At 71.0% G+C, this 56,599-nt stretch carries 51 protein-coding genes and 3 pseudogenes (1 of these 54 running past the window's edge); 31 read left to right on the top strand and 23 right to left on the bottom strand.

Features of this window, described 5'->3' with window-relative positions; genetic code table 11:
• The 4 genes from ABT084_RS06065 to ABT084_RS06050 form a co-directional block, all read right to left on the bottom strand.
• A protein-coding gene (locus tag ABT084_RS06065; protein WP_351038539.1) for a (deoxy)nucleoside triphosphate pyrophosphohydrolase crosses the window boundary here: on the bottom strand, positions 1-31 show its 5' portion. Its footprint begins 377 nt before the window's first position; the window shows 31 of its 408 coding nt (coding positions 1-31); it begins with the start codon at positions 29-31; the stop codon falls past the left edge of the window.
• A gap of 63 nt (positions 32-94) precedes the next feature.
• The gene (locus tag ABT084_RS06060; protein ID WP_351038537.1) at positions 95-283 is read right to left on the bottom strand and encodes an SPOR domain-containing protein; all 189 of its coding nucleotides are present in this window, start codon (positions 281-283) and stop codon (positions 95-97) included.
• Between the two features lie 279 nt (positions 284-562).
• Positions 563-1,315, bottom strand: coding sequence for a GntR family transcriptional regulator (locus ABT084_RS06055; protein ID WP_351038535.1), 753 nt, complete (start codon positions 1,313-1,315; stop codon positions 563-565).
• 123 nt (positions 1,316-1,438) lie between these two features.
• Positions 1,439-2,620, bottom strand: coding sequence for a DUF4190 domain-containing protein (locus ABT084_RS06050; protein WP_351038533.1), 1,182 nt, complete (start codon positions 2,618-2,620; stop codon positions 1,439-1,441).
• Between the two features lie 186 nt (positions 2,621-2,806).
• Here ABT084_RS06050 and ABT084_RS06045 point away from each other — a divergent pair, with 186 nt between their 5' ends.
• Both ABT084_RS06045 and ABT084_RS06040 read left to right on the top strand, forming a co-directional pair.
• Positions 2,807-3,925, top strand: a complete 1,119-nt coding sequence (locus tag ABT084_RS06045; protein WP_351038531.1) for a pyridoxal-phosphate dependent enzyme — start codon at positions 2,807-2,809, stop codon at positions 3,923-3,925.
• A 158-nt stretch (positions 3,926-4,083) separates the two neighbouring features.
• Positions 4,084-4,902, top strand: a complete 819-nt coding sequence (locus ABT084_RS06040; protein WP_351038530.1) for an isocitrate lyase/PEP mutase family protein — start codon at positions 4,084-4,086, stop codon at positions 4,900-4,902.
• 25 nt (positions 4,903-4,927) lie between these two features.
• Here the strand turns inward: ABT084_RS06040 and ABT084_RS06035 are convergent, their stop codons facing one another.
• From ABT084_RS06035 to ABT084_RS06020, 4 genes are all read right to left on the bottom strand, one after another.
• Positions 4,928-5,722, bottom strand: coding sequence for a trypsin-like serine peptidase (locus tag ABT084_RS06035; RefSeq protein WP_351038529.1), 795 nt, complete (start codon positions 5,720-5,722; stop codon positions 4,928-4,930).
• Positions 5,719-6,903: an alpha/beta hydrolase gene (locus ABT084_RS06030; RefSeq protein ID WP_502968842.1), complete on the bottom strand. Its 1,185-nt coding sequence runs from the start codon at positions 6,901-6,903 to the stop codon at positions 5,719-5,721. The genes ABT084_RS06035 and ABT084_RS06030 overlap by 4 nt, the downstream gene beginning before the upstream one ends.
• A gap of 186 nt (positions 6,904-7,089) precedes the next feature.
• The gene (locus tag ABT084_RS06025) at positions 7,090-8,262 is read right to left on the bottom strand and encodes an alpha/beta hydrolase (protein ID WP_351038527.1); all 1,173 of its coding nucleotides are present in this window, start codon (positions 8,260-8,262) and stop codon (positions 7,090-7,092) included.
• 181 nt (positions 8,263-8,443) lie between these two features.
• The gene (locus ABT084_RS06020) at positions 8,444-8,881 is read right to left on the bottom strand and encodes a MarR family winged helix-turn-helix transcriptional regulator (RefSeq protein ID WP_351038525.1); all 438 of its coding nucleotides are present in this window, start codon (positions 8,879-8,881) and stop codon (positions 8,444-8,446) included.
• Between the two features lie 96 nt (positions 8,882-8,977).
• Here ABT084_RS06020 and ABT084_RS06015 point away from each other — a divergent pair, with 96 nt between their 5' ends.
• The 8 genes and pseudogenes from ABT084_RS06015 (at position 8,978) to ABT084_RS05980 (ending at position 14,832) form a co-directional block, all read left to right on the top strand.
• A complete protein-coding gene (locus ABT084_RS06015) occupies positions 8,978-9,994 on the top strand; it encodes an SMP-30/gluconolactonase/LRE family protein (RefSeq protein WP_351038523.1) in 1,017 nt (338 codons plus the stop codon).
• A 186-nt stretch (positions 9,995-10,180) separates the two neighbouring features.
• Positions 10,181-10,363, top strand: coding sequence for an SflA family class IV lanthipeptide (locus ABT084_RS06010; RefSeq protein ID WP_351038521.1), 183 nt, complete (start codon positions 10,181-10,183; stop codon positions 10,361-10,363).
• 2 nt (positions 10,364-10,365) lie between these two features.
• A complete protein-coding gene (gene lanL, locus ABT084_RS06005) occupies positions 10,366-12,876 on the top strand; it encodes a class IV lanthionine synthetase LanL (RefSeq protein WP_351038519.1) in 2,511 nt (836 codons plus the stop codon).
• A 22-nt stretch (positions 12,877-12,898) separates the two neighbouring features.
• A pseudogene (locus ABT084_RS06000) lies at positions 12,899-13,051 on the top strand (Uma2 family endonuclease); the annotation flags it as partial.
• Positions 13,015-13,374: pseudogene (locus tag ABT084_RS05995) on the top strand (cupin domain-containing protein); the annotation flags it as partial. The pseudogenes ABT084_RS06000 and ABT084_RS05995, both read left to right, overlap by 37 nt.
• Before the next feature lie 459 nt (positions 13,375-13,833).
• A pseudogene (locus tag ABT084_RS37950) lies at positions 13,834-14,284 on the top strand (Uma2 family endonuclease).
• A gap of 22 nt (positions 14,285-14,306) precedes the next feature.
• Positions 14,307-14,576, top strand: a complete 270-nt coding sequence (locus ABT084_RS05985) for a type II toxin-antitoxin system Phd/YefM family antitoxin (RefSeq protein ID WP_019434848.1) — start codon at positions 14,307-14,309, stop codon at positions 14,574-14,576.
• On the top strand, positions 14,569-14,832 hold the full coding sequence (locus ABT084_RS05980; RefSeq protein WP_351038516.1) for a type II toxin-antitoxin system RelE family toxin: 264 nt from the start codon (positions 14,569-14,571) through the stop codon (positions 14,830-14,832). Before ABT084_RS05985 ends, ABT084_RS05980 begins: the two co-directional genes overlap by 8 nt.
• A 133-nt stretch (positions 14,833-14,965) precedes the next feature.
• Here the strand turns inward: ABT084_RS05980 and ychF are convergent, their stop codons facing one another.
• The gene (gene ychF / locus ABT084_RS05975; protein ID WP_351038596.1) at positions 14,966-16,054 is read right to left on the bottom strand and encodes a redox-regulated ATPase YchF; all 1,089 of its coding nucleotides are present in this window, start codon (positions 16,052-16,054) and stop codon (positions 14,966-14,968) included.
• A 148-nt stretch (positions 16,055-16,202) separates the two neighbouring features.
• On the opposite strand from ychF, the gene ABT084_RS05970 reads away from it, so the two are divergent.
• Complete coding sequence (locus tag ABT084_RS05970; RefSeq protein ID WP_502968841.1) at positions 16,203-16,709, top strand: DUF6542 domain-containing protein; 507 nt, start codon at positions 16,203-16,205, stop codon at positions 16,707-16,709.
• 71 nt (positions 16,710-16,780) lie between these two features.
• On the opposite strand, the gene ppgK is transcribed toward ABT084_RS05970, so the two are convergent.
• On the bottom strand, positions 16,781-17,527 hold the full coding sequence (gene ppgK, locus ABT084_RS05965; protein ID WP_351038512.1) for a polyphosphate--glucose phosphotransferase: 747 nt from the start codon (positions 17,525-17,527) through the stop codon (positions 16,781-16,783).
• Positions 17,528-17,572: 45 nt separating this feature from the next.
• A complete protein-coding gene (locus ABT084_RS05960; RefSeq protein WP_351038510.1) occupies positions 17,573-18,565 on the bottom strand; it encodes a 4-hydroxy-3-methylbut-2-enyl diphosphate reductase in 993 nt (330 codons plus the stop codon).
• Between the two features lie 86 nt (positions 18,566-18,651).
• On the opposite strand from ABT084_RS05960, the gene ABT084_RS05955 reads away from it, so the two are divergent.
• From ABT084_RS05955 to ABT084_RS05940, 4 genes are all read left to right on the top strand, one after another.
• Complete coding sequence (locus ABT084_RS05955; RefSeq protein ID WP_351038508.1) at positions 18,652-20,073, top strand: APC family permease; 1,422 nt, start codon at positions 18,652-18,654, stop codon at positions 20,071-20,073.
• Between the two features lie 9 nt (positions 20,074-20,082).
• Positions 20,083-21,297: an exodeoxyribonuclease VII large subunit gene (gene xseA / locus ABT084_RS05950; RefSeq protein WP_351038507.1), complete on the top strand. Its 1,215-nt coding sequence runs from the start codon at positions 20,083-20,085 to the stop codon at positions 21,295-21,297.
• Positions 21,298-21,352: 55 nt separating this feature from the next.
• Positions 21,353-21,586, top strand: a complete 234-nt coding sequence (locus ABT084_RS05945) for an exodeoxyribonuclease VII small subunit (protein ID WP_351038505.1) — start codon at positions 21,353-21,355, stop codon at positions 21,584-21,586.
• A gap of 138 nt (positions 21,587-21,724) precedes the next feature.
• A complete protein-coding gene (locus tag ABT084_RS05940) occupies positions 21,725-22,315 on the top strand; it encodes a malonic semialdehyde reductase (RefSeq protein ID WP_351038503.1) in 591 nt (196 codons plus the stop codon).
• Positions 22,316-22,410: 95 nt separating this feature from the next.
• On the opposite strand, the gene ABT084_RS05935 is transcribed toward ABT084_RS05940, so the two are convergent.
• A complete protein-coding gene (locus ABT084_RS05935; protein ID WP_351038595.1) occupies positions 22,411-22,929 on the bottom strand; it encodes a DUF4245 domain-containing protein in 519 nt (172 codons plus the stop codon).
• Between the two features lie 224 nt (positions 22,930-23,153).
• Here ABT084_RS05935 and glpX point away from each other — a divergent pair, with 224 nt between their 5' ends.
• Positions 23,154-24,185, top strand: coding sequence for a class II fructose-bisphosphatase (gene glpX / locus ABT084_RS05930; RefSeq protein WP_351038501.1), 1,032 nt, complete (start codon positions 23,154-23,156; stop codon positions 24,183-24,185).
• A gap of 223 nt (positions 24,186-24,408) precedes the next feature.
• Here glpX and ABT084_RS05925 read toward each other — a convergent pair whose 3' ends face one another.
• Together ABT084_RS05925 and ABT084_RS05920 are read right to left on the bottom strand one after the other, a co-directional pair.
• Positions 24,409-24,795, bottom strand: a complete 387-nt coding sequence (locus ABT084_RS05925; protein WP_351038499.1) for a WhiB family transcriptional regulator — start codon at positions 24,793-24,795, stop codon at positions 24,409-24,411.
• 201 nt (positions 24,796-24,996) lie between these two features.
• Entirely contained in the window at positions 24,997-25,689 is a 693-nt protein-coding gene (locus tag ABT084_RS05920; RefSeq protein WP_351038497.1) for a DUF1707 SHOCT-like domain-containing protein, read from the bottom strand.
• 178 nt (positions 25,690-25,867) lie between these two features.
• Between ABT084_RS05920 and ABT084_RS05915 the strand changes: the two genes are divergently transcribed.
• Complete coding sequence (locus ABT084_RS05915) at positions 25,868-27,535, top strand: fumarate hydratase (protein WP_351038495.1); 1,668 nt, start codon at positions 25,868-25,870, stop codon at positions 27,533-27,535.
• Between the two features lie 41 nt (positions 27,536-27,576).
• On the opposite strand, the gene ABT084_RS05910 is transcribed toward ABT084_RS05915, so the two are convergent.
• Complete coding sequence (locus tag ABT084_RS05910) at positions 27,577-27,765, bottom strand: hypothetical protein (protein ID WP_351038493.1); 189 nt, start codon at positions 27,763-27,765, stop codon at positions 27,577-27,579.
• A complete protein-coding gene (locus ABT084_RS05905) occupies positions 27,758-28,114 on the bottom strand; it encodes a hypothetical protein (protein WP_351038491.1) in 357 nt (118 codons plus the stop codon). Before ABT084_RS05905 ends, ABT084_RS05910 begins: the two co-directional genes overlap by 8 nt.
• Before the next feature lie 157 nt (positions 28,115-28,271).
• On the opposite strand from ABT084_RS05905, the gene ABT084_RS05900 reads away from it, so the two are divergent.
• Positions 28,272-29,063 (top strand): glycerophosphodiester phosphodiesterase, encoded by a 792-nt coding sequence (locus ABT084_RS05900; RefSeq protein ID WP_351038489.1) that lies wholly within the window; start codon positions 28,272-28,274, stop codon positions 29,061-29,063.
• A 72-nt stretch (positions 29,064-29,135) separates the two neighbouring features.
• Here the strand turns inward: ABT084_RS05900 and ABT084_RS05895 are convergent, their stop codons facing one another.
• Complete coding sequence (locus ABT084_RS05895; protein ID WP_351038487.1) at positions 29,136-30,659, bottom strand: ricin-type beta-trefoil lectin domain protein; 1,524 nt, start codon at positions 30,657-30,659, stop codon at positions 29,136-29,138.
• A 107-nt stretch (positions 30,660-30,766) separates the two neighbouring features.
• Between ABT084_RS05895 and ABT084_RS05890 the strand changes: the two genes are divergently transcribed.
• The 3 genes from ABT084_RS05890 to ABT084_RS05880 all read left to right on the top strand — a co-directional run bounded on the left by ABT084_RS05890 (position 30,767) and on the right by ABT084_RS05880 (position 35,785).
• The gene (locus ABT084_RS05890; protein WP_351038485.1) at positions 30,767-32,206 is read left to right on the top strand and encodes a class II fumarate hydratase; all 1,440 of its coding nucleotides are present in this window, start codon (positions 30,767-30,769) and stop codon (positions 32,204-32,206) included.
• 112 nt (positions 32,207-32,318) lie between these two features.
• Complete coding sequence (gene fomD, locus ABT084_RS05885) at positions 32,319-33,107, top strand: cytidylyl-2-hydroxypropylphosphonate hydrolase (protein ID WP_351038484.1); 789 nt, start codon at positions 32,319-32,321, stop codon at positions 33,105-33,107.
• Between the two features lie 791 nt (positions 33,108-33,898).
• Positions 33,899-35,785: a SpoIIE family protein phosphatase gene (locus ABT084_RS05880; RefSeq protein WP_502968846.1), complete on the top strand. Its 1,887-nt coding sequence runs from the start codon at positions 33,899-33,901 to the stop codon at positions 35,783-35,785.
• Positions 35,786-35,857: 72 nt separating this feature from the next.
• Here ABT084_RS05880 and ABT084_RS05875 read toward each other — a convergent pair whose 3' ends face one another.
• Entirely contained in the window at positions 35,858-38,161 is a 2,304-nt protein-coding gene (locus tag ABT084_RS05875; RefSeq protein ID WP_351038480.1) for a transglycosylase domain-containing protein, read from the bottom strand.
• 231 nt (positions 38,162-38,392) lie between these two features.
• Here ABT084_RS05875 and ABT084_RS05870 point away from each other — a divergent pair, with 231 nt between their 5' ends.
• From ABT084_RS05870 to ABT084_RS05835, 8 genes are all read left to right on the top strand, one after another.
• On the top strand, positions 38,393-39,304 hold the full coding sequence (locus ABT084_RS05870) for an SPFH domain-containing protein (protein WP_351038479.1): 912 nt from the start codon (positions 38,393-38,395) through the stop codon (positions 39,302-39,304).
• Entirely contained in the window at positions 39,304-39,594 is a 291-nt protein-coding gene (locus ABT084_RS05865) for a type II toxin-antitoxin system antitoxin (RefSeq protein ID WP_351038477.1), read from the top strand. Before ABT084_RS05870 ends, ABT084_RS05865 begins: the two co-directional genes overlap by 1 nt.
• A 698-nt stretch (positions 39,595-40,292) precedes the next feature.
• Positions 40,293-40,691 (top strand): hypothetical protein, encoded by a 399-nt coding sequence (locus ABT084_RS05860; protein ID WP_351038475.1) that lies wholly within the window; start codon positions 40,293-40,295, stop codon positions 40,689-40,691.
• A 397-nt stretch (positions 40,692-41,088) separates the two neighbouring features.
• Positions 41,089-45,192, top strand: coding sequence for a GDSL-type esterase/lipase family protein (locus ABT084_RS05855; protein ID WP_351038473.1), 4,104 nt, complete (start codon positions 41,089-41,091; stop codon positions 45,190-45,192).
• 71 nt (positions 45,193-45,263) lie between these two features.
• Entirely contained in the window at positions 45,264-45,716 is a 453-nt protein-coding gene (locus ABT084_RS05850; protein WP_351038471.1) for a hypothetical protein, read from the top strand.
• Between the two features lie 116 nt (positions 45,717-45,832).
• The gene (locus ABT084_RS05845) at positions 45,833-46,357 is read left to right on the top strand and encodes a PadR family transcriptional regulator (protein ID WP_351038469.1); all 525 of its coding nucleotides are present in this window, start codon (positions 45,833-45,835) and stop codon (positions 46,355-46,357) included.
• Positions 46,354-47,040 (top strand): ABC transporter ATP-binding protein, encoded by a 687-nt coding sequence (locus tag ABT084_RS05840; RefSeq protein ID WP_351038467.1) that lies wholly within the window; start codon positions 46,354-46,356, stop codon positions 47,038-47,040. The genes ABT084_RS05845 and ABT084_RS05840 overlap by 4 nt, the downstream gene beginning before the upstream one ends.
• Positions 47,037-49,391, top strand: a complete 2,355-nt coding sequence (locus ABT084_RS05835) for an FtsX-like permease family protein (protein ID WP_351038465.1) — start codon at positions 47,037-47,039, stop codon at positions 49,389-49,391. The genes ABT084_RS05840 and ABT084_RS05835 overlap by 4 nt, the downstream gene beginning before the upstream one ends.
• A gap of 59 nt (positions 49,392-49,450) precedes the next feature.
• Here ABT084_RS05835 and ABT084_RS05830 read toward each other — a convergent pair whose 3' ends face one another.
• On the bottom strand, positions 49,451-50,425 hold the full coding sequence (locus ABT084_RS05830; protein ID WP_351038463.1) for a hydrogen peroxide-inducible genes activator: 975 nt from the start codon (positions 50,423-50,425) through the stop codon (positions 49,451-49,453).
• 169 nt (positions 50,426-50,594) lie between these two features.
• Between ABT084_RS05830 and ABT084_RS05825 the strand changes: the two genes are divergently transcribed.
• Positions 50,595-51,149: a peroxiredoxin gene (locus ABT084_RS05825; protein WP_351038461.1), complete on the top strand. Its 555-nt coding sequence runs from the start codon at positions 50,595-50,597 to the stop codon at positions 51,147-51,149.
• A gap of 3 nt (positions 51,150-51,152) precedes the next feature.
• Entirely contained in the window at positions 51,153-51,698 is a 546-nt protein-coding gene (locus tag ABT084_RS05820; RefSeq protein WP_351038460.1) for an alkyl hydroperoxide reductase, read from the top strand.
• Between the two features lie 95 nt (positions 51,699-51,793).
• Here the strand turns inward: ABT084_RS05820 and ABT084_RS05815 are convergent, their stop codons facing one another.
• The 4 genes from ABT084_RS05815 to phoH2 form a co-directional block, all read right to left on the bottom strand.
• Positions 51,794-52,507: a hypothetical protein gene (locus ABT084_RS05815; protein WP_351038458.1), complete on the bottom strand. Its 714-nt coding sequence runs from the start codon at positions 52,505-52,507 to the stop codon at positions 51,794-51,796.
• Positions 52,504-53,853, bottom strand: a complete 1,350-nt coding sequence (locus tag ABT084_RS05810) for an AI-2E family transporter (protein ID WP_351038456.1) — start codon at positions 53,851-53,853, stop codon at positions 52,504-52,506. The genes ABT084_RS05815 and ABT084_RS05810 overlap by 4 nt, the downstream gene beginning before the upstream one ends.
• Before the next feature lie 111 nt (positions 53,854-53,964).
• Complete coding sequence (locus tag ABT084_RS05805) at positions 53,965-54,678, bottom strand: aggregation-promoting factor C-terminal-like domain-containing protein (RefSeq protein ID WP_351038454.1); 714 nt, start codon at positions 54,676-54,678, stop codon at positions 53,965-53,967.
• A gap of 403 nt (positions 54,679-55,081) precedes the next feature.
• On the bottom strand, positions 55,082-56,398 hold the full coding sequence (phoH2, locus tag ABT084_RS05800) for an RNA 5'-3' helicase PhoH2 (protein WP_351038452.1): 1,317 nt from the start codon (positions 56,396-56,398) through the stop codon (positions 55,082-55,084).
• Between the last annotated feature and the right edge of the window lie 201 nt (positions 56,399-56,599).

Here is a 56,599-nt window from a genome sequence, read left to right as displayed (position 1 = left end):
GGGCTCCGCCCACGACCACGCGTTCAGTCATGTACGGAGCCTATGTCACGCCGCTGTTCACCCCGACGGGCCGCGGGCCGGGGCGGGCGCAGCGTCAGTTGAGGCTGGTGGCGCCCTGCCCGATCCGCTCGACCCAGTAGAGCTGCTTGTGCCCGCGGTCGTCGAGGCTGTCGACGACCTTCTGGGCCTCGGCACGCGTGGGGTAACGGCCCACGCGGTAGCGGTTGCCGTTGTCGTCCTGCCGTATGACCAGCCACGGGAGCAGGGCACCGCTGTCGCTCATCGCGCTTCACCCTCCGCCGACGTACCCGCCCAGGAAACCGCATTACGCATATGCCCGAGCTTACGCCCGACCTTTACTCAGCGGATACGGTTTTTCACGAAGAGGTACCTCGCAGGCGTACTCATCCGGCCATGCGTACGACTGGGCCGCGCACGCCGGTTCAGAACCGGCGCACCGTCGGCAGCGCCGGGAAGGGCGTGCGCCCAAGAAGAGCCGTGACGGACCGGACCCGGCGGCCCGGTCCCGAAACGGCCCAGCGGACCGGCCCAGCGGACCGGCCTAGCGGACCGGCAGGTGGTAGGCCAGGCGGTAGCGGTCGGCGGGGACCACCACGTCCGCCGTTTCCACGGCCCGCCCGGAGGCGAAGTACGTCCGCCCGATCACCAGCACCACGTGCCCCGGCACTCCGCCCAGCGCGAGGATCTCCTCCGCCAGACCCGGGCGGGCGCCGACCTCCTCCACCACGTTGTCCACGACGACGTCGATGGCGGCCATCCGGTCCACCACACCGCTCCCGCCCAGCGGGCCCTCCTCCGGAAGCATCACCGGCGTCCGGCCGGTCACGGCCAGGGGCTCCCAGGAGGTGGAGAGCATCATCACCTCGCCCGCGTCGCGGAACACGTACCGCGTGCGCATCACCCGGTCACCGGGCTCGATGCCCAGCCGCTCGGCGACCTCCGCCGGGGCTTGCGTCTGCTCGCTGCTGGACTCCCAGGTGCCGCGGCTGCCCGTGTCCGCCTGCTCCTGCCGGAACGGGGTGGAGGCCCCGGAGGTGCGGTACCCGGCCCGGGCCACCCGGCGCGGCACCGGCTGCTCCCGGACGTACGTCCCCGAACCGGAGCGGCCCTCGACCAGCCCCTCCGCCATCAGGACCTTGCGGGCCTCCAGGGCGACCGTGTCGGAGACTCCGTACTCCTCGCGGATCCGTGCCTGCGAGGGAAGCCGCGCATGCGGGGGCAGGGACCCATCGACGATCTTCCGTCGCAGGTCACCGGCGACGCGAAGATAGGCCGGCTGCTCACCGAAAGTCACTAGCCACTCCCATCAGGTTGACAGACAGCTACAGCCTGGCAACCCACGGTTGTACACCGCAAGCAAAGGCCAAAGTTTCACTCGAAGTGATGAAGGCAGGTCACCGAAACTGGTTACCCTGCGTTACACCGACTGGGAGTGGGCGCCCTCGCCGTCGAGCCAGCCCGTGTCCGAGCCGTCCGAATCCTCCAGCCACGACGGCACCTTCGTCGCCAGCCCCAGCGCCCCGCGCAGCTTCCGCTCCGTCTCGACCGACGTCGCGTCCACCGCCCGGCTCCACGCCGCGCGGAAGTCCTCCGGCCGCTGGGCCAGCGCCGCCGCCTGCCACTCCTTGCCGGCCGCCTCGACCTCCTTCAGCAGCGCGTCGGCCGGAGGCCCCGCCGCGGACGTGCGCAGCGCGGCCGCCTCGGCCTCCATCGCCGGTTCCACCTTGGCCGCCCAGGCGCGGTACGCCGGCAGCGAGCCCTTCAGGTCGGTCACGGGCGCCGCCGTCAGCGCGGAGTCCAGCCGGTTCGCCGCGCTCAGGAAGGAGACCTGCCCGGGCGTCAGCATCGCCGCGTCCCGCTTCAGGCTCCCCCGCTGTTCGCCCTCCGTGGTGCCGAGCACGCACAGCACGCTGCGGCGCCCGTCGCCCCACTGCTCCTCGGTCGGCGCGAAGAAGTACATCTCCGCGAATTCCGGCAGCGCCCATGTGTCCATCGCGTACGTGTCCTGCGCCTGCCAGCACCGCTCCTCGGCCCGCGCGGCAAGCGCCTCGTCGCCCGGGAAGCCGCCCGGGTCCGCCAGGTAGGACGCGGTGATCTCGCCGTGGTGCGGCCGGGTGCACGCCACCTTGAAAACGAGGGGCGTCTCGGCGAGCAGGTCCGCACCGGGCACGTTGAAGCAGTCCCCGGCCCGGACCTCCTCCAGGTCCGCCGGGTCGCCCTCGACCTCGCGGGACGCGCCGCCCGTACCGGCGGTGCCCCGGTCGGCGCCGCGGGCCAGCCGCTCGCCGACCGGGCCCACGAGCTCCACGGCGGCCAGGGCCAGCACCCCGGACATCAGCACGGACACCGCGAGCCCGGCGATCGCCAGGGCCTTGCCGCGCTCGCCGCGCGTGGCGATCTGGACCAGGGCCACGATCGCGAAGACCACCCCGAGCGGGGGGAAGCAGAGCAGGCCGACCAGCAGCGAGGCCAGGGCGAAGCCGTTGAGCGCGGCCTCGCCGGGGACCGGGGCGACCGGGTGTCCGTACCCGTACGGGGCCCCCGGCGGCGGGGCGGCCCACGGGTTGTGCGGCGGCTGGGGCGGTGGCGGGGTACTCACGGCGTGAGCTGCTCCATCAGGCGGGGGTGTGCGAACGACTGCGCGAATAGTACGCAGGAGCAACCGTCAGCGGGCGGATCGCCCCCGCGGGCCCTCACCACGCCTACCCACCGCCCCTCCCCGCGTACGATCCGTCACGGAGATCCGGACCCCGACGAGCCCACGAACGAGCGGAGGCACTCCCGCGTGACGCACCCCCTGCCCGGTTACGTCTGCCCCGACGACGGCGCCCGCGCCGACGTCCGCACCGCTCCCTGGTGCTGCCCCGTCTGCGCGGGCCCCTGGGACCTGGACTTCACAGCGGAGCCGGTCAAGGCCGGGGACCCCGGCGCGGGGCCGAACTCGCTGTGGCGCTACGGACCCGCGCTCCCGCTGCCGGGGGCCCCCGGGGTGACCCTGGGCGAGGGGCGCACCCCGCTGGTCCCGCTGACGGAGCGGATCTCCGCCAAACTCGACTTCCTGATGCCGACACTGTCGTTCAAGGACCGGGGCGCGGTGATGCTCGCCGAGCTGGCGCGGCGGCTGGGTCCGCGGCGGGTGGTGGCGGACAGCAGCGGCAACGCGGGGACCTCGGTCGCGGCCTACTGCGCGCGGGCCGGGCTCGCCTGCGAGGTGTTCGTACCGGAGGGCACCTCGGAGAAGAAGACCGAGCAGATGCGGGCGCACGGGGCGCTGGTACGGGTGGTGCCGGGCGGGCGCGAGGCGGCGGCCCGGGCCGCGCGGGCCGCGGCCGACGAGCCGGGCGTCTTCTACGCGAGCCACGTCTTCAACCCGTACTTCCTGCACGGCACGAAGACGTACGTGTACGAGGTGTGGGAGGAGCTGGGCGGCGAACTGCCCGAGGTCCTGGTGGTGCCCGTGGGCAACGGCACGCTGCTGCTGGGCGCGGCCCTGGCCGCGCGGGAACTGGCGCGCGCGGGCGTACGGGCGCCCGCGCTGATCGCCGTCCAGGCGGCGGCCATGGCTCCGCTGGCGCGGGCGTTCGCCGCCGGGGAGCGTGAACCGGCGGGCCCGGTCCCGGCGCCCGCGCCGACGCTGGCCGAGGGGATCGCGATCCCGGCCCCGCCGCGGGCCCGGCAGATCCTGGCGGCGGTGCGGGAGTCGGGGGGCACCTTCCTGACCGTGTCCGAGGAGCGGATCCGGGCGGCCCAGCGGGACCTGGCGGCGCGGGGGCTGTTCGTCGAGCCGACGGGGGTGGCCTGCTGGGCCGCCGTCGGCCCGGACGCCCCGGGCGACCCCCTCGCGGGGCGTTCCGCGGTCGTCCCCCTGTGCGGGGCGGGCGCGAAGACGGGCCTGGCCCCCTGACGCCTGACGCCTGGCGGCGGGCGGCGGGCGGCGGACGGCGGACGGCGGACGGCGGACGGCGGTGGTGCGCCGGGGTCGTTCCCCCGGGATGCCTCCGGTCTCCGCAGATGTCCGATTCTCGCCAGCCCCGGGCGGCCGCCCTCTGATGAAATGCCCACATGACGAAGACAGTTGACCTCTCCCGCGTCCATGCCTTCCACGCCCTGCACACCCCGGCGGCCCCCCTCGCGCTCGCCAACGCCTGGGACGTCGCCAGTGCCCGCCTCGTCGAGGCCGCCGGTTCGGCGGCGGTCGCCACCACCAGCGCCGGCGTCGCCTGGTCCCTCGGTTCCCCCGACGGGGACTCCCTCGCCCGGGACCGCGCCCTCGACCTGATCGCCCGCGTGGTCGCGGCGGTGGACGTGCCGGTGACCGCCGACATCGAGAGCGGTTTCGGTGCCGACGCCGCCGGGGTCGGCCAGACCGTCACCGGGGTGCTGGCCGCCGGGGCCGTCGGGGTCAACATCGAGGACGGCTTGCGGGACCCGGCCGAGCAGGCCGAGCGCCTCGCCGCCGCCCGCGCGGCCGCGGACGCCCTCGGGGTCCCGCTCTACATCAACGCCCGCGTGGACACCTACCTCATGGGCCTCGGCGAGCCCGGCCCGGCCCGGCTGGAGGAGACCCTGCGCCGCGCCGCCGCCTATCTGGAGGCCGGGGCCAGCGGGATCTTCGTACCCGGCGTCCACGACCCGGCGACCGTCACCGAGCTGGCGCGCGGCATCGACGCCCCGCTGAACGTCCTGGTCGGCCCCGACGCGCCGAGCGTGGCGGAGCTGGGCGGGCTGGGCGTGGCCCGGGTCAGCCTCGGTTCGTGGGTCGCGGAGGCCGCGTACGCCGTGGTCCGGCGCGCGACCGAGGAGCTGCTCGCGGGCGGTACGTACGGCGCGCTCGCCGGGTCCCTGTCCTACGGCGAGGTGAACTCCCTGTTCAAGGGCTGACGCGCGAGCGCCGGGCCGCGCCGGGTCAGCCGCGCGCGGCCCGCTCGTACAGGGCCCTCGCCCGCCCGTCGAAGAGCGCGGCCGTGGAGTCCACGTCCGTGTCGCCGCCGCTGAGGACCCCGATGATGCGGCCGGGCGAGCCGGGGCCGCCCCGGTCGGCGATCCAGGGGCTGCCGCTGGTGCCCGTCCAGAAGCCCGCGCAGCTGATGTGGAGCATGTTCGGGTCTTCGGTGTCGTGCGCGGTCTGGGTGGTGCAGGAGACGGGCGTGTTCTTCGGGTTGAACGCCGAGTCCGGATAGCCGACCACGGTGACGTCGCGCTCGTAGCCGGAGGCCCAGTCGGGGGACGGGGCCTCGCCGGGGCCCACGGCCTGCTGGACGGTGCGGCCGCCCTTCTCGGGCTCGATGGTCAGGAAGGCGAAGTCGGCGGTGTCGTCGCCCCACTTCGTCCAGCGCTCGTCCACATGGATCGCGCTGACCTTCCAGCGGCCGAGGGGCTGTGATCCGTTGCCCCCGCCCGAGAAGGCGGGGGCGAAGGACAGCTCGCCGATCGCGAGGCCGTCGTGAGCCACCTCGCCCGGCGTGCCGTCCTCACCGGCCGGGGCGACGCAGTGCGCGGCGGTGGCGACGACATTGCCCTTGGGGCTGTCGACCACGCTGGCCGTGCACCAGTGCTCGCCGTTGGCCATGAGCACGCCGACAGTGGGGAAGGGCATCGCCTCCGGCTTGCCCGCGCCGGGAGAGTCGAAGACCGCGACGGCGACGACCGCCACGAGCCCCGCGGCCGCGGCCGACGCGCCCTTCGCCACCGGCTTGCTCACCGCGCGGCGGAAGCGGGAACGGGAGCGGGAGCGGGGGTCGGTCCGGAAGCCGCCGTGGTGCTCGTCCCCGGGCCTGTGGCCGCGCTCGGGGGCAGCAGTACTTTGCTGATCCACTCCAGCGAACCCTCCCTCATGCCGCGGACGTAGGACTTCCCATTGTGCTCACCATCCTGGATCACCTGGAGGCGGGTGTGCACGGGGCCCCTGGTGTAATCGCGCATGAACTTCTCGGTCTTGTCGCGGCCGCTCTCCTTGGTGCCGATCTGGAAGTTGATGTAGACGTCCGGGCCGCCCGCCTTGATCAGCTTCTCGGCCAGTTTCTCCGGGTTGTTCTCGTCCATCGCCGCCACGTTCCCCTTCCACAGCGGGGAATCGGGGACTATGTCGACGCCGCTGGCGATGACCGCCTTGAACCGGTCCGGGTACTTCAGGACGTGCTTGAAGGCACCGAAGCCGCCCGAGGAGGACCCCATGAAGGCCCAGCCGTCACGGGACTCGAAGGTGCGGAAATTGGCCTTCACGAAATCCGGCACGTCATCGGCCATCCAGGTGCCCATCCGGGGCTCCCCGGGGATGTCCGAGCCGTCGAAGTGGTGCTTGGTGTCGGCGTTGATCACCGGCATGACCAGGAGGAAGGGCAGGCTCCTGCCCGACTTCACCCCGTCGCTCACGGCCTGCTGGAGGCCGAGGCCGGGACCGGTGCCCCAGTAGTTGGTGGGGTAGCCGCGGCCGCCGGGCAGGGCGATGAGCACCGGGAAGGCGCTCTTCTCGTACCGCGGGTCGTTGTACTCCTTCGGCGCCCACACCCACACGTCACCGGTGAAGCCGGACTTCTTCCCCGCCAGGGTGGTCTTGCCGATCTCGGTCCCGTCGGGGAGCCGGGCGGTGCGCGCGAAGTCGGCCCTGGGCCCGGTGGGCATCCGTACGCCCGCCCCGGCGCCCGTGCTCGCGTCGGTGGCCTCGCCCGCGCTGTCCTGGATCCGGCCGAAGGAGACCGGGCCGCCGATGTCGGAGAAGAGGCCGAAGCCGTACGCCGCCGCGCCGCCGCCGGCGGTGAGGGCCAGGGCGAGCGCGCCGGCGATCAGACGGCGGCGCCGACGGCGCGGGGAGGGCTGCTGCTGGTCGGGCTGCCGCTGGGCGGGCTGGTTGAGCTGGGCGAGCTGGTTGGGGTCTTGCTGCACGGAAGCGTCCCGTTCCTTTCCGGCGCCCGCGGCGGAGGCGGGCAGGGACCATTTGGCCCCCCTTACACCCCTATGAGAGGGAGGAACGGCGTTTCGGGTTGCTTGGGGCGTCTGTGATGTGCGTCCGTGCCTGCGCCCACGCCCGTGCCCGTGCCCATGCCCGTGCCTGCGCCCGCGCCCGTGAGGTCAGCCTTCGGCGGGCTGGGGGCCCTTCATCGCCTTGCTGATCCACTCCAGCGAGCCTTCCTTCATGCCCCGCACGTAGTGCCAGCCGTTGTGCTCGCCGTTCTGGATGTCCCGGATGGTGACCTTGACCGGTCCCTTGCCGAACTCCGACTGGAACTTCTCCATCCGGGCCCGGTCCTTCTCCTTGGTCCCCTGCTGGAAGTTGATGTAGACCTCGGGGCCCTTGGAGTCGATCAGCTTCTGCGCGAGCTTGCGGGGGTTGTTCTCGTCCATGAGCTTGACGTCCCCCTTCCACAGCGGGGAATCGGGAACGATCTCGCCACCGCTCGCGATGACGGCCTTGAACCGGTCCGGGTGCTGGAGGACCTGCTTGAGCCCGACGAAGGCGCCCGAGGAGGAACCCATGAAGGCCCAGCCGTCGCGCGACTTGTAGGTCCGGAAGTTGGCCCGGGCGAAGTCCGGGACGTCATCGGCGATCCAGGTGCCCATCTTGGGCTGGCCCGGTATGTCGGAGCCGTCGTAGTAGTTCTTCGCGTCCGGGTTCAGCACCGGCATGACCACCACGAACGGCAGGCTGGTGCCCGCCTGGACGCCGTCGCTGATGGCCTTCTGGAGGCCGAGGCTGCGGTCGGACCAGTAGTTGTCCGGGAAGCCGTTGCCGCCGGGGAGCGCGATCAGCACCGGGAAGGCGCTCTTCGCGTACTTCGGGTCGTCGTACTCCTTCGGCGCCCACACCCACACGTCACCGGTGAAGCCGGACTTCGCCCCGGTCAGCCGGGTCTTGGCTATCTTCGTGCCGTCGTCGAGACTGCCGGTCTGCTTGAACTCCGCCTTCGGGCCGGCCGGCAGCTGCACGTCCGGGTCCCCCGTGGGCTTCGCCGACTGACCGCCGCCGGGCGCGGCACCCCGGGGCGCGCCGCCCCCGGGGGCGGCGTCCGCGGCGGCCGGGGTCGTGCCGAAGCTCACCGCGTCGCCGTTTCCGGAGAACCAGTCCGCCTTCCAGGCCGCGAAGCCGCCGCCGCCCGCGATCAGTACGACGGCGAGGGCCGCGCCGATCCACACCGCGCGCCGGGACCGCTTGCGCGGCTGCTCGTACGGCTGGCCGTACGGCTGCTCGTACGGCTGCTCGTACGGCTGGTCATCGGGCCGCGGGCGCTGCGGGTACTGGTGCACGGACTTCGCTCCGAACGGTCATGACTGCCCACGCTGGACAGAACGGCTGGCATCCCTCTTCTCCTGATGGCCGAATCGCGCCGCCGGTTTCAAATTCAGGCAAAAGAATGACCTGCATCTCACCAAATGAGCGCCGAAGCCCCGCCGGTCGACAGCCCGGCCCCCCGCGACCGGCCCGCCGTCAGCGCTCCTGGTCCAGCAGGGCCGCGCACCGGCCGAGCAGCGCGATCAGCTGCTCCCGCTCCGCCCCGGTGAACTCGGCCGCGAGCTTGCGCTCCACCCGCACCGCGGCGGCGTCGGCCACCGCCACCGCGGCCCGGCCCTCGTCGGTCAGCCGGGTCTCCAGGACGTTGCGGTGCCACTCGTGCGGGCTCCGCTCGATCAGCCCGCGCTCCTGGAGGTTCTTCAGCACCGTGTTCATGGTCGGCGGCGTGACCCCGCACAGCCGCGCGAGCGCCGCGGCGGAGATGCCCGGGTTCTCGGACAGCCAGAGCAGGGCGGAGTACTGCGGAACCGTCACTCCCGCGGGCTTGAGCACGGCGTGCTTCGTCGCGAGCAGCGCCTGCTCGGCCCGCTTGATGTGGGAGCCGATGCGCTCGTCCGGGGGCATGGAGGTCATGACGGCATCCTACGACCCTTGCCAATCATTAGACCTCTAATCTATGTTCACACCGACACAACACATACTGCTCTGCCAGACGGAAGGCCCCACACCTTGAAGCTCACGCACCTGCCCCTGGCCACGCTGACCGTGGCGGCCGCCCTGCTGGCCACCCTCACCACCGCGCCGTCGGCCCAGGCATCGGCCCCGACACCGACACCGGGACCGCAGTCCTTGGGCCCGGCCCGCATCACGACGGCCTTCGCGCTGCCGGGCGCGAAGGTCTACCCGGAAGGCATCGCCGCGGACGCGCGCACCGGCGCGGTCTACGTCGGCTCGTACGCGGACGGCGCCGTCTACCGGGCCCGCCCCGGACAGCGCACCGCCGAGGTCTTCCTGCCCGCGGGCACCGACGGCCGCCACACGGCGAACGGCCTGCGCGTCGACGCCCGCGGCCGGCTGTGGGTGACGGACTCCACCGCCGGGGTCGCCGTCTACGACACGCGCACGGGGGCCCGGCTGGCCCACTTCGAGACCGGCGGCACCGGCCCGTCGTTCATCAACGACCTGACCATCACCCCGGACGGCACCGCCTACCTGACGGACAGCGTCCGCGCCGTGATCCACCGCGTCACCCCGGCCCAACTGGCCGCCGGCACCGGCACCCTGGAGACGGCGTACGACCTGCGCTCCGCCCTGGTCCCGCATCCCGCGGGCACCTTCACCCTGAACGGCATCGTCTCCGACCGCGCGGGCCGCTACCTGGTGACCGTCGACATGGCCACGGGTGACCTGTACCGCGTCGACCTGGGCACCGGCGCCGTACGCCGCGTCACCCTCGACGGCCCGGCCCTGCCGCACGCCGACGGCCTGGACCTCTCCCCCGACGGCACCCTGCGGGTGGCCCAGAACACCGACAACACCCTGACCCGCTGGCACCTGTCCGCCGACGGCACCCGGGCCCGGCTGGAGCGGACCCTGACGGACCCCTCCCTACAGGTCCCCACCACCTTGACCCACGTCGCGGGCCGCACCCTGGTGGTCCGTTCCCAGTTCGACAAGGGCGGCCCCTTCGACCCCACGAACAGCACCCCGACCACCTTCACCATCGCCTCGGTCCGCGCGCTGTAGGCCGGTCCCCGGACACCCCGGAGCCTGCGCTTTTGACCCTGGTCGGCCGGATCGGACCTCCCTACCTTCGGGGAATCAGGCCCTCGCCTGAGCGGGCCGACCGGTCGGCCGGCCCGCCCCACCCGTGCGGGTGCGCGTACGGAACGCACGTACGCGCGCAGGCACGACAGGACACGGAGGCGTCACATGCCCGTAGCCACCCCGGAGCTCGGCGAATTCCTCGACTTGCTCGACGCGGGTCCGCTCCTCGTCGACGACGAGGCGATCGCGTTCGAGGACGACGACCGCAGCGACCGTGAGCACACCGCGTGCCTGGCCGATCCCTGGGTGACCGCCACCACGCGGTTCGCCTGCGAGAACAACTCCTAGCGGTGAGCGGGCTCATCGCCGGCCTCGGCGGATGGTCCGACGACACGTGGTCGTACCTGAACGACCCGCGGATGCCGGCGATGGGCCACGGCTGGAAGCTGCACGTATCGGCCCGGCCCGGCGAACTCGAGGCCGTCGTCGCCCTCGTGCTGCCGGTGCTGCGGCGGCACGTGTGCCACGCGAAGTTCGCCAAGGACCCGGAGACGCTGCGCACCATCAACTCCGGGGCGTCGAGCCCCGGCATCGTCGGCAAGGCCATCACGGTCTACCCCGAGCCCGGCGCCCTCGTCGCCGTCGCCGCGGAACTGGTGACCGTACTGCGCGGCCGGGAGGGCCCCCGGGTCGTCAGCGACCGCCGGGTGGACCCGGGCGCGCCCGTCTACTACCGCTACGGGCCCTTCACCGGCGACTACCGGACCGGGCGCGGCGGCCGCCTCGAATCGGTCATGACCGGGCCGGACGGCCGGCTCTTCGACGGGATGGCGAGCGGCGCGTACCGGTGCCCGCCGTGGGCGGAGGACCCCTTCGCGGCGGCCGGACCGAGCGCGGGAGGGGGCGCGGGAGGGGCGCCGGGACCCCTGTTCGGCGTGGGCGGACGCTACGCGGTCACGTCCGGGATCGTGCGCACGGCCCAGGGGAACGTCTACCGCGCCCTCGACCGGTCCTCCGGTCGCCGGGTGGTGATCAAGCAGGCGCGGGCGTACGTGTCCGAGGACGCGTCCGGTACGGACTCCCGCGACCGGCTGCGCAACGAACGCGCGGTCCTCGCCGCGCTCGACGCGGTCGAGGGCGTGCCCCGCGGGCTGGACTACTTCCGGCACGCACCGGACGAGTACCTGGTGATGAGCGACTGCGGTGACCGTGACCTGCGCCGGGACGTCCAGGAGCGCGGCCCGCACGGGAAGCGGGCCCTCGCGGACCTCGCGACCCGGCTGCTGCGCACCCTCGACGGGATCCACGGCCGGGGCGTGGTCGTCCGCGACCTCAAGCCGGACAACGTGGTCCTGGACCGCACGGGCCGGTGCCACGTCATCGACTTCGGGATCAGCGAGCGGGCCGGCGTCGGCCCGGGGGGCGCGACCCCCGGCTACAGCGCCCCGCTGCTGGGTGCGACCGGCCCGGCGGCGCCCGCCGACGACCACTACGCGCTGGGCGCGACCCTGTACTTCGCCGCCACCGGGCTGGACCCGGTGATCATCGACGCGGACCCGGCCGTCAACCGCGACCGGACCCTCGACGCCCTGGCCTGGGCGCTGCCCGGCGGTGACCACGAGGAGATCCGGTCGGTGATCACCGGTCTGATGAGCTTCGATCCGGCCGTACGGACCTCCACGGCGGCCCGGCTGCGCGCGGGAACGCCGACCGGGAGAGCGCGGCGGGCGCCCCGGCCCGGGCTGGACGCGGACCGGCTGGCGGACATTATCGAGCACACGACGGCGTACTGCGTCGACGAGGCGCTCAAGATCGTGGACCCGGTGCGGGCGGCCCGCCAGAGCGTCCCGACCCCGATCGACCTCTACGGCGGCAGCTCCGGCCTCGGCCTGGAACTCCTCCACCACCGGCACCGCCCGCGCGTGCGCGAAGCCGTCGACGCGCTGGCGGAATGGACCGCGGCGCAGTCACGGAACCTGTCGCCGGGCCTCTACTCGGGCCACACGGGCGTCGAGCTGTTCCTGGCGCGGGCGGGGGTGCGGCGGGCGGGCGCGATGCCCACCGTTCCCGTCCTGCCCGTCCGCACACCGGACGGGGGACCTCCGGAAGCCGACCTGATCGAGGGCGCGGCCGGGATCGGCCTGGGCCGGCTGCTCCTGGCCCGGCATGCCGGGCGGGAGGGCGACCTCGCCCTCGCGGCGGAGTGCGCCCGGATGCTGGCGTCCGGCGAGGCGCGGCTGACGGCCACGGGCTCCGGCACGCCCGGCGGCGCCGCCCTGCGCGAAGGCCTCGCCCATGGTGAGGCGGGCGTCGCGTACTTCCTCCTGGAGTACGGCGCCGCGACGGGGGACCCCGCCGCGATCGCCCGCTCCCGGCAGGCGTGCGCCCGGCTCGCCGCCCTGACCCCGGACCTCCTCGCGGCGGCGAGCGCGCCGGGGGCCTCCCGCCGCTACGGCTCGTGGTGCCGCGGCCTCGCGGGCGTGGGCTCCGTACTCGTCCGCGCGGCCACCCGCCTGGACGACCCCGGGTACCTCGCCCTGGCCGAACGCGCGGCCCGGACCTGCGCGGCGCTGGCCCCGCGGATGCCCCTGGTCACCCAGTGCTGCGGCCTGTCCGGCGTCGGCGACCTCCTCGTGGACGTGGCCAACGCCTCCCCGTCCCCGGAGGAATTCCGCGCGGCCGCCGACACGGTGGCCCTCCTGATCCTGACCCGCAGCGGCGGCCCCCCGACCCGCCCGGTCTTCCCGGACCCCACCCTCACCACGGCAGCGGCCACCTGGTCCAACGGCTCAGCAGGAACCCTCACCTTCCTCCGCCGCCTCCAGTCCCCCGACACCCCCCGCCTGGGCCTCCTGGACTGACGTGCCGGGCTCATTCAGCGGCATCGAGGACGAGGACGGGGCACCTGTCGTCCACGTCTACGAGCTCGACAAGCCGACCGGCGCCTACGCACCCGCGGGCATCTTCCGGGGCGTCCTGCACCGCCCGGTGCCCTTCGACTCTCCAAGCTCTACCGCAAGGACCGCACCGTCGTAGCTCTGGTCCAGGCGGCATCAGAGGAGGGCATCCGCGTGGCCACCAGCGCCATGACCACTCTTGAGGCCGATTACGAGCGGATCCATCCGGCCCGCATCAAGTGGGTCCTCTCCCGCGTCGACGTTCACGACGTCACCAGAGAGATCACCGACGAAGCCGCCGCCCTCCTTCGCGCCCATCATCTCCACGGCCACACGTACGCCATCGACGCCGCCTTCGCCGTCATCGCCCGCACCGCGCCCCGGCCGGTCACAGTCCTCACTTCCGACCCCGAGGACCTGACGCTTCTCTGCGGCCCCGCCGTAGAAGTCGTCAAGGTGTGAAACGCCCGCCTCGCCCGGCCGGCCGGCGCGCAGTCGACACCCCGTACTCACCGGGCGAGGACCCCAAGCGGACACGAGAACGTGCGCGACCTGCCAACTGACAGGCCGCGCACGTCACGTGATGCATGATCAGACGTTGAAGCGGAACGCCTAGCGCAACGCTCCCACCTGCGGAAACGTGGTTCTTGGCGGGCTAAGTCAGCACAGAATCAGTACGGGAGCACGACCGTTACGCCGGATCGCCATCGTCGCTCAACGGAGCCATAGGGATCTCAGGGAGGGCGTGTTCCACCAAGTCGGGAACGTCAGCATCCGACCGGCGCTGTGCCCACACGGCCGAAGGGGCCGTCCGCGTCAACCTGGAACTCGTACACCTTGGGCAGTTCCGAGGAGAAGAGTTGATGGCCGGCTGAGATCGTCTGCTGCCCAGCCTGAGCTGCTGACCGCTACCGTGAAGCCATGACCGCACTGCCCGACTGGATGCGCCCGCCGCGCGCGGAAGGCTGGTTCGCGGAGGACTTGGACCGCCTCCCGGAAGCGCCGCGCCACACCGATCGTCACCGACCTCACGTTGGCTCTCAGGGCGCAGGTGCCAGCGGGCTTCAGGGTCGGCCGGGGGATGACCATCCGCCTCGATGCCCGGAACCGCCCGGAACCGGACCTCGTGGTGACCACGGCCCCATACGACCCTGACTGCACCTGGTTCGCCCCCGAAGATGTAGTCAACGCACAGTACGGACGCCGCTACACGTTGAAGCGGAATCTTCAGCACAGCGCTCCGACCTGCGAAAACGCGGTTTCCGGAGCCCCCGTCCAGCACCGATCCAGCACGGTGCAAGTTCATCCAGCACATCCAGCACACGCGACCGCGACGAAGCCGTCGCCTGCACCGCGCGTTGTGTACACATGAGTCACTCGGTACGCTTGGGCGCATGACGCAGCCGCTGCCCATAGAGTCCATCCGCGATGTGCGTGCCCACCTCGCCGAGGTCGTGGAGCGCGCCGATCGCGACGACGTACCCACAGTGATCACGCGCCGGGGCAAGGAAGTCGCCGCCGTCGTCTCCATCGAGGTACTGCGCAAGTACCAGGAGTGGGAAGAGCGCGAGATCAATCGGATCATCGACGAGCGCATGGCCAACCCCGCGCCCGGCATCCCGATCGAGGACATCATGAGGGAGACGCTGGCACGCGGTGAGTGAGTATCGAACCGTCTTCCACCCCGAGGCACAGGCCGAGCTTCGGAAGATCCCCCGCGACATGGCGCTGCGCATCCTGGCCAAGCTGACCGAGTTGGAGACCGACCCCCTCGGCTTCAACACCACCGCACTCGTGTCCCAGCCCGAACGGCGCCGCCTGCGCGTCGGCGACTACCGCGTCGCCTACACCATCAACAACGGAGAACTGGTGGTCTGGGTTGTTCACGTGGGACACCGGTCCACCGTCCACGACGCCTGATTGCTGCTGACCACACGTCAGAATATCCAGCACGCATCCAGCACGGTGACGACGAAGGGGTCGGACTCGATAGAGCCCGACCCCTTCTGACTTGCACGTTTGACTCAATTTCTCACGTGCGGTAAGCGCATGACTACACGTTGAAGCGGAACTCCACCACGTCGCCGTCCTGCATGACGTAGTCCTTGCCCTCCATGCGGGCCTTGCCCTTGGAGCGGGCTTCCGTGACCGAGCCGCATTCGACCAGGTCCGCGAAGGAGATGACCTCGGCCTTGATGAAGCCGCGCTGGAAGTCCGTGTGGATCACGCCGGCCGCCTCGGGGGCCGTGGCGCCCTGCTTGATCGTCCAGGCGCGGGTTTCCTTCGGGCCTGCCGTCAGGTAGGTCTGGAGGCCGAGGGTCGCGAAACCGACGCGGCCCAGGGTGGCCATGCCCGGCTCTTCCTGGCCGACCGACTGGAGGAGTTCGAGGGCTTCCTCGTCGTCCAGTTCAATCAGCTCCGCCTCCAGCTTGGCGTTCAGGAAGATCGCCTCGGCGGGGGCGACCAGCGCGCTCTGCTCCGCCTTGAAGGCGTCGTCCGTCAGCTCGTCCTCGTCCACGTTGAAGACGTAGAGGAACGGCTTGACCGTGAGGAGGTGGAGCTCGTGCAGCAGGTCGCCCTGCTCCGTGCCCTTGGTGATGCCGTGCGAGAAGAGGGTGTCACCCGCTTCGAGGATCTTCTGGGCCTTCTCGACCGCGCCGAGGACCGCGACCTTCTCCTTCTGGAGGCGGGACTCCTTCGTCAGGCGCGGCACCGCCTTCTCGATCGACTGGAGGTCGGCGAGGATCAGCTCGGTGTTGATCGTCTCGATGTCGTCCTTCGGCGAGACCTTGCCGTCGACGTGGACGACGTTCTCGTCGGCGAAGGCGCGGATGACCTGACAGATCGCGTCGGACTCGCGGATGTTCGCCAGGAACTTGTTGCCCAGGCCCTCACCCTCCGAGGCGCCGCGCACGATGCCCGCGATGTCGACGAAGTCGACGGTCGCCGGGAGGATCTTCTGGGACCCGAAGATGCCCGCGAGGACGCCGAGGCGGGCGTCCGGGACGCCGACGACGCCGACGTTCGGCTCGATGGTGGCGAACGGGTAGTTGGCCGCCAGCACGTCGTTCTTGGTCAGGGCGTTGAAAAGGGTCGACTTGCCGACATTCGGCAGGCCGACGATTCCGATCGTGAGCGACACGTTGGCGACTTCCCGTAGCTGGAGGGGGGTGGCCCGGGTACGGGCCATCGGACAGTTTACTTTCCGATGCGTGCCGGTGGATGTACGCGTGTCCAGGCGCCCATCGGGGGCTCGCGCCGCCTAGCTTGGTCCAGTGGAGCGAGACAGGATGCGATCGGCATATCACCCGCAGCGACAGCCGGAGGCGGCCCGGCGGCCCGCCGCCGTGCCCCCGCAGGGCGGCGGCCCCCGGCGCGGCCCCCGGCCCGCCGTGGCCCGGCGGCTGCCCCGGCCCAAGCTGACCGGGCTCGGCGGCGGGCTCTTCGCCTGCGCGGCGATGGTCCTGGCCGCCGGGATCGACTGGCTGATCTTCGACGCCTCGCTGCTCGGGTACGGGCTGCTCTTCCTGCCCGTCGCCGCCGCCACCGCGCTCTGGGTGCGCCCCGCCGACCTGATCACCGCGCCGATCGCCGCCCCGATCGCCTTCACCGCCGGAGTGTGGCCCCTCGCGGGCGGCTCCGGCGGCTTCGGCGGTCAGCTGATGGGCGTGGTCACGGCGCTGTCCCTGCACGCCGGGTGGCTGTACGCCGGGACCCTGATCGCGGGGCTGATCGCGGTGGTGCGCAAGGCCGTGCTGATCGGTCGCCGGCGCACCATGCCCCGTCGCGTCGCCTAGGGAGCGGTCGGGCGGCCACAGTCGGGCGGCTTCGATCGGGCGGCCGCGATCGGGCGGCCGCGATCGGGCGGCTACGCGGAAGAAGGCCGCGCCGCCATCGCCGCACCCACGATCCCCGCGTTGTTCTGGAGCGCCGCGGGGACGATCTCGGCCCGGATGCCCTCGATCAGCGGCAGGAACTTCTCCGGCTTGCGGCTCACCCCGCCGCCCAGGATGAAGAGGTCCGGGGAGAACAGCATCTCGACGTGGGCCAGGTACTTCTGGAGCCGGTGCGCCCAGCGTTCCCAGGTGAGGTCGCCGTCCTCCTTGGCCTTCACCGAGGCCCGGGTCTCCGCGTCGTGGCCCTTCAGCTCCAGGTGGCCCAGCTCGCTGTTGGCGACCAGGTGTCCGTCCGTGAAGAGGGCGCTGCCGATGCCCGTACCGAGGGTCAGCAGGATGACCGTACCGGCGCGGCCGCGGCCCGCTCCGTACGTCATTTCCGCGACGCCCGCCGCGTCCGCGTCGTTCAGGACCGTGACCGGCAGGCCGCCCAGGCGCTCCGCGAGGAGCCCGGCCGCGTCCAGACCGACCCATCCCGCGTCGACGTTCGCGGCGGAGCGCGTGATGCCGCCCGTCACGACGCCGGGGAAGGTGACGCCGACGGGGCCGCTCCAGTCGAAGTTCCGTACGACCTCCACCACGCGGTCGGCCACCCCGTCGGGGGTGGCCGGATGCGGTGTCGGTACTTTGTGGCGCTCCTGCGTCAGGTCGCCGCGGTCCAGGTCCACGGGAGCGCCCTTGATCCCTGTTCCGCCGATGTCCACACCGAAGATCTGCATGGACTCACCGTACGAAAAGACCCCGGAAGACGCGGGGCGACCCGGCTACTGCCCGGCCAGCAGGTCGGCCGCCTCGGCGCGCAGGTCGCGGCGCAGCTCCTTCGGCAGCGAGAAGACGATCGACTCCTCGGCCGTCTTGACGATCTCCACGTCGGCGTAGCCGCGCTGCGCCAGCCACTCCAGCACTTCCTCGACCAGCACCTCCGGCACCGAGGCGCCCGAGGTCAGACCGACCGTGGTGACGCCCTCCAGCCAGGCCTCGTCGATCTCGCTCGCGAAGTCCACGAGGTGCGCGGCGCCCGCGCCGGCGTCGAGGGCGACCTCGACCAGCCGGATGGAGTTCGAGGAGTTCTTGGAGCCGACGACGATGACGAGGTCGGAGTCGGCGCCCATCACCTTGACGGCGGCCTGCCGGTTCGAGGTGGCGTAGCAGATGTCGTCGCTCGGCGGCGAGACCAGCAGCGGGAACTTGGTCTTCAGCGCGTCGACCGTCTCCATCGTCTCGTCGACCGAGAGCGTGGTCTGTGACAGCCAGACCACCTTGGACTCGTCGCGGACGGTGACCTTGGCCACGTCCTCGGGGCCGTCGACGATCGTGATGTGGTCCGGGGCCTCGCCGGAGGTGCCGATGACCTCCTCGTGGCCCTCGTGGCCGATGAGGAGGATGTCGAAGTCCTCGTTCGCGTACCGGACGGCTTCCTTGTGCACCTTGGTGACCAGAGGGCAGGTCGCGTCGATCGTCGCGAGCTTGCGCTCGGCGGCCTCGTCGTGGACGACCGGGGCCACGCCGTGCGCCGAGAACATCACGATGGAGCCTTCGGGAACCTCTTCCGTCCGTTCGACGAAGATGGCCCCCTTCTTCTCCAGCGTCTGCACGACGTACTTGTTGTGGACGATCTCGTGGCGGACGTAGACCGGCGCACCGTACTGCTCGAGAGCCTTCTCGACAGCGATCACGGCTCGGTCGACGCCCGCGCAGTAGCCGCGGGGGGCGGCGAGCAGGACACGGCGGGAAGCGGGAGCAGTCATGGCGTCCATCGTACGGGGGTGTCCAACAGGGCGGACGTCCCCCGGTCGGCGGAGACTGGACCGAAAGCGTGTCCACTACATCGCTCGGAGGGCGGATGGTGTCCGATACGGATTCCGGTACGGAAGCCGGTCCGTCCCCCGGCACCACCCGCGGGGGGCGGCTGCGGCGCAGCCTGGGCTTCCGTGACCTGGTCGTCTACGGGCTGCTGTTCATCGCGCCGATGGCCCCGGTCGGCATCTTCGGCACCCTCGACGCGAAGTCGCACGGCGCCGTGGCGCTGGTCTACCTGGCCGCGACCGTCGCGATGGCCTTCACCGCCTTCTCCTACGCCCAGATGGTCCGGGTCGCCCCGCAGGCCGGTTCGGTCTTCACCTATGCCCGCAAGGGCCTGGGCGAGGGGCCCGGGCTGATCGCCGGGTGGATGGCGATGCTGGACTACCTGCTGATCCCGGCGGTGGCCTACCTCTTCTCGGGGATCGCGATGCACGCGCTGGTGCCCGAGGTCTCGCGCTGGGTGTGGACGGCGCTGGCCGTGGTGATCACGACCCTGCTGAACCTGTGGGGCGTACGGGCGGCGGCGCGGGTGGGCTTCGCGGTGCTGGCCCTGGAGATCCTGGTCCTGCTGGTGTTCGTGGCCGCCGCCGTGACCGTACTGGTCCAGGACGGCGCCCGGCGCGGCTGGCTCTCGCCGCTGACCGGGGACGGTTCGCTCGGCTTCTCGCTCGGCGCGGTGCTCGGCGCGGTGTCGGTGGCGATCCTCTCCTACCTGGGGTTCGACGCGATCGCCTCGTTCGCGGAGGAGGTGACGGGCGGCAGCGCGAAGGTGGCGCGGGCGGTGCTGTTCTGCCTGGCGCTGACCGGGGTGCTCTTCATCGCGCAGACCTATCTGGCGGCGCTGCTGACGCCGGTCACCGCCGCGGAGCTGGCGGCCGACCCGGGGCTCCAGGGCCCCGCCTTCTACACGACCGTCGAGTCGGCCGTCGGGTCCTGGCTGCACGACCTGGTCGCGGCCAGCAAGGCGATCGGGGCGGCCTTCGCGGCGCTGGCCGGACAGGCGGCGGCCGGGCGGCTGCTGTTCGCGATGGCCCGGGAGCGGCGGCTGCCGAAGGCGCTCGCGCGGACCTCGGGCGGCACCCCGCGCCCGGCGCTGCTGGTCGCGGCGACGGTGACGCTGGTCGCGGCGCTCTGGGCGGCCCGGCGGGACGACGGGCTCGACCACCTGGTCTCCGTCGTGGACATCGGGGCCCTGGTGGCCTTCACCCTGCTGCACGCCTCCGTGGTCGGCTGGTTCGTCGTACGCCGTTCCGAGGGGCCCCCGAACTGGTGGAAGCACCTGGTGGCGCCGGTACTGGGCGCGGCGGTGACGGTCGCGGTGATCGTGGAGGCCTCGCACACCGCCCAGTGGGTGGGCGCGCTCTGGCTGGCGGTGGGGCTGGCGGTGCTGGTGGCGCAGCGGGGGCGCCGCGCGGGCGGCGGAGCCGCCGGACCCGACGACGCTGTCGGTCCCGGCCGTTAGCCTGCGTGCATGGGTCTGAATTCATCGCCGGAGACGCCACTGCCCGTCGGTCAGGTCTCCCGGCTGATCGGGGGCTGGATCGACCGCCTCGGACAGGTGTGGGTGGAGGGTCAGATCACCCAGCTCTCGCGGCGGCCGGGGGCCGGGGTGGTGTTCCTGACCCTGCGTGATCCGTCGCACGACATCTCGGTGAGCGTGACCTGCTTCCGGCAGGTGTTCGACGAGGTCGCGGACGCCGTGTCGGAGGGCGCGCGGGTCGTCGTCCTGGCCAAGCCCGAGTGGTACGCGCCGCGCGGTCAGCTGTCGTTGCGGGCCACCGAGATACGGCCCGTGGGCATCGGCGAGCTGCTGGCGCGGCTGGAGAAGCTCAAGCGCTCGCTCGCCTCGGAGGGCCTGTTCGCGCTGGACCGCAAGAAGTCGCTGCCGTTCCTGCCGCAGCTGATCGGGCTGGTGGTGGGCCGGGCCTCGGCGGCCGAGCGGGACGTGCTGGAGAACGCGCGCCGCCGCTGGCCGGCGGTCCGCTTCGAGGTGCGCAACGTGGCGGTCCAGGGGGTGCACGCGGTGCCCCAGGTGATCGAGGCGGTCAAGGAGCTGGACGCGCTGCCCGAGGTCGATGTGATCATCGTGGCGCGCGGCGGCGGCAGCGTGGAGGACCTGCTGCCGTTCTCCGACGAGGAAGTCGTACGGACGGTGGCCGCGGCCCGCACCCCGGTGGTCTCCGCGATCGGGCACGAGCCGGACTCCCCGCTGCTGGACCTGGTCGCCGACGTACGGGCGTCGACGCCGACGGACGCCGCGAAGAAGGTGGTCCCCGACGTCGGGGAGGAGCTGGAGCGGGTGCGCCAGCTGCAGGCCCGGGGGCTGCGCGCGGTGCGCGGCCTGCTGGACCGCGAGGAGCGGGGGCTCGCGCACGCGCTGGCCCGGCCCGTGTTCGTCCACCCGCAGCGGATGGTGGAGGTCCGGGAGGCCGAGCTCGACGCGCTGCTCGCGCGGGCCCGGCGGACGCTGGGCCACCTGCTGGACCGGGCCGAGTCCGAGCTGGCGCACACCCGCGCGCGGGTGGTGGCGCTGTCCCCGGCGGCGACGCTGGAGCGCGGGTACGCGGTGCTCCAGCGGGCGGACGGGCACGTGGTGCGCTCGCCCGAGGGGCTGGGGGCGGGCGAGGTGCTGCGCGCGCGGGTCGCGGAGGGCGAGTTCGCGGTGCGCGTCACGGATGCCGGATAGCGCCACGGACCCGCAACAATTTCGTCGTATTACGCACTTAGGATCGGAGCGGGGAATGACTGAGGCCGGTACGGCGCTGGGGTACGAGCAGGCGCGGGACGAGCTGATCGAGGTCGTGCGCAAGCTGGAGGCGGGCGGCACCTCCCTGGAGGAGTCGCTGGCCCTCTGGGAACGCGGCGAGGAGCTGGCGAAGGTCTGCCGGAACTGGCTGGAGGGCGCGCGCGCCCGGCTGGACTCGGCGCTGGCGGGGCGGGACGGCGAGGGTGCGTCCGGCGCGGCGGAGGAGTAGCCCGCCGGGTGGCCGCGGCGGCCCGCGGACTGTGAAGCGGATCACGTCCAACGCACATGTAGTTGAATTTTCAATCTCTTCGGCGTAGTGTCGGGGACATCGCTTCACCCCCGTATTCGTATGGAAGAAGGCTTTCCGATGTCCCTCGTTCTTGACTCCGCCGCTCAGGACCTCCTGTTCCGCGAGGCCCGTACCGCCAACTCGTTCTCCGACGAGCCGGTGACCGAGGAGCAGGTCCAGGCGATCTACGACCTCGTCAAGTTCGGCCCGACGGCCTTCAATCAGACGCCCCTGCGCATCACGCTGGTCCGCTCCCCCGAGGCCCGTGAGCGCCTCGTGAAGCACATGGCCGCGGGCAACCAGCCCAAGACCCTGGCGGCCCCGCTGGTCGCGATCCTCTCCGCGGACAACGAGTTCCACGAGGACCTGCCGGCGCTGCTCCCGAGCTTCCCGCAGGCCAAGGACCTCTTCTTCAGCGAGCGTCCGGTCCGTGAGCAGTCGGCTCTGGTGAACTCGGCCCTGCAGGCCGCGTACTTCATCGTCGGCGTCCGCGCCGCCGGTCTGGCCGCCGGTCCGATGACGGGCCTGGACTTCGCCGGCGTCCAGAAGGAGTTCCTGGACGACGACCACACCCCGCTGATGGTGATCAACATCGGCAAGCCGGGCGAGAACGCCTGGTACCCGCGCTCCCCGCGCCTGGAGTTCGACCAGGTCGTCACGACCGTCTGAGCCCCGGCACCCGCGCCGTACGCGAGAAGGCCGCCCGCCCCGGTTTCCCCGGGACGGGCGGCCTTCTCGCATGTCCGTGCGGTGACGGGGGGGGCTCAGCCGCCCTGCTTGAACTCCAGCGCGCCGGCCAGCTCGGCCAGCTCGCCGAAGGCGCCGGTGCCGGTCACCACGGTCACGTGCCCCTGCTCCTGGCGCACGAGGGCGCGGTACTTCGGGCCCTCCCAGCGCTCCCAGGACAGCTCGCCGACCCGCTGCGTCGACCCGGTGGCCTTGGCCTCCTGGGTGACCTTCGCCAGGTACTTGTGCGAGGTGTCGCTCGACTGCTCCACCGCGGCGTACTGCTGCCGCGGGTCGAGGAAGCCCAGGTGCCAGGCGTTGGCGGCCTGCCGGCTGTACGTCACCGAGGTCGCGCGCCACTCCTTCGGGAGCCCGACGGGCGAGCCCAGGGGGTACGGAGCCGCGCGGCGGGCCGTGAGGGTCTCGATCCGGTAGTCGACGACATGCGTCGGATCGGCCTTGTCGTCGTGCGGGACGGCCAGGTAGATGCCTCCCGCGACCACGCCGATGATCGCCAGCGACCGGACCATGTCCCAGATCGTCTGCTTGCCTTTCATGCCTGCCACGGGACCATCGTCCCGCATCGCGGTACGCGATCATCACCAGGGTCGCCCCGGCGGCGGCGCGCGGAGGGTGCGACGGGCCCGATCCGTCCGCTCAGGCCAATCCACTGACCGATATACCGCTCATACGTGCCCCGCCCTGCTCAATTTATCGACGTACCGATAGAGTTTCCAGCACCCTCACTTCCGGCCGTCGCCGTACAGAAAGGTGCGCTCCGATGACCGAGCACAACCTGCCGCCCCAGCTCGAAGTCTCTCCGGAGGCACCCGACCGCAACCTCGCCCTGGAACTCGTCCGGGTCACCGAGGCCGCCGCCATGGCCGCGGGCCGGTGGGTCGGGCGCGGTGACAAGCTCGGCGCCGACGGCGCCGCGGTCAACGCCATGCGCACCCTGATCTCCACCGTCTCGATGAACGGCGTCGTCGTCATCGGCGAGGGGGAGAAGGACGAGGCCCCCATGCTGTTCAACGGCGAGCGGGTCGGCGACGGCACCGGCCCCGAGGTCGACATCGCGGTCGACCCGATCGACGGCACCACCCTGAACGCCAAGGGCATGCCGAACGCGATCGCCGTCCTGGCCGCCGCCGACCGCGGCACCATGTTCGACCCGTCCGCGGTGTTCTACATGGAGAAGCTGGTCACCGGCCCGGAGGCCGCCGACTTCGTCGACATCAACGCCCCCGTATCGGTGAACATCCGGCGCGTCGCCAAGGCGAAGAACATGGCCGTCGAGGACGTCACCGTGGTCATCCTGGACCGCCCGCGTCACGAGGGCATCGTCAAGGAGATCCGCGAGACGGGCGCCCGCATCAAGTTCATCTCGGACGGCGACGTCGCGGGCTCGGTCATGGCGGTGCGCGAGGGCACCGGCGTGGACCTGCTCCTCGGCATCGGCGGCACGCCCGAGGGCATCATCTCGGCCTGCGCCATCAAGTGCCTGGGCGGCACCATCCAGGGCAAGCTGTGGCCGAAGGACGAGGCCGAGCGCCAGAAGGCGATCGACGCGGGCCACGACCTGGACCGCGTCCTGCACACCAACGACCTGGTCTCGGGCGACAACGTGTTCTTCGTCGCGACCGGCATCACGGACGGCGAGCTGCTGCGCGGCGTCCACTACCGCTCGGAGACGGCGACCACCTCGTCGCTGGTCATGCGCTCGAAGTCGGGCACGATCCGGCAGATCGACTCCACGCACCGCCTGTCGAAGCTGCGGGCGTACAGCGCGATCGACTTCGACCGCGCGCAGTAGGCCTGCGGCCGGCACGGCCGGAGGGGCGGTCACCGCGTGCGGCGGCGCCCGCCCCTCCGGCACACCCTCGGGGCGACCTCCGGCCCGGAGGCCGGGGCCACATCCAGCCCCGCCGGCGTGTGAGGCGCGGGAGTCCGGGGGCGGAGCCCCCGGCAGCGGCGCCGCGCCGAACCGCCCGGCGTACGGCCCCGGCGGCCCCGGCGGCCCCGGCGGCCCGGACCACTCAGCCCGCGGCAGCGATCGGCTCGGCCCCCGGCCCCTGACGCAGCTCGGCCGCCCGGCGCCGACGGCGGGCCAGCACCACCCGGCGCTCGGCGGCGGTGAGCCCGCCCCACACCCCGTACGGCTCGGGCTGGAGCAGCGCGTGCTCACGGCAGGCGACCATGACGGGGCAGCGGGCGCAGACGCGCTTGGCCGCCTCCTCGCGGGCCAGGCGGGCCGCGGTCGGCTCCTTGGAGGGGGCGAAGAAGAGGCCCGCCTCATCCCGGCGGCACACCGCCTCCGCGTGCCATGGGCCGTCCTCTTCCCTCGCGGGCGTCCGTGGGCCCGGGATGCCCCGGACGCCGTGCACGGTGGCTACCTGCAGGGACTGATGCGGCGGATGCTGCACGGTCTACTCCTGACGACGTATTCGCGAGCGAGAGACGATGCACCTGTCCCTACCCGCTGTACGCGCCCCTATGCACTGTGTGCCATCCGGGGGAACTTCGACCGGAATCCGTCCTATGCGGAAGCCAAACGGAACCATTCGGCCGTGATCGCGACGCCCGCTGGGCCGGTCCGCCCGGCGCGACCACAGCCACTCAACCGCTCAGCCGCTCAGCCGCTTGCGGAGCTTGTCGGCGAGGTCCACCAGGCGGGCGCCCGGCTTGCGGTGGGCCTCGATGTTCCCGAGCACCGTGAATCCGCGGACGATGACGACGGGCGCCTGCGGGTCGCTGACGGACTCCCCCTCGCCGTGCACCTCGAAGTTGCCCAGCACCCCGCTGCCGTATCCCCGCAGGGTGACGTTCTCCGGGACGAAGACCTCGACGTTGCCGAGGACGCAGGTCACGTTGATCTCGGTGAGCTGCTGCTCGAAGACGGCCTCGGTGAGGTCGATGGTGATGTCGCCGAAGACCGAGACGGCCCGGGTGTGCGGCGCGGGGCGCCAGCGGCCCTTGCGGGCGGAGCTGCTGAACACCGCCACCACGTTCTCGGCGTGACCGCCACCGGGCGGACCGGAAACCGGCCAGGCGGGACCGGACGCCGGGGCGGCCGGGGCGTACGCGCCGCCCGGGGCCGCCGGGAGGTCCCGGACCAGCACCTCCAGCTCGCCGACGGTCTTGACGGCGTAGAGGACGTCGAGGCGCTCCGCGTGCTCCTCGGCGGTCAGCCGGCCCTCGGCGAGGGCGTCGCCGAGGATCTGCGCGATGCGGTCGCGGTCGGCGTCGGAGGCGCGCAGCGCGACGGGCGCGGGCGTGGGAACGGGCGCGGGCACGGCGGGGTGCTTTTCGAGGTCCACCCCCTCAGCATAGCGAGACACGATAGATCGCGATACTCCCCGGCGAGGGACGCGTGAGGCCGGGCGGAGGCGAGTGAGCCTTACCTCACAGACGGAGCCGCGGGAAGAGGTCCTACGCTGGAGTACTGCGCTGCCAAATGGGCGTCAGCGCTGTCTGCCGAGTGAGGAATGGCCAACGATGCCGGAGTTCGCGTACACCGACCTGCTGCCCCTGGGCGAGGACACCACCCCCTACCGGCTGGTGACCGCGGAGGGCGTCTCCACCTTCGAGGCGGACGGCCGTACGTTCCTCAAGGTCGAGCCCGAGGCGCTGCGCAAGCTCGCCGAAGAGGCCATCCATGACATCCAGCACTTCCTGCGCCCCGCGCACCTCGCGCAGCTGCGCCGCATCATCGACGACCCCGAGGCCTCGGCGAACGACAAGTTCGTCGCGCTCGACCTGCTGAAGAACGCGAACATCGCGGCGGCGGGCGTGCTCCCGATGTGCCAGGACACCGGCACCGCGATCGTGATGGGCAAGCGCGGCCAGAACGTGCTGACCGAGGGCGGCGACGAGGCGGCGCTCTCGCGCGGCATCTACGACGCCTACACCCGCCTCAACCTGCGCTACTCGCAGATGGCCCCGCTCACCATGTGGGAGGAGAAGAACACCGGCTCGAACCTGCCCGCGCAGATCGAGCTGTACGCGACCGACGGCGGCGCGTACAAGTTCCTCTTCATGGCCAAGGGCGGCGGCTCGGCCAACAAGTCCTTCCTCTACCAGGAGACCAAGGCGGTCCTCAACGAGGCCTCCATGATGAAGTTCCTGGAGGAGAAGATCCGCTCGCTGGGCACCGCGGCCTGCCCGCCGTACCACCTGGCGATCGTGGTCGGCGGCACCTCGGCGGAGCACGCGCTCAAGACCGCGAAGTACGCCTCGGCGCACTACCTGGACGAGCTGCCGACCGAGGGTTCGGCGCTGGGCCACGGCTTCCGTGACGAGGCGCTGGAGCAGCAGGTCTTCGAGCTGACCCAGAAGATCGGCATCGGCGCGCAGTTCGGCGGCAAGTACTTCTGCCACGACGTGCGCGTGGTGCGCCTGCCCCGGCACGGCGCGTCCCTGCCCGTCGCGATCGCCGTGTCCTGCTCGGCCGACCGCCAGGCAACCGCGAAGATCACCGCCGAGGGCGTCTTCCTGGAGCAGCTGGAGCGGGACCCGGCGCGGTTCCTGCCGGAGACCACGGACGAGCACCTCGCCGACTCGGCGGACGTCGTCTCCATCGACCTCAACCAGCCGATGGACGAGATCCTGGCGACCCTGACCAAGCACCCGGTCAAGACCCGCCTTTCCCTGACCGGCCCGCTCGTCGTGGCGCGCGACATCGCGCACGCGAAGATCAAGGAGCTGCTGGACTCCGGCGCGCCGATGCCGCAGTACCTGAAGGACCACCCGGTGTACTACGCCGGCCCGGCGAAGACCCCCGAGGGCTACGCGTCCGGCTCCTTCGGCCCCACCACGGCCGGCCGCATGGACTCGTACGTCGAGCAGTTCCAGGCGGCGGGCGGCTCCAAGGTCATGCTGGCCAAGGGCAACCGCTCGCAGCAGGTGACGGACGCGTGCGGCGCGCACGGCGGCTTCTACCTGGGCTCGATCGGCGGCCCGGCGGCCCGCCTCGCGCAGGACTGCATCAAGAAGGTCGAGGTCCTGGAGTACGAGGAGCTCGGCATGGAGGCGGTCTGGAAGATCGAGGTCGAGGACTTCCCGGCCTTCATCGTGGTCGACGACAAGGGCAACGACTTCTTCCAGAACCCGGCCCCGGAACCCACCTTCACCCACATCCCGGTCCGCGGCCCCGGGCTGGCGTAACACCTCGCCGCACCGGGGCGGGGCTGCCGCCCCCGCCCCGGTTACAGGCAGGTCACCTGACGGATGTAGACGCACTCGCTTCTGGGGATGACCAGGTAAACGAACATGCCGTCGTCCAGGTTCATGACGGCACCCTTCGGCCCCATCTCCCGGTAGGCGGTGCCGTCGAGGTAGAGCGCTTCCGCCGCTCGTACGAGTTCGTCGGCGGCCTTTTCTTCCAGGTCACTCATTCACCGCCCGCGCGGCCTCGGCCTCGACGGCGGTCAGTTCGTCCATGGCGGGGCGGAAGCCCGGATCGTCCTTGCCGGTGGTGCGGTGGATGGTGGCCAGAGCGTCATTGCGGCGGTTGAAGAGGTCGGGACGGCGCTCGATCTCGACCTCACGCATCCACCAGTCGAGCCAGTGGGTGAGGTGGCCGACCTTCCCACTGCGGATGGCGGCGGCCAGCGCGTTCTCCTTGTGCTGCTCCAGCTCCGCCACGCGATGCGGGGCGATGCGGGCGAGGGCGACACGTACGGCGTCAGGGGTGCGCTCAGGTCGCGGGATCAGTGCCGCGCCGTGGTCCGGTTGTGTGCTCACGGTGTCCTCCAAGGGGTGACCCGGCCAGGGTATCCATTCCCCAGCACCCGCATCCCGGTCCGCGGCCCCGGGCTGGGCTGACCTCTTCGCCGGCTTCCGCACGGGTGGACACGGGGACGGAACCTCGTGTTCACCCGGCTTTGGCAGGGTTTGGCGTATGACTCAGGCGTCCTTCCTCCCCGGTTCCGCTTCCGCCGCCCGCGCGACCCGGGTCATCGCCCATCGCGGGGCCTCGGAGCAGTACCCGGAACACACGCTCGCCGCCTACCGGCAGGCCCTCGTCGACGGGGCCGACGCGCTGGAGTGCGATGTGCGGCTCACGGCCGACGGGCGGCTCGTGTGCGTCCACGACCGCCGGGTCGACCGGACCTCGGACGGGCGAGGCGCCGTGTCCGCGATGACGTACGAGCAGCTGGCCGGGCTCGACTTCGGCAGCTGGAAGGGGCCCCGGCACAGCGGCGCCCGGGTGCTGTATTTCGAGGACCTGCTCCGCGAGGTGCTGGCCGCGCCGCGGCCCGTGGGGCTGGCCGTCGAGACCAAGCACCCGGCGCGGGCGGGCGCCAGGGTCGAGGCCGAACTGGTGCGGGTGCTCGCGGAGTACGGGCTCGCGGACGGGCCCGGCGAGGGCGGCCACCGGGTCGAGGTGATGAGCTTCTCCCGCGGGGCGCTGGCCCGTACGCACCGGCTGGCGCCCGCGCTGGAGACCGTACAGCTGCTGGAGCGCCGCGGTCCGCTGCGCCTGCCGCACACGGTCGGGCACGCCGGTCCCGGGATCGAGCTGGTCCGCCGGGACCCGCGGCTGGTGCCCCGGCTCAAGGCGGCGGGCCTCGGTGTCCGCGTGTGGACGGTCGACGAGCCCGAGGACGTCGACCTGTGCCTGCGCCTGGGCGTGGACGCGATCATCACGAACCGCCCGCGCCAGGTCCGCGAGCAGCTCGACGCCTGCTGAGCGGGCGCGTCCGGGGACGTACGGACCCGGCCGGGGTGCGCCGGCCGGGTGGGGGCGGGGTGCCGGGAGCGGTCAGACGAAGCGCTGGTTCGCGGCGCCGGTGCAGGTCTGCAGGCGTACGGGCTCGTGGGCGGCGGCCACGGTGAGGCACATGCCGGGGGCGGCCTGCGGGCGGATGGTGGCGCCGTCACGGACGAACTGCTGGTTGGCGCCGCCGTGGCAGTTCCAGATGATCAGGCCGGTGCCCGCGCCGTAGTTGGCGCCGGGGGCGTCCAGGCAGCGGTCCTGGGTCAGCTGGATGTGGAGCGACTTGCGGGGGGCGTCGTACCACCAGCCCTGGTTGCGGCCGCCGTGGCAGTCCCAGCCGAGGAGCGCGGTGTTGTTGGCGCTGGAGCCGCCGTTGGCGTCGACGCAGGTGCCGTTCGCCTCGTTCTTCAGCGGCTTGTAGAGGTCGTCCCAGGCGCCGGCCTGCAGGACGGGGGTGCCGGTGCTCGCCGGGTCGGCGCAGGAGGCCTCGCGCAGGCCGGAGTCGTAGAGCTGGGTCAGGCAGGACGCGAAGGCGCCGTGGCCGCGGTAGTTGGGGTGGAAGGACTGCCGGGCGGTGTTCTCGTCCCACGGGAAGTGGTCGCCCAGGTCCAGGTAGAGGCCGCGGGCCCAGGTGTCCTCCATGCAGACCTCGTGGCCGTTGAAGAGCCGCGAGTTGTCGAGGTAGTAGGCGCCGGACGCGAGCGCCGCGGCGCGCATGCCCTTCTCGAAGGTGGGTACCGCGTAGTTGCGGCCCCACGTGGCGTCCGAGTCGTAGCCCGCGCAGCCGCCGGGGAGCTTGCCGGGGAAGCTCGGGTTGTCGTTGAAGTCGGGGCCGATCGGGCTCGGGTAGCCCATCACGACCAGCTTGTAGTCGGTGTCGGTGTAACCGGCGTCCCGCATGACGGTCTTGAGGTCGGCGACGGTCGACTCGACCTTGGGCCGCAGGCCGTCCACCCGGGCCTGCCAGCCCGGCCCGTACTTGGGCTCGCAGGTGCCCTGGCTGAGCACCCAGCGGGTGACGCAGTCGGTCATGACGGGGCCGAACTGGAGGTCGTCGTTGGCTCCGGCGACCAGCAGCACCATCTTGATCCTGGTGTTGCGGGCCTTGATGGCGAGGCTGTCGCTCTGGACCAGCTCGTCGGCGTACTGCTTGCTGCCGCCTATCCGGATGTTGCCGGTGTAGCCGCCGGAACAGGCCACGTTGAAGGTGAGGTCCGCCGCGATGCCGGTGCGGTGGATGGCCGAGTCCGGCGAGCGGTGACACTGGTTGGACGAGGTGTTGGTCGCGGGGTCGTACGTGCCGACGCCCTCGCCCGAGATCTCGCTGTCGCCCAGCGAGATCAGCCCGGTCTTGCGGTCGGCCACCGGGCGGATCGCCGGATCGCCGTAGAGCTTGGTGGCCTCCGCGGCGCGGATCGCCTCCAGTTCGGGCGACAGGGGCGTCGCCGCGGCCGGTGCGGCGGTCGCCGCGTGGGCCAGGGGGGTGATGGCGGTGACGCCTCCGAGGGCGGCCGCGATCGCGGCGACCGCGGCGAAGGTAGATCTGAGCCTTGGTGTGGTGCGGGCCATGGATGTCTCCCCGGTGTCAGTGTTACCCCCGGTATTTACTGGCCGGTAGGGGAGTTGGGAACACTTCGAACAAGACAATTGCTCAACTTTTTGAGGAGGCCACGAACATGACCGAAGACCAGCACGGCCGACAGCGCACGCAGAACACGCAGAGCACGCAGAGCACGCGATTCCGGGTGGAACACGACTCGATGGGCGAGGTGAAGGTCCCCGCCGATGCCAAGTGGCGTGCGCAGACGCAGCGCGCCGTGGAGAACTTCCCCGTCTCGGGGCAGCGCCTGGAGCGCGCGCACATCGCCGCCCTCGCGCGGATCAAGGCGGCGGCCGCGAAGGTCAACGCGGAGCTGGGCGTCCTGGACGCCGACGTCGCCGGGGCCATCCGGGCGGCCGCCGCGGAGGTGGCCGAGGGGCGCTGGGACGCGCAGTTCCCGGTGGACGTGTTCCAGACCGGGTCCGGGACCTCGTCCAACATGAACGCCAACGAGGTGATCGCGACCCTGGCCACCGAGCGGCTCGGGCGCGACGTCCACCCCAACGACCACGTCAACGCCTCCCAGAGCTCCAACGACGTCTTCCCGTCCTCGATCCACATCGCCGCCACGGCCGCCGTCACCGGCGAGCTGATCCCGGCCCTGGAACACCTCGCCGCCTCCCTGGAGCGCAAGTCCGCCGAGTTCGCCGAGGTGGTCAAGGCGGGCCGCACCCACCTGATGGACGCCACCCCGGTGACGCTGGGGCAGGAGTTCGGCGGGTACGCGGCCCAGGTGCGCTACGGCGTCGAGCGGCTCAGGGCGGCGCTGCCCCGGCTCGCCGAGCTGCCGCTGGGCGGCACCGCGGTGGGCACCGGGATCAACACCCCGCCCGGATTCTCCGCGGCCGTCATCGCCGAGGTGGCCGCGGCCACCGGGCTGCCGCTCACCGAGGCCCGCAACCACTTCGAGGCCCAGGGAGCGCGGGACGCGCTGGTGGAGACCTCGGGCATGCTCCGTACCGTGGCGGTCTCGCTCACCAAGATCGCGAACGATCTGCGCTGGATGGCGTCCGGACCGCGCACGGGATTGGCTGAAATCAATCTCCCGGATCTCCAGCCGGGCTCTTCGATCATGCCCGGAAAGGTCAATCCGGTCGTCGCGGAGGCCGTGCTGATGGTGGCCGCCCAGGTGACCGGAAACGACACCACGGTCGCCGTGGCGGGCGCGGCGGGCAACTTCGAGCTCAACGTGATGCTCCCGGTGATGGCCCGGAACCTGCTGGAGTCGGTCCGTCTCCTCGGCAACGCGAGCCGGCTGCTGGCCGACCGCACCATCGACGGGATCACCGCCAACGCGGCCCGGGCCAGGGAGTACGCCGAATCCTCGCCCTCCGTGGTGACCCCGCTGAACCGCTACATCGGCTACGAGGAGGCGGCCAAGGTCGCCAAGAAGGCGCTCGCGGAGCGCCGGACGATCAGGGAGGTCGTCCTGGAGTCCGGCTACGTCGAACGCGGCGCGCTCACCCTGGAACAGCTCGACGAGGCGCTCGACGTGCTGCGGATGACCCGCCCCTGAGGAGTGCTCGAAGGGCTGGGCGGGGGGCCGGATTTCGGTCGAATGCCGTCCCCGAACCCCTCGGTGACCTGCACCGCAGCGGGGCCGGGGAGCCCAGCCCTAAGATCTGCGCATGACAGGTACCGGAGGCCGCGGGGGCGGCGGGGCGCGCGGTGGCGCCCGAGGCGGCACCCGGAGCGGGACCGGCCTCGCGACCGGCCCCGCGACCGGCAGCGCTCATGACGATGCGTACGACGACGCGTCCGGCCCGCGCTGGGCGCCCGGCACGCACGTCCTGTGGCGCTACCGCGACCACGCGCCGGGCCTGCCGGGGCCGGTCCACATCTGCCGCCCGGTCACCGTCGTCCAGGACACGCCCGAGCTGCTGGCCGTGTGGATGGCCCCGGACACCGAACTGGTCAAGCCGGTGCTCGCCGACGGGACCTCGGTGCACGAGGAGCCCCTGGCGACCCGCTACACCGCGCCGCGCACCACCGCCCGCTCGCACTGGTTCGGCACCGGCGTGCTGAAGCTGGCCCGGCCCGGCGATCCGTGGTCGGTGTGGCTGTTCTGGGACCACGGGTGGCAATTCCGGAGCTGGTACGTGAACCTTGAGGAGCCCAGGACCCGGTGGTCCGGCGGCATCGACTCCGTGGACCACTTCCTCGACATCTCCGTCTACCCCGACCGCACCTGGAAGTGGCGCGACGAGGACGAGTTCGCGCAGGCGCTGCGGTGCGGGCTGATGGACGAGGCGACGGCCGAGCGGGTACGGGAGGCCGGACGGGCGGCGGTGGAGCTGATCAAGGAGTGGGGGCCGCCGTTCTCGGACGGCTGGGAGGACTGGCGGCCCGATCCGGGCTGGAGCGTTCCGGTCCTGCCCGGGGACTGGGACCGGACCCCGGCGCACATGTCCTCATGAGACCCTTGATGCGCCCCCGGGTGCCAAACGTAGGCTCGTCCTCCGCAAGCTTGCAGACAGGGTTCCGTGCAAGGGTGTACACCCTTAAATGTCGTGCTGTGCGCGCGACTTGACCGGAGGTCGACGCAGAGCGAGAGGTAGCGAGCGGACGGGGGTCCCCCGGACGAAGTTTGGGGGAGGAACCGCGGGCGACGGTGTCCCCGCCGCTGAGCGGGTATACCGCGACTGACCGAGTTGAGTGCAGCGCACATCCAGCGCAAACGGACGGAATCCCACGCGTGACGGAGTACCCCACCTCTTACGAGGGCCCGCAGCCTGCCGCGGCAGCCGCGACACCGGCGCCGGGCGGCTCCGACCTGCCCGGGCCCCGCCCGGTACGGCGGGGGGCGGCCGCTCCCGGTGCGGACGCCGGGTCCGGTCCCCGTGCCGGTTCCGACGACCAGGGCCACGGCAAGACCCCGGCTCCGGCCGCCCAGGACACCCGGCCCGGCTCGCCGGATTCCGGCACCGGTCCGGCTTCCGGTTCCCCTTCCGGTTCCTCTTCCGGTTCCTCTTCCGCCTCGGGTCCCGCTCCCGGCGCCGCGTCCAGAGCGGGCGCGGGTGCGGGCACGGGCGCAAGTACGGGCGCAGGTACGGGTACGGGCGCCACCCGGCCCCCGGCCACGGCCGGCGTCCCCGCCGCCCGGCGCGGTGACGCCGCCCTGTCCCGGGACACGGGCGCCGCCCGCAATGCCGGTACGGGCCCGGGCGCGGCCCCGGACGGCGCCCCGGACCCGGCCACGGGCCCCGCGGTGCCACACCCTTCCGCTTCCCCCTCCGCTTCCGCCGCCTCCGCCTCCGGTTCCGGGGACCACGGCGGCATACCGGGCGGGACGCCTGACACGGGCGCCGCCCGGCGCGAGGGCGACCGGCTGCGCTTCGTCGGCGCCGCCACCCGCCGGATCGCGCGCGGCATCGACCTCGACGAGATCGTCCTCGGCCTGTGCCGGGCCACCGTGCCCACCTTCTCCGACGCGATCCTCGTGTACCTGCGCGATCCGCTCCCCGTCGGCGACGAACGCCCGGTGGGCCCCGTCGTCCTGAGGCTGCGCCGGACCGACCGGCTCCGGCCGATCGACGACCTCACCGACACCATCCGCGCCGCCGACACCATCGGGGCCGGGCTCGACCTCACCGCGGTCACCGGGGCCGGGGGCGAGCTGGACTTCAGCCAGCTGGCGCTCGTCGGCCCGCAGGGCGACCTGCCCGCCGCCGAGCTGTGCGAGATCCGCTCCGGCGGGGCCCTCGCCGAGGTGCTGCGCGGCGTGCGGCCCGTCTTCGGGTCCTCCGCCGCGGCCCGCGCCGCGCTGCCCGAACTGCTGGGCGCGGACCATCCCGTACCGCGCGGCCAGCGGGCGATCCTGGCCCCGCTGCGCGGCCGCCGCCGGGTCATCGGCGCCGCGGTGTTCCTGCGTACCCCGGACCGGCCCGCCTTCGAGCAGAACGACCTGCTGGTGGCCGCGCAGCTGGCCACCCACACGGCGCTCGGCATCGACAAGGCCGTCCTGTACGGCCGCGAGGCCTACATCGCCGACGAGCTCCAGCGCACCATGCTCCCGGACAGCCTCCCCCAGCCCACCGGGGTCCGCCTCGCCAGCCGCTACCTCCCGGCCGCCGAGACGGCCCGGGTCGGCGGGGACTGGTACGACGCCATACCGCTCCCCGGCAGCCGGGTCGCGCTCGTCGTGGGCGACGTCATGGGCCACTCCATGACCTCCGCCGCGATCATGGGCCAGCTGCGGACCACCGCCCAGACCCTCGCCCAGCTGGACCTGCCGCCCGCCGAGGTGCTGCACCACCTGGACGAGCAGGCCCAGCGGCTCGGCTCGGACCGGATGGCGACCTGCCTGTACGCGGTCTACGACCCCGTCTCGCACCGGATCACCATCGCCAACGCCGGCCACCCGCCGCCCGTCCTGCTGCACCTGGGCGGCCGCGCCGAGGTGCTCCGGGTGCCGCCCGGCGCCCCGATCGGCGTCGGCGGCGTGGACTTCGAGGCCGTCGAGCTGGACGCCCCCGCCGGAGCCACCCTGCTGCTGTACACGGACGGCCTGGTCGAGTCCCGGCTGCGCGACGTCTGGACCGGCATCGAGCAGCTGCGCGAGCGCCTCGCCACGACGGCGCAGCTCACCGGCCTGGACCACCCGCCGCCGCTGGAAGCGCTCTGTGACGACGTACTGGACATGCTCGGCCCGGGTGACCGGGACGACGACATCGCGCTGCTGGCGGCCCGCTTCGACGGCATCGCGCCCAGTGACGTCGCCTACTGGTTCCTGGACCCGGAGGAGACCGCGCCGGGCCGCGCCCGGCGCTTCGCCCGGCGCGCCCTGACCCGCTGGGGCCTGGAGGAGCTGAGCGACTCCCTGGAGCTGCTGGTCAGCGAGGTGGTCACCAACGCCGTCCGGTACGCCGAGCGGCCCGTCACGCTGCGCCTGCTGCGTACGGACGTCCTGCGCTGCGAGGTCGGCGACGACTCCCCGCAGCTGCCGCGCCAGCGCCGGGCCCGGGACACCGACGAGGGCGGCCGCGGCCTGTTCCTGGTCAACCGGATGGCACGGCGCTGGGGCGCGACCCGGCTGAGCAGCGGCAAGGTCGTGTGGTTCGAACTCCCGCTGCCGGGGGCGCCGGACCGGTACTGACCGGAAGCCCCCGCAACGAGAACCGCCGCCCGGCAGCTGAGCTGCCGGGCGGCGGTTTCGTGTTCCGGTTCCCTACGGGAACGGCGGGAACGGGTTGCTGTGGGTCGGGTTCGGTGACGAGTGGCCCGGGTTCGGCGAGGAGTGCCCCGGGTTCGGTGACGAGCCGGTCGGGTCCGGGTTCGGGCTGCGCGAGCTCGAGTTGGTCGGGTTCGGGCTGGTCGACCCGGACGCGGACCGGGTGGTGCTCGGCGACGGGCTGCGGCTGGTCGAGGCCGAGGTGGACGGGGTCGGGCTCGGGGGCGGGGTGCCCATCTCCGCGTCCGGCAGATCGAACTTGGCGGTGTCCACACCCGAGAGCGCGGCGAGCGTGTAGGTCTTCCAGATGGCGGCCGGGAAGCTGGAGCCGCCCGCTCGGCCACCGCCGGCGGTACCGGTCAGGGTGACCTGCTTGCCGGTGCCCACCTCTTCGCCGAACATCGCGACGACCGTGACCAGTTCCGGGGTGTAGCCGGTGAACCAGGCCGCGACGTTGGACTCGGTGGTGCCGGTCTTGCCCGCGGCCTGGTAAGCGTCGCTGTAGACCGCGTTACCCGAACCGTCGGTGACGACTCCCGTCAGCACCTTGGTGACGGTGTCGGCGGTGGAGGTGTCGATCACCTGGTCGCCGATGGTGACCACCGGCTTGTAGGTGCGCGTGTGGTTCTGGGCGCTCTTGATGATCGACGGGGTGACCTTCTTGCCGTGGTGGTCGAAGGTCGCGTAGACCCCGGCCATCTCGACGGTGCTGGCGCTCATGGTGCCCAGCGCCATGGCGGGCTTGTCGGCGGGCCAGCCCTCACGGTCCCGCATGCCGAGGGTGAGACCCATCTCCTTGACCTTCTCCGGCTTCGCGTCGACGGTCATCTGCGCGTAGACGGAGTTGACGGAGGCGTTGGTCGCCTTCTGGACCGTGATGTTGTGCCCGATGTCCCAGTAGTCGCGCTGGTCCTGGTTCTGCGGTGAGAAGGCGGTGTCGCTGCCGACCACCGGGCGGCCGCTGGTGCCGTCGTAGAGGGTGCTCGGGTTGATCGGCTTGCCGTCCTGCGTCTTGGCGCCGTTCTGCAGGGCGGTGGCGAGCACGACCGGCTTGAAGGTCGAGCCGGGCTGGAAGTCGGTGCGCAGGGCGTTGCTGGACCACTTCTCGCCCTGGCCGGTGCCGCCGTACATCGCGACGATCGCGCCGGTCTTCGGGTCCACCGAGGTGGCGCCCGCCTGGACGTTCTGGTCGACCGGGCGTTCCGCGGTGTTCTTGCGCTCCAGCTTGGATTCCAGCTCGTCGTTGACGGCCTTCTCCAGGGCGGCCTGCTTCTTCTTGTCGATGTTGAGCCTGATCGTCCAGCCGCCCGCGTCGATCGCGGCCTTGGCCACGCCCTGCCGGTTCAGCTCGGCGTCGGCGGCCTCCATCAGGTAGCCCTTCTGGCCCTCGCGCCCGGGGGTGGGCTTGGGCTTGATGGGCTCCTGGAAGTGCAGGGTCTTGCGCTTGGCCTCGTCCAGCTTGCCCATGCCGACCATGTTGTCGAGGGTCGCGTTGAAGCGGATCATCACGAGGCGCTTGCCGTTGGGGCCCGCGGTCGCCCAGTCGTAGGAGCTGGGGGCCTGCAGGACGGCCGCGAGGTAGGCGCCCTGCTCCAGGGTCAGCTTCTGGGCGTCGACGCCGTAGTAGGCCTGGGCCGCGGCCTGGATCCCGTACGCACCGCGACCGAAGTAGCTGGTGTTCATGTAGCCCTCGAGGATCTGGTCCTTGGACATGCTCCCGTCGGTCTTGAGGGAGATGACCATTTCCTTGAGCTTGCGGGTCGCCGTCTGGTCCTGGTTCAGGTAGTAGTTCTTGACGTACTGCTGGGTGATCGTCGAACCACCGGCCTTGCCCTTGCCCGTCACCGTCGAGATGAAGCCGCGGACCAGGCCCTTGTAGTCGATGCCCTGGTCTTTGTAGAAGTTCTTGTTCTCGATGGCGATGAACGTGGTGCGGACATCCTCCGGGACCTTGTCGAAGGGGAGGATCTCGCGGTTGTACTTGCCCGTACGGGTCATGACGGAGCCGTCGGCCCACTGGTAGACGTTGCTCTGGAGCGTCGCCTCTTCGTTGGGCTTGGGCGCGTCGACGTAGAAGTAGAGGCCGACCGCCGCGGCCATGCCGAGCAGGATCATGCCGAAGAACGCGCCGAGGATCTTCTTCCAGGTGAAGAACCTGCGTATGCCGGTTCGTTTGCCCTTGCCCTTGTTCGCGCCCGCGCCCGGGCCGTTCTTGCCGCGACCGCCCTGCGGCGCGCCACCGCGCGGCGCACGTCGGCTCCCGCGCTGCTGCTGCGCCCGTCGCGCTTCTGCTCGGCCCATCGCTCCCGCTCCGCTCAATAACCCCCGACGTCAGCTCAGAAAGCTAACACCGGAGGTTGTGACAAAGGCTGCTCAGTTCCTATCAATACCGATCAATTCGGACGTGAGAATCAGCACCCACACCCTATGAACCGACGCCTAGCAGACCAGAAGAGTTGCGGTGCGCCAAAAAAGTGATATCACTTTGCTAGAGAGCCCGACCGGCTCTTCCTGAACGAAACGGGGCGAACCATGACGAACACCACCGATATGCCGACGCCGCAGGTACGGGAATTCGCGGCGCACAGCGTCGGCGGCGGGCTGGCCCTGCTGCTCGGACTGCTCGGCCTGCTGGTCGGCGCGGGGCTGATCGCCACCGGCGCCGTCCTCACCGCCGTGGGCGCGAAGGCCGGTCTGATCGCCTTCGGCGTCGTCGTCATCATCGGGTCGATCTACGCGATGTGCGGGCTCAACACGGTCGCGCCGGGCGAGGCCCGCGTGGTCCAGCTCTTCGGCCGCTACCGGGGCACGATCCGCACCGACGGCCTGCGCTGGGTGAACCCGCTGACCTCCCGCGACAAGATCTCCACGCGCGTCCGCAACCACGAGACGGCCGTCCTGAAGGTCAACGACGCCTACGGCAATCCGATCGAGCTGGCCGCGGTCGTCGTCTGGAAGGTGGAGGACACCGCGCGGGCCCTCTTCGAGGTCGACGACTTCACCGAGTTCGTCGAGACCCAGACCGAGGCCGCCGTCCGGCACATCGCCATCGAGTACCCGTACGACGCCCACGACGAGGGCGGCCTCTCCCTGCGCGGCAACGCCGAGGAGATCACCGAGAAGCTCGCGGTCGAGCTGCACACCCGGGTCGAGGCGGCCGGCGTCCACATCATCGAGTCCCGCTTCACGCACCTCGCGTACGCCCCCGAGATCGCCTCGGCCATGCTCCAGCGCCAGCAGGCCGGCGCGGTCGTCGCGGCCCGTCGCCTGATCGTCGAGGGCGCCGTGGGTATGGTCGAGCTGGCCCTGACCCGCCTTCAGGAAGAGGACGTCGTGGACCTGGACCCCGACCGCAAGGCCGCCATGGTCTCCAATCTCATGGTGGTGCTCTGCGGGGACCGCGCCGCCCAGCCCGTCGTGAACACCGGCACCCTCTACCAGTGATGCCGGGCGGCGAGCCGGCGGCCCCCGAGGGGCCCGGCGACGACGAGCGGAGCGCACCGGGCGCGGGAGCGGCCCGGCGCCCGCCCCGCAAGCAGGTCCTGCTGCGGCTCGACCCGCAGGTGTACGACGCGCTCGCCCGCTGGGCGGGGGACGAACTGCGCAGCGCCAACGCGCAGATCGAGTTCCTGCTCCGCCGCGCCCTCGCGGAGTCCGGCCGCCTCCCCTCCTCCCCCGGCCCCCTCCCCCGCCGCGGCCGCCCCCCGAAGTCGTCGCCGTCGGCCCCCGAATAGGCCCCGAACGAACCCCATAGCCACCCGCACCCCGGCCCCAACAGGCCGGGGTGTTTTGTCATGGATCCCGCTCAGACGCCCGTTCCGACAATGCGACAGTCGCACGTATGGCCGTCGCGGCCAGCTGGGTTCACTTGGCACGCAACGGCGGACGGGCTTCTAGAGCAGGTCGGCGAACACACCCGTCGCCCCGGTTCGTCGAGCGGATGGGTGTTCCACCGGGTGGCGGGGTGTCGATCTCATCAGGGGCCTCCGGCCATGGGCCGGCGGCTGATTTCCGAACTCAGCATCCTGCGGAAACCGGTACCACGCCTGACCTCTACCGCGACCCTGTCGGCCCACAGGAGCCGCGCGAGGAGGGGCGACCCGGTCCGTATCTCGGCCCCCTCCCCCGGCGTCGCCCTTCCCCTGTGCCACGCCGCCGCCGATAACACTGACCAGGAATCACGCTCGATTTGAACCGGAATATTCAAGTCCAAGAGAGCAGAGGCGGATCATTCGCGCCACAGCACGGTCTACTTCAGGTCTTTAGATGCGAAGAACAACCCCAAATGTGACGGATCGATAACCAAATGGATTGACGTCCACACGCCGGGAGAACCAGGATCCATGACCGGCACACCTAAACCACAACGCAAAGGACGAGCACCTTGCCTATCTCCAAAACGAAGACTGGATTGGCCGCAACCATCGCAGCCATGACCGCGACAATCGGCCTGACAGCTCCGCAGGAAGCAGCAGCAGCCGGGTCCACCGTGTGTGGATCCGGCTTCAAAATGACCTACAACGAACGCCTCCCCGACGCTAGGCGCTTCGGGACGGTATTCACCTATCAGAGGAGTGACGGTAACGGACACATCGACACATGCGTCATCTTCGACAATAACCTCGCAGGCGCGAAGTACATGAAGTTGAAGCTCTGCCCGAACGACACCGCACGACCCTGCTCCGTAGACGAGGGGAATTTCACCTCGTATGCGGTCGGCATCGTCCTCAACGCAGATCTGTGCCCCAAGGTCACGCTCGTCATGAAGGAATCACAGAATTCCAGTTCCGCACTCATCGACCGAGTATTCCACGTCCCCCCCTGCGACTAAGGCGCCGTTCCCGCGAGGCCTATAGCTTCATCGATTCTTTGAATACGGGACCACGGTGGGGCAGATAGCAAGTCCATTGCCGCCTACTGATCAGGTGGGGTGACAATGGGAGCGGTACGGATTTACCTGCCCTCCGCCCGAGGACTCCCGGCCTCTGCGGCACTATTCTTCCGTCGTTGTTAAATATATGCCTTGACGTGCTCAGTCACCAGCGGCATGCAGGAGGCACGACTGTGCGGCGCCCAGAATCCGGACGGCCTTCATGATGCTGCCAGGAGTGGAGCGAGCCGAACCTTGTCGATTGACGCTTCGAGCATCACAGCAGTGCCAATCCTGAAACTGCGTCATGCCCCCTGGGCGCGTGCTCCAGTTACTGCACAGTCGCCGCGCCGGGGGCATGACGCAGCACCTGCTCACCGTGACCAAGCTCCCGCCCTCGTCGGGTTCTTCCGACCGGGCGGGTGAGCCGTTCCCATGCCACAGAAAAACACGGGAACCTTCCAAGAAAATGGGAAACTCTCTCTTGAGATTCAGAACACGCACACGATTACCGCTGACCGCCGTTGTGGCCTGTACTGCCCTGACCGCCGGAATCCTCCAGACCACATCCGCCTTCGCCGAGCCGAAACCGAGCCCTGGCGCCACCGCGCCACAGGTCTCTCCGGTTCGGGTCGAGGATCCGGGCAAAAAGCTCGGCACCGATTGGAAGACCAGCCCCGACCGCGCGGTGACCGCCGCCGCTGACGCGGACGGCCTGCGCATCCTCGTCGCTGACAGCAGCGAGGCGTACGCATGGAAGGCCGTAGCCACCCTGTCCGAACCGGCACTGCCTGCGGACTCGTGGATCGGCAACCAGTGCGTGATGGACCACGAGCACGCCGCCGTCGTTTACGCGCCTCGCAGTTTCACGAACAAGCCGGACCTGATGCAGGGCGGTGCGTTCACCGCCATTGTCAATCTGGCGACAGGGCAGGTGACGAAGCTGCCTTTCACCGCGTCACTGGCCTACTTCGACCCGTCCTGCAACACGGTGACACACACTGCCGCGTTCACTGCCTTCCGCGACATGAACGATCCCGACAGCACGCGGACGCGCGTGCTCACCGTGGACACCGCTGGGAAGACCACTAGTACGGCCTCGGCGAAGGGAGAGATCACCAGCGCGGTCCCGGCGAAGGACGGCACGATTGCCGCACTCGGCAACCACCTCGTCCACCTCGACGGCGCCGGCACGGTCAAGAACCTCGCCGACGCGGACAGCGTCCCGTTCGACATCCGGCCCGCCGTCGACGGGAGCATCGCTTTCGTCGACCGCAAAGACGACTCCACTGTGAACGCCAAACTGTTCACTGGTCACGGCAAGCCGGGCACCATCGCCTCGGGCAAGCTCGGCGACCTCGACCTCATGCAGGGCGACGCAGGCAGCGTCTTCCTCACTGGCCACCCCACGAAGACTCCCGTCACGACCGGAACCGGGGTCACCCAGGTCAACGCGAAGGCCAACACCGACGTGTCATCTCACGGACGGCTTGCCGTCGAACCGGTTCTGACCGCTGGCATCCGAGCCGGCCTCGACCGCGTCAAGAACGCGGGGAAGGGCTTCAGCAAGAGCGAAGAAGCCGCTCCGCGAGCTGCCGTGAAAGCCGATGACGAGCTGGTTACAGTCACCAGCACCGCCACTGCCACCGGGACGAAGCTCACGCAGAGCGTGCAGCAGGGAGCCCCCGACGGTTCGGGAACCAAGGCATCTCCATCTCTCGGTGAGGCCGCTGGGACGCAGGCTCAATCGATGCGAAGTGCCGCGGGTTCCGCCGCCGTATCGCACGAGCCGACAGACGACGACCGTTGGTGTTCCATCTCCCGCAACGACGTCAAGGTGCAGGCGCTGCAGCCGACGCCGAACCAGGTCGAATGGGCCGTCGACATGGCTGTGCGCGGCAATCTGCGCTCCAACTACATCCGGCAGGACAGCTACCGGAGCCAGTCCGGCCTGCTCACCGTCGACCCACAAGGTCTGTTCCCTCCGCCGACGTTGAACGGTGGGGGCAAGATCCCCGCCAACGTGCTCCTAGGCATCATGGCCCAGGAGTCGAACCTGTGGCAGGCCGAGTCAGGTGCGATTCCTGGCCAGATGGGTAGCCCGCTGGCCGCGGTGGACGGCTACTACGGCCACAAGGTCGACCCTAAGGACCCGGCCGCCTACTGGAAGATCAACTGGGACAAGTCCGACTGCGGCTACGGCGTCGGTCAGGTCACTGACGGCATGCGCCTGCCCGGCCACGAGAAGGACGGCGTGCCTAGCCTGTCCCCGACCCTTCAGAGGCTCGTCGCGGTTGACTACGCCTCGAACATCGCCGCCGCCATGAAAATCCTCGCCGACAAGTGGAACGAGGTCCATACGGACGGTCAGAAGGTCACCGTCAACAACGACGACCCGTCCATGGTCGAGAACTGGTTCACAGCCGTGTGGAACTACAATCTCGGCTTCAATCCGCCGTCGGATGCCTCAAACCACGCCGGTCACTGGGGCCTTGGCTGGTACAACAACCCCGCCAACCCGCTCTACAAGAAGAGCTGGGGCCACCCGTTCATGAACATCGACGTCGACGGCCCGGAGGCGAACAAGGACGCGGCTCATCCGCAGGACTGGCCGTACGAGGGCAAGGTGATGGGCTGGGCTGCTTGGTCCGTCGATACGGGCTTCTCCTACGCCACCACGGGCCGTCAGGACTGGCCCGGTGAGTCCGGGTTCTCTTCGGCCGGATTCCGGCCCGCCTGGTGGACCACCGTCGCCGACCGCGTCGCCGTCTCGCCCCCGCTTGAAACCTTCTGCAACAGCAAGAACAACTGTAACCCGGACACCCCGCCCGACTGCCCGGACGCCGAATGCTACTCGAAGTACTGGTGGAACCAGCCCAACACGACATGGAAGCCCAACTGTGCTTCCACCTGTGGCCACGAGGCCATCAAGTATCAGACACCGGTTGCCGAGCCGGGACGAGGCTACCGTCTCAAGACCGGTACCCCCGTCTGTACCGGCGCGCCGTCCGGCTCCAAGGTAGTTGCCTCCGTTCCCGAGGGCACCGAAACCTGGGGAACGTGCGGCCGCATATCCTCGGCGGGCAGCTTCCAGTTCACGTTCAATCCCGACGCCGTGGGCCACTATCAAGCGAAGGCGGACCTGCACCAAGTAGGCGCCGGCTATGGCGGACACTACTGGTACACACACACCCGCGACGCGGATCACTTCGGCGGCTCTGGCGGACCCATGGCCATCGACGGCACATGGACCCTCGCCGAGAGCCTCAGCTGGGCGCGGGTCCTGGTCCACCTGCCCGACACTGGCGCCCAGACCCGTCAGGCCGCCTACACCGTTGAGGGTTCGGACAGCACCAGCAAGCAACGGGTGGTGCTCCAGCGGGCCGGTGGGTGGGTAAGCCTGGGTGTGTTCCACTTCACCGGCACTCCGAGCGTCAAGCTGTCGAACACGACAGCAGACGGAAGTGCGGACGAGGACATCGCCTGGGGTGCGGTGGCCTTCCAGCCCCTCGCGGGCAAGCCGGCCAACTCCGTCACAGCGATGGGCGACTCGTACTCCTCGGGTGAAGGAGCGACCGCGCCGGACGGCGCGGACCTGTACCCGGAGACCGACCGCTTCGACAAGCTGAACGGCAAAGGCATCGACAAGTGTCACCGCTCCAAGCTGGCGTGGTCGAGGCAGGCGAAGATTCCAGGCTACTCCAGCTCGATCGCAGCCATGGCCGACGGCCTTGACTCTCAGATGGATTACCACTTCGTAGCGTGCTCCGGAGCCCGCACGTACAACATCCTCAACAAGGGCCAATCCAGCGAGGTGGCACAGATCGAAGCCGGGTACCTGGACCAGAACACCAGCCTGGTGACACTGAGCGTCGGCGGCAACGATGCCCGCTTCAGCGAGATCATTACGAAGTGCATCGACATCCCGATCCCGGCTCTCCACACGTGCCCATATGCGGAGCTCGACAATGTTGATCCCGCTACCGGCAGCAAGACAGGCGGCACGACGGGCGACTTGAAGGACTGGGCGCCGAAGTGGCTGCATGACTCAGTACGGCCCCAGATCACCACGACACTCAATGCCATCCACGCCAAAGCGCCGAACGCGAAGGTCGTCCTCATGGGCTACCCGCGTTTGGTGGAGAAGGACCACAGCTGTCTTCCCAACGCCTACGAAGACGTCGAGAACGACTGGGTGCGCTCTCTGGCCGACACTCTGGCCACAGAGATGAAGGGGGCCACCCAGGACTCCGGATCATGGGCGGTCTTCTCCGATCCGCGGAGCAACTTCGATGCCAAGGCGATTTGCGGTGGTCCCGAGGGTATCCACGGCATCGTGATGACCGGGCGGGAGCGCGCGGACAACGACCCTCCGCTGCCGTCCATGCAGTCATTCCATCCCAAGCCCGCAGGAGCTCGTCTCTACGCGGACGCCCTGGAGCAGACGTTGCAGGGAAAGTGACAGACAACTGACGCGGTGGGCCTGATACATGTATTCAGGCCCACCGCCACCGATGAGGGAAGACTTAAACCATGAGCCACCCACGCGCAGAGTCACGGACTGTGTTGCCGAGAGCGTTCGGAGCGGCTCTCACCGGCGCGGTTCTGGCCTACGGTGCCGTGCAGTTCTTCTCCTGGGTCAAGCATCACAAGGACCAGGTGTGCGAGAAGACGGACGGACTCTGTTGGACCTGGTGGGACTGGGCGGCCGTCCCTCTCGCCGTGACGACTGCCCTGATCGTCCTGATGGTCGTCTACAAGCGGCTGGACATCGGGCCTCGGCTGGGAGTCATCTTGCCGACCATCCTGATAGCCCCCTTCCCTCTCCTCGCCGCGCAGACGACCGTCGGATGGTGGGCTGCCACCATCACGGGTGGAGCGTGGTCATTCTTTCTCATACTGGCCACTTGGAGCCGTTACCGAATCCTGGGGCTCACAGCCTCGGCTGCCCTGCTCCTCGTCTCTCTCGTCGTGCTGTACACCTGACCACCTGAGGGTTTGCGGGGAATCAAGGTGTCGCTTCCCCGCAACCCTGGTTCTACGCCTTCGGTCCGCCACCCCGCTATGCACAGGCGGTATACACCGTGCGTACAGTCGCCCCCATGTCCATCGGTCACACACTGCTCGGCCTCCTCGAGGCCGGACCGCGCCATGGGTACGACCTCAAGCGCGCCTTCGACGAGAAGTTCGGCCACGACCGGCCCCTCGCCTACGGGCAGGTCTACTCGACCATGTCCCGGCTCCTGAAGAACGGCCTCGTCGAGGTCGACGGTGTCGAGAGCGGCGGCGGTCCGGAACGCAAGCGGTACGCCATCACCGAGGCCGGGATCACCGACGTCCAGGTCTGGCTGACCACCCCGGAGAAGCCCGAGCCGTACCTCCACTCGACCCTCTACACCAAGGTCGTCCTGGCCCTGCTGACCGGCCGCAGCGCCGAGCAGCTCCTCGACACCCAGCGCGCCGAACACCTGCGCATGATGCGGCTGCTGACCACCCGCAAGCGCAAGGGCGACTTCGCCGACCAGCTGATCTGCGACCACGCCCTCTTCCACCTGGAAGCCGACCTGCGCTGGCTGGAGCTGGCCGCCGCCCGCCTGGACCAGCTCGCCCGGGAGGTCCGCCCGTGATCCCCGACGGCTCCCTGCTCAGCGCCGACGGCCTCTACAAGTCCTACGGCTCGAACGCGGCCCTGACCGGCGCCGAGTTCTCCATCCACCCGGGCGAGATCGTCGCCGTCATGGGCCCCTCCGGCTCCGGCAAGTCGACCCTGCTGCACTGCCTGGCCGGGATCGTCGCGGCCGACCGGGGCACCATCACCTACGCCGGGCGCGACCTGTCCGCGATGAACGACGCCCAGCGCAGCGCCCTGCGCCGCAGCGAGTTCGGCTTCGTCTTCCAGTTCGGGCAGCTCGTCCCCGAGCTGACCTGCGTCGAGAACGTGGCCCTGCCGCTGCGCTTGAACGGGGTGAAGCGCAAGGCCGCCGAGGCCACCGCCCTGCGCTGGATGACCCGGTTGGAGGTCGATGACATCGGCTCCCAGCGCCCCGGCGAGGTCAGCGGCGGCCAGGGCCAGCGCGTCGCCGTCGCCCGCGCCCTCGTCACCAGCCCCCGCGTGGTCTTCGCCGACGAGCCCACCGGCGCCCTGGACTCCCTCAACGGCGAGCTGGTCATGCGGCTGCTCACCGAGGCCGCGCGGGCCGCCAGCACCGCGGTCGTCCTGGTCACGCACGAGACCCGGGTCGCCGCCTACTCCGACCGCGAGATCGTCGTGCGCGACGGGAAGTCCCGCGACATGGAGCGCGCCATATGAGCACGGCGCGCGGCTGGGCCCGTGATCTCCTCATGGGGGCCCGGTTCGCCGTCACCGGCGGCCGCCAGGGCTGGACCCGCACCCTGCTCACCGCGGTCGGCGTCGGTCTCGGCGTCGCCCTGCTGCTGGTCACGGCCGCGCTGCCGAGCGCGCTGACCGCACGGACCGACCGCGCCGACGCCCGCCGGAACCTGTCCCTGACCGGCCCGGAGCGGCCCGGCCCGGACACCTTCCTCATCGCCCGGGCCGACCAGGAGTACCACCACCAGACCGTCGAGGGGTCCTTCGTCAAGGCCGAGGGCCCGAACGCCCCCGCCCCGCCCGGCCTCACCCGGATCCCCGCCCCGGGCGAGCTCGCCCTCTCCCCCGCGCTGGACGCCCTGCTGAAGTCCGACGAGGGCAAGGGGCTGCGCGAGCGCCTGGACGGCAGGGTCGTCGCGCTGATCGGCGACGCGGGCCTGGTCGGCCCCGGCGAGCTGTTCTTCTACGCGGGCAACGGCGCCCTGCACAGCACCGGCGAACGGTACGGCCAGGTCCAGCGGTTCAACGCCTTCGGCACCGACGACGAACCCGACCGGCTGGACCGGGTCCTCGCCCTGCTGGTCCTCCTCACCTTCGTCGCCCTGCTGACGCCGGTCACCGTCTTCATCGCCGCCGCCATCCGCTTCGGCGGCGAGCAGCGCGACCGCCGCCTCGCCGCGCTCCGCCTCGTCGGCGCCGACAACACGATGGTCCGACGGATCGCCGCGGGCGAGGCGCTGGCCGGGGCCGTGTGCGGCCTGGCCCTCGGCACCCTCTTCTTCCTGGTCTCCCGGCGGCTCGTCGCGAGCGTCGCGTTGGGCCGGCGCAGCGTCTTCCCCGCCGATCTCGACCCGAGCCCCTGGCTGGCGGCGCTCGTCGCCGTCGCCGTGGCGCTGCTGTCGGTCGCGGTCACCCTCTTCACGCTGCGCGGTGTGGTCATCGAGCCGCTGGGCGTCGTACGGACCGCCCGCCCGGCCCGGCGCCGGTTCTGGTGGCGGCTGCTGCCGCCGCTCGCCGGTCTCGCGCTCCTCGCGCCCCTGGCGATCCGCGGCACGGACGACCCCGCGGTCTTCAACCAGGCGCAAGTGGGCGCCGGGGTGGTCCTGCTGCTCGTGAGCGTCACCTCCATGCTGCCCTGGCTGGTGGACCGGAGCGTCTCGGGGCTGTCCCGCGGACCCGTCTCCTGGCAGCTCGCCGTGCGCCGCCTCCAGGTCGCCGGCGGGACGGCGGCCCGGCTGGTCAACGGCGTCGCGGTCGCGGTCGCCGGGGCCATCGCCCTGCAGATCCTCTTCGCGGGCACCGAGGCGACCTACACCACGCTCACCGGAGTCGACCCGACGCGGGCCGAGATGGCGGTGACCGCGAACCGGCAGCCGGGATCCGATCTGCGGATCGAGGACATCGGCGCGAAGGTGGCGGCGGCCGAGGGCGTGACCAAGGCCGTCGCCCTGACCAGGATCAACGCCGCCGCCACGGTGCCGGCCGAGGACCGGACCATCACGGTCACCGTGGGCACCTGCACCGCGCTGCGCGAGATCGCGGTGATCGAGTCCTGCGCGGAGGGCGACTCCTTCGTCCTGACGGGCGGTCCGGATCCGGACGGGGCGCCGTACGGGCGGATCGCCAAGGGCGGGGACAAGATCTTCGCGGGCAGCGTGGCGGGCTACCCGCAGGACGCGGCCCCCGTCGAGTGGACGGTTCCGGCGAACATCCGGACGGTGGCCAGCCGTCCGGGCCCGGACGGCGAGCTGAGCACCGGCCTGCTGACCACCGAGTCCGTCGCGCCCCGGGTCCCCGTCACGGAGCTCTCCTCGAACCTGTACGTCCTGCTCGACCCGGAGGTGCCCGACGCGGTGGAGAACGTCCGCACCGCCACCTACGAGGCGGATCCCCTCGCCCGCGCCTACATGCTCCAGTTCACGCAGGCGGACGGGCAGTACCGCACCATCCGGGCCGGGCTGTACGTCGGTTCCGTGCTGGTGCTGGTGCTGATCGGGCTGAGCCTGCTCGTCGCGCAGCTGGAGCAACTGCGCGAGCGCAAGCGGCTGCTGTCCTCGCTGGTGGCCTTCGGCACCCCGCGCCGCACGCTGTGCCTGTCGGTGCTGTGGCAGACGGCGCTGCCGATCTCGCTGGCCCTGGCCCTGGCCTCTGGCGTGGGTCTGGCCCTGGGCTCGGTCCTGATGCGGATGACCGGGCTGCCCGTGCTCATCGAGTGGAACGTCGTCCTGGCGATGGCCGGGGCGGGCGGCGCGCTGGTCCTGCTGGTGACGCTGCTCAGCATGCCGCCGCTGCTGCGCATGATGCGCCCGGACGGCCTGCGGACCGAGTAGCCCCCGCCCGGCCCGGGTACGTACGCCCCCGCCCGGCGGCCCGCCGACCAGGCCCCCTCCTAGTCGGCGGGCCAGACCGGGAGCGGGCGCACGGCTTCGCGCAGGGAGCGCGCGATCGCCGCGAACTCCTGCGCGCGGGCCGTGCCCGTCCGCATCGCCAGGGCGATCCGGCGTGAGGGCGCGGGCTCGGCGAAGTACCCGGTGGCCAGGTATTCGTTGCGGGTGGTCTCCAGCCGCAGCGCGGTGCGCGGCAGCAGGGTGACGCCGAGCCCGCCCGCGACGAGCTGGACCAGGGTGGAGAGCCCGGCGGCGGTCGTGGTGACGGCCGCGCCCTCACCGCGCCCGGCCTCGCGGCAGATGTCCAGGGCCTGGTCCCGCAGGCAGTGCCCCTCGTCGAGAAGCAGCAGCTGGAGTCCCCGCAGCTCCTCGCGCGGGATGTCCCGGCGCCCGGCGAGCGGGTGTTCGCGCGGGGCGAGCAGGACGAACTCCTCGTCGAAGAGCGGCATTTCGGTGACGCCCGGCACCCCGAGCGGCACCGCGAGCAGCAGCAGGTCCAGGCGCCCGCCGGTCAGGCCGTCCAGCAGCGAGGAGGTCTGCTCCTCGTGCACCTGGAGGTCCATCAGCGGGTAGCGCCGCTGGAAGAGCCCGAGGACGGTCGGCAGCAGGTAGGGCGCCACGGTGGGGATCACGCCGAGCCGCAGCACCCCGGTGAAGGGGGCCCGTACCGCCTCGGCCTCCTCCAGCAGGGCGCCCATCGACTCCAGCACCACCTTGGCGCGGGCCGCGATCCGCTCCCCCGCCGGGGAGAGCAGCACCTTGCGGGTGGTGCGCTCCAGCAGCTGTACGCCGACGGCTTCCTCCAGCGCGGAGACGGCCCCGGACAGGGCGGGCTGGCTCATGCCGATGGCGGCGGCCGCGTCCCGGAAGTGCAGGTGCTCGGCGACGGCCGCGAAGGCGCGCAGCTGGGCGAGCGTGGGCTGTTTCGCGCCACTCTTCACACCGGTCTTCGCGCCGCTCGTGATGCTGGTCTTCACGCCGCCCTTCGCTCCCCTCTTACTGGCTGCCACTGATAGGCACCTCCGATCACCTGGGACAAGAGTAGCTATTTCTGTAATCAATCCAGGTGTGCCAGCATGTGAGATACGTCCAACCCCCCTTGGAAAGCCCTCAAAAAGGGCGCTTTCCCCATTGCTTGGAGTGCGCGTGCTCACTGTTGGTGACAAGTTCCCCTCGTACGATCTGACCGCTTGTGTCTCCCTGGAGGCCGGTAGCGAGTTCGCCCAGATCGACCACAAGACCTACGAGGGCAAGTGGCGCGTGGTGTTCTTCTGGCCGAAGGACTTCACCTTCGTCTGCCCGACCGAGATCGCCGCCTTCGGCAAGCTGAACGAGGAGTTCCAGGACCGCGACGCGCAGGTCCTCGGCGTCTCCGGCGATTCCGAGTTCGTGCACCACGCCTGGCGCAAGGACCACGCCGACCTGCGTGACCTGCCCTTCCCGATGCTGGCCGACTCCAAGCACGAGCTCATGCAGGCCTGTGGCGTGCAGGGCGAGGACGGCTTCGCCCAGCGCGCCGTCTTCATCGTCGACCAGAACAACGAGATCCAGTTCACGATGGTGACCGCCGGTTCCGTGGGCCGTAACCCCAAGGAGGTCCTGCGGGTCCTCGATGCCCTGCAGACCGACGAGCTGTGCCCCTGCAACTGGAACAAGGGCGAGGGCACCCTGGACGCCGGCTCGCTGCTGGCCGGTGAGTGACCCGTGTCCCTCGACACGCTGAAGGCCGCCGTACCGGACTTCGCCAAGGACCTGAAGCTGAACCTCGGTTCGGTCATCGGCAACAGCGACCTCCCGCAGCAGCAGCTGTGGGGCACCGTCCTGTCCTGCGCGATCGCCGCCCGCTCCCCGCGCGTCCTGCGTGAGCTGGAGCCGGAGGCGAAGGCGAACCTGTCCGCGGAGGCCTACACCGCGGCCAAGTCCGCCGCCGCGATCATGGCGATGAACAACGTCTTCTACCGCACCCGCCACCTGCTCTCCGACCCGGAGTACGGGACGCTGCGCGCGGGCCTGCGGATGAACGTCATCGGCAACCCGGGCGTCGAGAAGGTCGACTTCGAGCTGTGGTCGCTCGCGGTCTCCGCGATCAACGGCTGCGGCCAGTGCCTGGACTCGCACGAGCAGGTCCTGCGCAAGGCCGGTGTCGGCCGCGAGACGATCCAGGAGGCCTTCAAGATCGCCTCGGTGATCCAGGCCGTCGCGGTCACCCTCGACGCGGAGGCGGCGCTCGCCGACGCCACCGCCGAGTAGTAGGACCCGTCAGACCCGCGCCATCCGCGCGTGCACAGCGAAGGGCCCCGCCGCCGTCACCACGGCAGCGGGGCCCTTCGTGCGTCCGGCTCCGGCTACTTCCGCAAGGCCGCCATCAGGTCCCGCATGTCGGAGATCATCGCCGCCTCGATCGGGGCGTAGTCGACGCCGCCGGGCGCCGCCCCGGGGTCCCGCGTCATCCCGCTGAAGGGGACGATCGTGAGCGTGAACACCGCGCCGCCGTCCAGCACCTTCAGCTCGGGCCCCTGGCCGTCGGCCGTCCGGGCCATCACGGCCCGCTCGCCGAGGTCCGGTACGGAGGCCCGGCCCAGCGTGGTCGCGTGCGGCTGCCAGGGGCTCTCGACGTCGAACTCCGGCTCCGGGTCGGTCTTCTTGTGCAGCTGCAGGGAGGCCCACACGTTGTAGCTGACGGGCTTGTCGGTGTCGGACGGGCTGCCCATCATGCACATCGCCCAGTCCACCGCGGGGTTCTCGGTGTTCTGGCTGGACGGATTGCCCGTCCGCAGATCCCCGAAGGCCGCGGTCAGCGCCTTCGCCTTCAGGGTGTCGCACAGCTTCTCCGGCAGGCGGTAGGCCACCGGCGGCGCGGCCATCCGGTCCCCCAGGGCGTACAGCCCGCCCGCCCAGAGCGCCGAGGCCAGCACCGCCCCGCCCAGGGCCCACACCCACCGGCCGCCCCGCCCGGGGCCACCGCCCCGCTCCGGCGCGGGAAGGGTCTCCGCGGCCGCCCCGGGGGATGCGGACAGCTCGGTCGTCCAGCCGGAATCGGCCTCGGGCTCGGATATCACCGCTGCTGCTCCTCCTGCTCCGGCTCCACCCGGTCCACGGCGGTCGCCCCGTGCGGGCCCGGGCCGAACTGCGCGTCCTGTTCCCGCGAATACACCCGCAGATAGCCGACGACCGTGTTGGTGACGGCGACCAGCGGCACGGCGACCACGGCGCCCCCGATGCCGGCGATCATGCCGCCCGCGGCCACCGAGAGCACCACCGCGAGCGGGTGCACCCGTACCGCCCGCCCGAGGATGAAGGGCTGCAGCACGTGCCCCTCGATCTGCTGGACGGCGAGTACGACGACCAGCACCATCAGGCCCGTGAACGGCCCCTGGGTCACCAGGGCCACGACCACCGCGAGGGCGCCCGAGATCACCGCGCCGACCAGCGGGATGAAGGCGAACAGGAAGATGAAGACGGCCAGCGGCACCGCCATCGTCACGTCGAGGAACCACAGGCCGAGGCCGATGAAGATGGCGTCGATGAGGGCCACGAGGACCGTGCCCCGCACGTACGCGGTCAGGGTCCGCCAGGCGCGCGGTCCGGCGCCCGCGACCCCGGCCCGGGCGGCGGTGGGCACCAGGCCCAGGACCCACTGCCAGATCTTCGCGCCGTCGTACAGCAGGAAGAGGGTGGAGAACATGGCGAGCAGAATGCCCGTCAGCACCTCGACCATCACCGTGACGCCCTGCAGCCCGGCGGAGGTGATCTCCTGGGTGTTGGTGCCGATGGTGTCGCTGAGGTTCTTGGCGATGTCGTTGATCTGCTGCTCGGTCACATGGAACGGGCTGTTGAGGGCCCACCGCTTGAGCTCTTCGATGCCGTCGCGGACCCGGGCCGAGAGCTGGTCGAGGTTCTCCATGACCTGCCACACCACGAACCAGCCGACCAGCCCGATGACCACGAAGCCGAGGATGGCGGTGACGGCGGTGGCGAGCCCGCGGGGCAGGCCGAGTCTGCGCAGCCGGACCACGAAGGGCTGGAGCAGGGCGGTGACGAGCAGGGCGGCGGCGAAGGCGAGGACGACCAGCCGGACTTCGCTGATCACCTTCATCACGACCCAGAGCATCCCGGCGACCAGCAGCAGCCGCCAGCTGACCTCCCCGGCCACCCGCATCCCCCAGGGCACCACGGTCACCGGGTCGGGCCGCAGGCGCGCCGTGGACGGCTCCAGCGCCCCCGGCGGCGCCCCGGGGTCCCCGGCGCCCTGCGCGGTGGCGCGCCGCGCCGCCGCTGAGGCGGGCACGGCGAGGGCCGGCTCCGCGTTCTCGGCCTCGACCTCGGCCCGCCGCTCGTCCAGCTTCGCCTCGACCTGGCTCAGCCCTCTTCCGATGCGGCCCAGCCAGGCTGCCCACTTCGACATGTCGTCCCTTTCCCCCCGCACGCGCCAATACGACCCCGTCGACCGTACACGCGAGGAGCCCCGCACCGTAGGACGGTGCGGGGCTCCTCGCGGTTGTGCGCCGAGCGGCTGCTAGTACCAGTCGTTGGCCTGGTGGAAGGACCAGGCGCTGCACGGGCTGCCGTACCGCTCGTTCATGTAGTTCAGGCCCCACTGGATCTGCGTGGCGGGGTTGGTGCGCCAGTCGGAGGCGACCGAGCTCATCTTCGACCCGGGGAGCGCCTGGACCAGACCGTAGGCGCCCGACGACGAGTTGACCGCCTGGTAGTTCCAGGTCGACTCGGCGTCCACGATGTTCGAGAAGCACTGGAGCTGGCCCGAGGGCACGATCTGCGCCGCGATCGACTTGACTTCGGAGATCGTGTAGGAGCTCTTCGGCGTGAAGGAGGACGCGTCGCGGCTGGCGGACCGGCTGGCCACCTGCTCCTTCGCCTCGCGCTCCTTCTTCTCCTTCGCCTCGGCGTCGGCCTTCTGCTTGGCCTCGGCCTCGGCCTTCTTGTCCTTCGCGTCCTTGGCGGCCTGGATCCGCGCCGCTTCCTCGGTCGAGCGCTTGGCGTCGGCGTCGGCGGCGTGCGAGATGGCGTCGGCCTGCTCGGTCAGCGAGGCGTTCTGCACACGGGCCTGCTCGCCCGCGGGAATGTCAGCGAGGAGAGTCGCTCCGGACGCGGTCGTCTCGAGGTTGGTCGAGCTCTGGGGGTCGCCTGTGGCAACACCCACGACGGCGCCGACGGTGGTGACCGCGGTGGCGGATGCCACGGCGAATCCCCGTACCGAGATGCGGCTCACACGGTGTCCTTCCAGCAGCGTCCGCAACGGTGACCTCGCGGACGCAGGAGTGCCCTTGACACTGGCCTCCACGGTTCTGTGGTCACAGGAGGCGCGGGCCCGTCGGGCAACTCCCGGGGAGGGAGTGCCGCGTGAAGCTTGCGGGCGGCATACGGCGGTCGGTTCTGGAGTTGTCGCTGAGCTGTGCAGCCACGAGGGATGCACGTGTGCCGTATGCGGGGCCTTACGGAGACCAGACTCTGCCGGACCGCGACGCCGCGAGGCAATTCTCCGTTGCGTGGGAAAGGTCACACCTGCTGCGACTCCGTTGTTTTCGGCGAAGCCCTGTGCAGCGGTGCGCCGCCCGGCTAGGCTCTCTCGCCTTTGCCGGACGGCGCCAACTTCCGTACCGCTATGGGTCCTTTCAGATGGTTTCCAGCATCTCCGTCACGAGCGCGGCGATGGGCGAGCGCTCGGACCGGGCGAGCGTGATGTGGGCGAAGAGCGGATGGCCCTTCAACTTCTCGACCACGGCCACGACTCCGTCGTACCGGCCGACCCGCAGGTTGTCCCGCTGGGCGACGTCATGCGTCAGCACGACCCGGCTGTTCGCCCCGATCCGGGACAGAACGGTCAGCAGGACGTTGCGCTCCAGCGACTGCGCCTCGTCGACGATCACGAAGGCGTCGTGCAGCGAGCGGCCCCGGATGTGGGTGAGCGGGAGCACTTCCAGCATGCCCCGGCCCAGCACTTCCTCGATGACGTCGCGCCCGGCGACCGCCGAGAGGGTGTCGAACACCGCCTGGGCCCAGGGGCTCATCTTCTCGGAGGCGTCCCCGGGGAGGTAGCCGAGGTCCTGGCCGCCCACCGCGTACAGCGGCCGGAAGACCATCACCTTCTGGTGCTGCCTGCGCTCCAGCACCGCCTCCAGCCCCGCGCAGAGCGCGAGCGCCGACTTTCCGGTACCGGCCCGGCCGCCCATGGAGAGGATCCCGATCTCCGGGTCGAGCAGCAGGTCCAGCGCGATGCGCTGCTCGGCGCTGCGGCCGTGCAGCCCGAAGGCCTCGCGGTCGCCCTTCACGAGCCGCACGTTGCCGTCGGCCGTGACCCGGCCCAGCGCCTTGCCGCGCTCGGACTGGATGACCAGACCGGTGTGCACGGGCAGTTCCGCGGCCTCGGGGACGTACAGCCGCTCCTCCGAGAAGAGGAGGTCGACCTGCTCCCCGGAGAGGGCCAGCTCGCTCATGCCGGTCCAGCCCGCGTCGGTGATGGCGAGTTCCGCCCGGTACTCCTCTGCGAGCAGGCCCACGGACGAGGCCTTGATGCGCAGCGGGAGATCCTTCGACACGACCGTGACGTCGTACCCCTCGGCCTGCAGGTTGCGGGCGACCGCGAGGATCCGCGAATCGTTGTCCCCGAGCCTGAAGCCCGCGGGCAGGATGCCCGGGTCGGAGTGGTTGAGCTCGACACGCAGGGTGCCACCGAGATCGCCCAGCGGGATGGGGGCGTCGAGGCGACCGTAGCGGACCCGGAAGTCGTCGAGCAGGCGCAGCGCCTGCCGGGCGAAGTAGCCGAGTTCGGGATGGTGCCGCTTGGCCTCCAACTCGGTGATCACCACGATCGGGAGCACGACTTCGTGCTCGTCGAAGCGGGTGATCGCGTTGGGGTCTGCCAGCAGGACGCTGGTGTCGAGGACGTAGGTCCGCCTGTCGGGCAGGCGGCGCTTTGTGCTGGTCACCACGGAAGGACGTACCCCCTCGGAAGAGGTCGGGCCATGAAGACCGGACCGGTCATCGGCCGCGATGCCAGGGCCGAACACCGGCCCTCCAATCCGTCCGTGCGAACCGCACGCGCGTCCTGGTGCAAAGGGCCTCCCGGGCGGACGGCCCTGTGCCGTCCGCTGAGACTCGACACCCGTGGACCGGGCGTCGACCTGCATGGG

This window comes from Streptomyces sp. NPDC002138 (genome assembly GCF_040296485.1).
Classification (GTDB): domain Bacteria; phylum Actinomycetota; class Actinomycetes; order Streptomycetales; family Streptomycetaceae; genus Streptomyces.
Note: the sequence above shows the minus strand (reverse complement) of the source record. Positions and strands in the feature narration are given on the sequence as shown.

Excerpts from the sequence above, each read along its gene's own strand:
- ABT084_RS06060 (WP_351038537.1), bottom strand. The coding sequence starts at position 283 with ATGAGCGACAGCGGTGCCCTGCTCCCGTGGCTGGTCATACGGCAGGAC.
- ABT084_RS06040 (WP_351038530.1), top strand. The coding sequence starts at position 4,084 with ATGACGAAGACAGTTGACCTCTCCCGCGTCCATGCCTTCCACGCCCTG.
- ABT084_RS06020 (WP_351038525.1), bottom strand. The coding sequence starts at position 8,881 with ATGACCTCCATGCCCCCGGACGAGCGCATCGGCTCCCACATCAAGCGG.
- ABT084_RS06010 (WP_351038521.1), top strand. The coding sequence starts at position 10,181 with ATGCCCGTAGCCACCCCGGAGCTCGGCGAATTCCTCGACTTGCTCGAC.
- ABT084_RS05985 (WP_019434848.1), top strand. The coding sequence starts at position 14,307 with ATGACGCAGCCGCTGCCCATAGAGTCCATCCGCGATGTGCGTGCCCAC.
- ABT084_RS05970 (WP_502968841.1), top strand. The coding sequence starts at position 16,203 with ATGCGATCGGCATATCACCCGCAGCGACAGCCGGAGGCGGCCCGGCGG.
- ppgK (WP_351038512.1), bottom strand. The coding sequence starts at position 17,527 with ATGCAGATCTTCGGTGTGGACATCGGCGGAACAGGGATCAAGGGCGCT.
- ABT084_RS05960 (WP_351038510.1), bottom strand. The coding sequence starts at position 18,565 with ATGGACGCCATGACTGCTCCCGCTTCCCGCCGTGTCCTGCTCGCCGCC.
- ABT084_RS05955 (WP_351038508.1), top strand. The coding sequence starts at position 18,652 with ATGGTGTCCGATACGGATTCCGGTACGGAAGCCGGTCCGTCCCCCGGC.
- xseA (WP_351038507.1), top strand. The coding sequence starts at position 20,083 with ATGGGTCTGAATTCATCGCCGGAGACGCCACTGCCCGTCGGTCAGGTC.
- ABT084_RS05945 (WP_351038505.1), top strand. The coding sequence starts at position 21,353 with ATGACTGAGGCCGGTACGGCGCTGGGGTACGAGCAGGCGCGGGACGAG.
- ABT084_RS05940 (WP_351038503.1), top strand. The coding sequence starts at position 21,725 with ATGTCCCTCGTTCTTGACTCCGCCGCTCAGGACCTCCTGTTCCGCGAG.
- ABT084_RS05935 (WP_351038595.1), bottom strand. The coding sequence starts at position 22,929 with ATGAAAGGCAAGCAGACGATCTGGGACATGGTCCGGTCGCTGGCGATC.
- glpX (WP_351038501.1), top strand. The coding sequence starts at position 23,154 with ATGACCGAGCACAACCTGCCGCCCCAGCTCGAAGTCTCTCCGGAGGCA.
- ABT084_RS05915 (WP_351038495.1), top strand. The coding sequence starts at position 25,868 with ATGCCGGAGTTCGCGTACACCGACCTGCTGCCCCTGGGCGAGGACACC.
- ABT084_RS05910 (WP_351038493.1), bottom strand. The coding sequence starts at position 27,765 with ATGAGTGACCTGGAAGAAAAGGCCGCCGACGAACTCGTACGAGCGGCG.
- ABT084_RS05900 (WP_351038489.1), top strand. The coding sequence starts at position 28,272 with ATGACTCAGGCGTCCTTCCTCCCCGGTTCCGCTTCCGCCGCCCGCGCG.
- ABT084_RS05895 (WP_351038487.1), bottom strand. The coding sequence starts at position 30,659 with ATGGCCCGCACCACACCAAGGCTCAGATCTACCTTCGCCGCGGTCGCC.
- ABT084_RS05890 (WP_351038485.1), top strand. The coding sequence starts at position 30,767 with ATGACCGAAGACCAGCACGGCCGACAGCGCACGCAGAACACGCAGAGC.
- fomD (WP_351038484.1), top strand. The coding sequence starts at position 32,319 with ATGACAGGTACCGGAGGCCGCGGGGGCGGCGGGGCGCGCGGTGGCGCC.
- ABT084_RS05875 (WP_351038480.1), bottom strand. The coding sequence starts at position 38,161 with ATGGGCCGAGCAGAAGCGCGACGGGCGCAGCAGCAGCGCGGGAGCCGA.
- ABT084_RS05870 (WP_351038479.1), top strand. The coding sequence starts at position 38,393 with ATGACGAACACCACCGATATGCCGACGCCGCAGGTACGGGAATTCGCG.
- ABT084_RS05865 (WP_351038477.1), top strand. The coding sequence starts at position 39,304 with ATGCCGGGCGGCGAGCCGGCGGCCCCCGAGGGGCCCGGCGACGACGAG.
- ABT084_RS05860 (WP_351038475.1), top strand. The coding sequence starts at position 40,293 with ATGACCGCGACAATCGGCCTGACAGCTCCGCAGGAAGCAGCAGCAGCC.
- ABT084_RS05855 (WP_351038473.1), top strand. The coding sequence starts at position 41,089 with ATGACGCAGCACCTGCTCACCGTGACCAAGCTCCCGCCCTCGTCGGGT.
- ABT084_RS05850 (WP_351038471.1), top strand. The coding sequence starts at position 45,264 with ATGAGCCACCCACGCGCAGAGTCACGGACTGTGTTGCCGAGAGCGTTC.
- ABT084_RS05845 (WP_351038469.1), top strand. The coding sequence starts at position 45,833 with ATGTCCATCGGTCACACACTGCTCGGCCTCCTCGAGGCCGGACCGCGC.
- ABT084_RS05835 (WP_351038465.1), top strand. The coding sequence starts at position 47,037 with ATGAGCACGGCGCGCGGCTGGGCCCGTGATCTCCTCATGGGGGCCCGG.
- ABT084_RS05810 (WP_351038456.1), bottom strand. The coding sequence starts at position 53,853 with ATGTCGAAGTGGGCAGCCTGGCTGGGCCGCATCGGAAGAGGGCTGAGC.